General features: G+C 71.7%; 47 protein-coding genes, 1 tRNA gene and 1 pseudogene (1 of these 49 running past the window's edge). 26 read left to right on the top strand and 23 right to left on the bottom strand.

The features are described from left to right. Positions 1-134 precede the first annotated feature (134 nt). The 7 genes from ACIRVK_RS10710 to ACIRVK_RS10740 form a co-directional block, all read right to left on the bottom strand. Entirely contained in the window at positions 135-3,731 is a 3,597-nt protein-coding gene (locus tag ACIRVK_RS10710) for a DUF4082 domain-containing protein (protein ID WP_404245310.1), read from the bottom strand. Positions 3,732-3,796: 65 nt separating this feature from the next. After that, positions 3,797-4,915 carry a DegT/DnrJ/EryC1/StrS family aminotransferase gene (locus ACIRVK_RS10715; RefSeq protein WP_404245312.1) on the bottom strand — a complete coding sequence of 373 codons (1,119 nt, stop codon included), beginning with the start codon at positions 4,913-4,915 and terminating at the stop codon, positions 3,797-3,799. Then, a complete protein-coding gene (locus ACIRVK_RS10720) occupies positions 4,912-5,601 on the bottom strand; it encodes an acetyltransferase (protein WP_404245314.1) in 690 nt (229 codons plus the stop codon). The genes ACIRVK_RS10715 and ACIRVK_RS10720 overlap by 4 nt, the downstream gene beginning before the upstream one ends. Beyond that, positions 5,598-6,737: a DegT/DnrJ/EryC1/StrS family aminotransferase gene (locus tag ACIRVK_RS10725; RefSeq protein WP_404245316.1), complete on the bottom strand. Its 1,140-nt coding sequence runs from the start codon at positions 6,735-6,737 to the stop codon at positions 5,598-5,600. Before ACIRVK_RS10725 ends, ACIRVK_RS10720 begins: the two co-directional genes overlap by 4 nt. Next, on the bottom strand, positions 6,734-7,714 hold the full coding sequence (locus tag ACIRVK_RS10730; protein WP_404245318.1) for an SDR family NAD(P)-dependent oxidoreductase: 981 nt from the start codon (positions 7,712-7,714) through the stop codon (positions 6,734-6,736). The genes ACIRVK_RS10725 and ACIRVK_RS10730 overlap by 4 nt, the downstream gene beginning before the upstream one ends. Before the next feature lie 24 nt (positions 7,715-7,738). Next, entirely contained in the window at positions 7,739-8,794 is a 1,056-nt protein-coding gene (locus tag ACIRVK_RS10735) for a Gfo/Idh/MocA family protein (RefSeq protein WP_404245320.1), read from the bottom strand. A 23-nt stretch (positions 8,795-8,817) separates the two neighbouring features. Continuing rightward, positions 8,818-10,257: a sugar transferase gene (locus ACIRVK_RS10740; RefSeq protein WP_404245322.1), complete on the bottom strand. Its 1,440-nt coding sequence runs from the start codon at positions 10,255-10,257 to the stop codon at positions 8,818-8,820. A gap of 285 nt (positions 10,258-10,542) precedes the next feature. Between ACIRVK_RS10740 and ACIRVK_RS10745 the strand changes: the two genes are divergently transcribed. The 3 genes from ACIRVK_RS10745 to ACIRVK_RS10755 are packed head-to-tail and all read left to right on the top strand — an operon-like array spanning position 10,543 to position 13,735. Continuing rightward, complete coding sequence (locus ACIRVK_RS10745) at positions 10,543-11,391, top strand: glycosyltransferase (protein WP_404245324.1); 849 nt, start codon at positions 10,543-10,545, stop codon at positions 11,389-11,391. Between the two features lie 27 nt (positions 11,392-11,418). Then, a complete protein-coding gene (locus ACIRVK_RS10750; RefSeq protein ID WP_404245326.1) occupies positions 11,419-12,690 on the top strand; it encodes an MFS transporter in 1,272 nt (423 codons plus the stop codon). A gap of 22 nt (positions 12,691-12,712) precedes the next feature. After that, positions 12,713-13,735, top strand: a complete 1,023-nt coding sequence (locus tag ACIRVK_RS10755; protein WP_404245328.1) for a TolB family protein — start codon at positions 12,713-12,715, stop codon at positions 13,733-13,735. Between the two features lie 20 nt (positions 13,736-13,755). Here ACIRVK_RS10755 and ACIRVK_RS10760 read toward each other — a convergent pair whose 3' ends face one another. Continuing rightward, positions 13,756-14,259 (bottom strand): RICIN domain-containing protein, encoded by a 504-nt coding sequence (locus ACIRVK_RS10760; protein ID WP_404245330.1) that lies wholly within the window; start codon positions 14,257-14,259, stop codon positions 13,756-13,758. 28 nt (positions 14,260-14,287) lie between these two features. Here ACIRVK_RS10760 and ACIRVK_RS10765 point away from each other — a divergent pair. Further along, a pseudogene (locus ACIRVK_RS10765) lies at positions 14,288-14,726 on the top strand (beta-galactosidase trimerization domain-containing protein); the annotation flags it as partial. Here the strand turns inward: ACIRVK_RS10765 and ACIRVK_RS10770 are convergent. From ACIRVK_RS10770 to ACIRVK_RS10780, 3 genes are all read right to left on the bottom strand, one after another. Next, positions 14,708-14,781: transfer RNA gene (locus ACIRVK_RS10770), tRNA-Pro, on the bottom strand. The pseudogene ACIRVK_RS10765 and the gene ACIRVK_RS10770 sit on opposite strands and share 19 nt — an antisense overlap. Positions 14,782-14,823: 42 nt before the next feature. Further along, a complete protein-coding gene (locus tag ACIRVK_RS10775; protein WP_404245332.1) occupies positions 14,824-15,558 on the bottom strand; it encodes a polysaccharide deacetylase family protein in 735 nt (244 codons plus the stop codon). After that, on the bottom strand, positions 15,555-16,955 hold the full coding sequence (locus ACIRVK_RS10780; RefSeq protein WP_404245334.1) for a glycosyltransferase: 1,401 nt from the start codon (positions 16,953-16,955) through the stop codon (positions 15,555-15,557). Before ACIRVK_RS10780 ends, ACIRVK_RS10775 begins: the two co-directional genes overlap by 4 nt. 185 nt (positions 16,956-17,140) lie before the next feature. Between ACIRVK_RS10780 and ACIRVK_RS10785 the strand changes: the two genes are divergently transcribed. Beyond that, positions 17,141-17,602, top strand: a complete 462-nt coding sequence (locus ACIRVK_RS10785; RefSeq protein ID WP_404245336.1) for a BlaI/MecI/CopY family transcriptional regulator — start codon at positions 17,141-17,143, stop codon at positions 17,600-17,602. Positions 17,603-17,606: 4 nt separating this feature from the next. Further along, positions 17,607-18,671 carry a M56 family metallopeptidase gene (locus ACIRVK_RS10790; RefSeq protein ID WP_404245338.1) on the top strand — a complete coding sequence of 355 codons (1,065 nt, stop codon included), beginning with the start codon at positions 17,607-17,609 and terminating at the stop codon, positions 18,669-18,671. A 10-nt stretch (positions 18,672-18,681) separates the two neighbouring features. Here the strand turns inward: ACIRVK_RS10790 and ACIRVK_RS10795 are convergent, their stop codons facing one another. Then, positions 18,682-19,461: an alpha/beta fold hydrolase gene (locus tag ACIRVK_RS10795; RefSeq protein WP_404245340.1), complete on the bottom strand. Its 780-nt coding sequence runs from the start codon at positions 19,459-19,461 to the stop codon at positions 18,682-18,684. A 147-nt stretch (positions 19,462-19,608) separates the two neighbouring features. On the opposite strand from ACIRVK_RS10795, the gene ACIRVK_RS10800 reads away from it, so the two are divergent. Next, positions 19,609-21,084: an MFS transporter gene (locus tag ACIRVK_RS10800; protein ID WP_404245342.1), complete on the top strand. Its 1,476-nt coding sequence runs from the start codon at positions 19,609-19,611 to the stop codon at positions 21,082-21,084. 39 nt (positions 21,085-21,123) lie between these two features. Here the strand turns inward: ACIRVK_RS10800 and ACIRVK_RS10805 are convergent, their stop codons facing one another. The 4 genes from ACIRVK_RS10805 to ACIRVK_RS10820 all read right to left on the bottom strand — a co-directional run bounded on the left by ACIRVK_RS10805 (position 21,124) and on the right by ACIRVK_RS10820 (position 23,976). Continuing rightward, the gene (locus ACIRVK_RS10805; RefSeq protein ID WP_404245344.1) at positions 21,124-21,717 is read right to left on the bottom strand and encodes a hypothetical protein; all 594 of its coding nucleotides are present in this window, start codon (positions 21,715-21,717) and stop codon (positions 21,124-21,126) included. A 31-nt stretch (positions 21,718-21,748) separates the two neighbouring features. Further along, on the bottom strand, positions 21,749-22,261 hold the full coding sequence (locus ACIRVK_RS10810; RefSeq protein ID WP_404245345.1) for a hypothetical protein: 513 nt from the start codon (positions 22,259-22,261) through the stop codon (positions 21,749-21,751). A gap of 70 nt (positions 22,262-22,331) precedes the next feature. Continuing rightward, positions 22,332-22,934, bottom strand: a complete 603-nt coding sequence (locus tag ACIRVK_RS10815; RefSeq protein WP_404245347.1) for a poly-gamma-glutamate hydrolase family protein — start codon at positions 22,932-22,934, stop codon at positions 22,332-22,334. A gap of 10 nt (positions 22,935-22,944) precedes the next feature. Next, on the bottom strand, positions 22,945-23,976 hold the full coding sequence (locus tag ACIRVK_RS10820) for a LacI family DNA-binding transcriptional regulator (RefSeq protein WP_404245348.1): 1,032 nt from the start codon (positions 23,974-23,976) through the stop codon (positions 22,945-22,947). A 115-nt stretch (positions 23,977-24,091) separates the two neighbouring features. Between ACIRVK_RS10820 and ACIRVK_RS10825 the strand changes: the two genes are divergently transcribed. The 6 genes from ACIRVK_RS10825 to ACIRVK_RS10850 all read left to right on the top strand — a co-directional run bounded on the left by ACIRVK_RS10825 (position 24,092) and on the right by ACIRVK_RS10850 (position 30,078). Further along, positions 24,092-25,258, top strand: coding sequence for a phytanoyl-CoA dioxygenase family protein (locus tag ACIRVK_RS10825; protein WP_404245350.1), 1,167 nt, complete (start codon positions 24,092-24,094; stop codon positions 25,256-25,258). A gap of 17 nt (positions 25,259-25,275) precedes the next feature. Next, entirely contained in the window at positions 25,276-26,052 is a 777-nt protein-coding gene (locus ACIRVK_RS10830; RefSeq protein WP_404245352.1) for an SDR family oxidoreductase, read from the top strand. 61 nt (positions 26,053-26,113) lie between these two features. Beyond that, positions 26,114-27,118, top strand: coding sequence for a Gfo/Idh/MocA family oxidoreductase (locus tag ACIRVK_RS10835; RefSeq protein ID WP_404245354.1), 1,005 nt, complete (start codon positions 26,114-26,116; stop codon positions 27,116-27,118). 123 nt (positions 27,119-27,241) lie between these two features. Next, on the top strand, positions 27,242-28,534 hold the full coding sequence (locus tag ACIRVK_RS10840) for a flavin monoamine oxidase family protein (protein WP_404245356.1): 1,293 nt from the start codon (positions 27,242-27,244) through the stop codon (positions 28,532-28,534). 34 nt (positions 28,535-28,568) lie between these two features. Beyond that, on the top strand, positions 28,569-29,591 hold the full coding sequence (locus ACIRVK_RS10845; RefSeq protein ID WP_404245358.1) for a Gfo/Idh/MocA family protein: 1,023 nt from the start codon (positions 28,569-28,571) through the stop codon (positions 29,589-29,591). Position 29,592: 1 nt separating this feature from the next. Beyond that, on the top strand, positions 29,593-30,078 hold the full coding sequence (locus ACIRVK_RS10850; RefSeq protein ID WP_404245360.1) for a GNAT family N-acetyltransferase: 486 nt from the start codon (positions 29,593-29,595) through the stop codon (positions 30,076-30,078). Here ACIRVK_RS10850 and ACIRVK_RS10855 read toward each other — a convergent pair. Genes ACIRVK_RS10855 through ACIRVK_RS10875 form a run of 5 tightly spaced genes read right to left on the bottom strand, consistent with a single transcriptional unit; the run spans position 30,020 to position 34,996 of the window. Next, entirely contained in the window at positions 30,020-31,057 is a 1,038-nt protein-coding gene (locus tag ACIRVK_RS10855) for a Gfo/Idh/MocA family protein (protein ID WP_404245362.1), read from the bottom strand. The two genes, ACIRVK_RS10850 and ACIRVK_RS10855, sit on opposite strands and share 59 nt — an antisense overlap. 20 nt (positions 31,058-31,077) lie before the next feature. Further along, positions 31,078-31,980: a sugar phosphate isomerase/epimerase family protein gene (locus ACIRVK_RS10860; RefSeq protein WP_404245364.1), complete on the bottom strand. Its 903-nt coding sequence runs from the start codon at positions 31,978-31,980 to the stop codon at positions 31,078-31,080. A gap of 1 nt (position 31,981) precedes the next feature. Next, positions 31,982-32,896, bottom strand: a complete 915-nt coding sequence (locus ACIRVK_RS10865) for an ATP-binding cassette domain-containing protein (protein WP_404245366.1) — start codon at positions 32,894-32,896, stop codon at positions 31,982-31,984. 4 nt (positions 32,897-32,900) lie between these two features. Then, the gene (locus tag ACIRVK_RS10870) at positions 32,901-33,971 is read right to left on the bottom strand and encodes an ABC transporter permease (protein ID WP_404245368.1); all 1,071 of its coding nucleotides are present in this window, start codon (positions 33,969-33,971) and stop codon (positions 32,901-32,903) included. A gap of 5 nt (positions 33,972-33,976) precedes the next feature. Continuing rightward, the gene (locus tag ACIRVK_RS10875) at positions 33,977-34,996 is read right to left on the bottom strand and encodes a sugar ABC transporter substrate-binding protein (RefSeq protein WP_404245370.1); all 1,020 of its coding nucleotides are present in this window, start codon (positions 34,994-34,996) and stop codon (positions 33,977-33,979) included. A gap of 285 nt (positions 34,997-35,281) precedes the next feature. Between ACIRVK_RS10875 and iolC the strand changes: the two genes are divergently transcribed. The 8 genes from iolC to ACIRVK_RS10915 all read left to right on the top strand — a co-directional run bounded on the left by iolC (position 35,282) and on the right by ACIRVK_RS10915 (position 46,668). Continuing rightward, a complete protein-coding gene (gene iolC, locus ACIRVK_RS10880; RefSeq protein ID WP_404245372.1) occupies positions 35,282-36,262 on the top strand; it encodes a 5-dehydro-2-deoxygluconokinase in 981 nt (326 codons plus the stop codon). Between the two features lie 12 nt (positions 36,263-36,274). Further along, positions 36,275-37,153, top strand: a complete 879-nt coding sequence (locus ACIRVK_RS10885; protein WP_404245374.1) for a deoxyribose-phosphate aldolase — start codon at positions 36,275-36,277, stop codon at positions 37,151-37,153. Between the two features lie 28 nt (positions 37,154-37,181). After that, positions 37,182-38,072 carry a 5-deoxy-glucuronate isomerase gene (iolB, locus tag ACIRVK_RS10890; protein WP_404245376.1) on the top strand — a complete coding sequence of 297 codons (891 nt, stop codon included), beginning with the start codon at positions 37,182-37,184 and terminating at the stop codon, positions 38,070-38,072. Then, on the top strand, positions 38,072-39,949 hold the full coding sequence (gene iolD, locus ACIRVK_RS10895) for a 3D-(3,5/4)-trihydroxycyclohexane-1,2-dione acylhydrolase (decyclizing) (protein WP_404245378.1): 1,878 nt from the start codon (positions 38,072-38,074) through the stop codon (positions 39,947-39,949). Before iolB ends, iolD begins: the two co-directional genes overlap by 1 nt. A 29-nt stretch (positions 39,950-39,978) precedes the next feature. Then, positions 39,979-41,472, top strand: coding sequence for a CoA-acylating methylmalonate-semialdehyde dehydrogenase (locus ACIRVK_RS10900; RefSeq protein ID WP_404245380.1), 1,494 nt, complete (start codon positions 39,979-39,981; stop codon positions 41,470-41,472). Positions 41,473-41,506: 34 nt separating this feature from the next. Further along, positions 41,507-42,292, top strand: a complete 786-nt coding sequence (locus tag ACIRVK_RS10905; protein WP_404245382.1) for a GntR family transcriptional regulator — start codon at positions 41,507-41,509, stop codon at positions 42,290-42,292. 116 nt (positions 42,293-42,408) lie between these two features. Beyond that, a complete protein-coding gene (gene galE, locus ACIRVK_RS10910; protein WP_404245384.1) occupies positions 42,409-43,464 on the top strand; it encodes a UDP-glucose 4-epimerase GalE in 1,056 nt (351 codons plus the stop codon). Positions 43,465-43,602: 138 nt separating this feature from the next. Further along, positions 43,603-46,668 (top strand): EAL domain-containing protein, encoded by a 3,066-nt coding sequence (locus tag ACIRVK_RS10915; protein ID WP_404245386.1) that lies wholly within the window; start codon positions 43,603-43,605, stop codon positions 46,666-46,668. Here ACIRVK_RS10915 and ACIRVK_RS10920 read toward each other — a convergent pair. Both ACIRVK_RS10920 and rfbB read right to left on the bottom strand, forming a co-directional pair. Further along, complete coding sequence (locus ACIRVK_RS10920) at positions 46,661-48,526, bottom strand: glycoside hydrolase family 15 protein (RefSeq protein WP_404245388.1); 1,866 nt, start codon at positions 48,524-48,526, stop codon at positions 46,661-46,663. The genes ACIRVK_RS10915 and ACIRVK_RS10920 overlap by 8 nt on opposite strands. After that, on the bottom strand, positions 48,523-49,560 hold the full coding sequence (rfbB, locus tag ACIRVK_RS10925) for a dTDP-glucose 4,6-dehydratase (protein WP_404245390.1): 1,038 nt from the start codon (positions 49,558-49,560) through the stop codon (positions 48,523-48,525). Before rfbB ends, ACIRVK_RS10920 begins: the two co-directional genes overlap by 4 nt. Positions 49,561-50,141: 581 nt before the next feature. On the opposite strand from rfbB, the gene ACIRVK_RS10930 reads away from it, so the two are divergent. The 5 genes in view from ACIRVK_RS10930 to ACIRVK_RS10950 are tightly spaced (at most 5 nt apart) and all read left to right on the top strand, a layout consistent with a single transcriptional unit that may run on beyond the window. Beyond that, entirely contained in the window at positions 50,142-50,864 is a 723-nt protein-coding gene (locus ACIRVK_RS10930) for a glycosyltransferase (protein ID WP_404245392.1), read from the top strand. Between the two features lie 5 nt (positions 50,865-50,869). Continuing rightward, positions 50,870-52,402, top strand: coding sequence for a glycosyltransferase family 4 protein (locus ACIRVK_RS10935; protein ID WP_404245394.1), 1,533 nt, complete (start codon positions 50,870-50,872; stop codon positions 52,400-52,402). Then, positions 52,399-54,780 (top strand): lipopolysaccharide biosynthesis protein, encoded by a 2,382-nt coding sequence (locus ACIRVK_RS10940; RefSeq protein WP_404245396.1) that lies wholly within the window; start codon positions 52,399-52,401, stop codon positions 54,778-54,780. The genes ACIRVK_RS10935 and ACIRVK_RS10940 overlap by 4 nt, the downstream gene beginning before the upstream one ends. Further along, positions 54,777-56,666, top strand: a complete 1,890-nt coding sequence (locus ACIRVK_RS10945; RefSeq protein WP_404245397.1) for a glycosyltransferase — start codon at positions 54,777-54,779, stop codon at positions 56,664-56,666. The genes ACIRVK_RS10940 and ACIRVK_RS10945 overlap by 4 nt, the downstream gene beginning before the upstream one ends. Next, positions 56,656-56,985, top strand: the beginning of a protein-coding gene (locus ACIRVK_RS10950; RefSeq protein ID WP_404245399.1) for a PIG-L deacetylase family protein. It continues 474 nt past the right edge of the window; the window shows 330 of its 804 coding nt (coding positions 1-330); the start codon lies at positions 56,656-56,658; the stop codon falls past the right edge of the window. The genes ACIRVK_RS10945 and ACIRVK_RS10950 overlap by 11 nt, the downstream gene beginning before the upstream one ends.

The raw sequence follows: 56,985 nt of genomic DNA on the forward strand, positions 1-56,985 counted from the left end.
GCGGGCTTTTTTTTGTGAGTTGTTGTTGCACCTCTCCAAACACTGGGCTCGTGTGGGGGGGGCGCCCCCCCCCCGGGGGGGGGCCCCCCCCCCCCCCCCCCCCCCCCCCCCCACCACCGGTGGGTACTCGTCGGTCAGTTCTTCTTCTTGCGGACGGACTTGCTGGTCAGCGTCCAGCTCTGGGACTTCACCATGGTGCGGTGCTTGTCCTTGGCCGTGACGGTGATCTCGAACCGGGTGCCGTCCGGCAGTGGGGACGACAGGTGCACGGTCACCTTGTGGGTGGCCCGGTCGTAGGAGGTGACGGCCGTGACATGAAGCTTCCTGGCGGCGTTCGAACCGCTCAGGACCGTCACGGTCGCCTTGACGGAGGACAGCTTGGTCGAGGCGGGCAGGGTCATGACCACGGGGCTCGCCGCGTCGGCGGTGTGCACCACCGAGGACGCGGTCACCTCGGAGGAGGTGGCCGTCGACAGCATCGTGCTCGGGTTGTCGGCGGTGAAGACGGGGCCGACCCAGTAGTTCGCCGATCCGTAGGAACCGGTGGGGAAGCCCGAGTCGGTGCCATAGCGGTAGAGCCCGTTGTGGGACGTGGTGGTGTCCGCCGGGGCGGTGAGCGGATAGGACTTGTGGGCCGCCGCGAAGTAGCCGCCGTCCACCGCGTAGTTGCCGTTCGGCGCGTGGTAGGAGACGACGTACGGGGTGTCCGCGGTGATCGCCACCGGGGAGGCGAAGGTCAGCGTCTGCCAGCCGGAGGCGGTCTCGCCGGTGAAGGTGCCGGTGGCGAGCAGCGTTCCGTCGTTCGCCCACAGGCTGCCCGTGTGGGTGCCCGTGTTGCCGGTGCCCTTGTAGAAGGTGACGCCGGTGACCCAGCCGGCCGCGGAGGACGTGAACCGGGTGCCCAGCTCCACGGAGTTGGGGTCACCGGTCGTGTCCGTGCTGGCCGGCACCGCGGAGGAACTCCACAGCGTGCACGGGCAGGTCACCGCGGGCGGCGTGGAACTGGTCGTGAAGGACCAGGTCACCGGGTTCGCCATGGCGTTGCCCCACACGTCGGAGGCCTGCACGGACGCGGTGTAGCCGCTGCTGAGCTCCAGTTCCGTCGACGGGGTGAAGGTCGCCTTGTTCGACGCGGGGTAGGTCACGGACCCCGGCACCGTGTTGCCGTTCGCGTCCTTCACGGTGAACGTCACGGTGTCGGGGTCGACGGCGGCGCTGAAGGTGGCGGACACCGGTGCCGTGATCGACGCGTTGGTCGCCCCGGAGGTCGGGGAGGTCGAGGTGACGGTGGGCGGGGTGGTGCTGGCCGTCGAGGTGTCCAGCACGACGTCGACCCAGTAGTTGCTGCCGGAGGACTGGGAGGACGGGAAGGCGCTGGTCGAGGTGTAGCGGTAGACGCCGTTGCCGCCGTCGACGCCGGACTGCAGGGCCGTCAGCGGGGCCAGGCCGGCGCCGTTGTTCGCGAGGTTGTTGTCGAAGGAGTACCCGCCGTTGGGGGCGAAGTACGAGGCGACGTAGGTGGTGTTGGCCTTGACGGTGACGGGGGTGGCGAAGTTCAGCTGCTGCCAGCCCGAGGCCGTCTCGCCGGTGAAGGTGCCGGTGGCCAGGCGGGTGCCGGAGGCCGTCCACAGGCTGCCGACGTGGGTGCCGGTGTTGGCCGGCGACTTGTAGAAGCGCACCGCGGTGATGGAACCGGCCACCGTGGTACGGAACTTGACGCCGAGCTCCACCGAGCCGCCGTCGCCGGCGTTGACGGTGCCGGGCACGGCCGAGGCCGGCCAGATGGTGCAGGGGCAGGCCTGGGGGCCGACCGTCAGCGGGATCGTGGTGACGGCGCCGATGTTGGCGCTGTCGTCGACCGCGCGGACCTGGACGGAAGCCGAGCCCGGGGTGGTCGGGGTCCAGGTGTAGCTCCAGGACGTCAGACCGGTGGCCGCGTTCCAGGTCGTACCGCCGTCGGTGGAGACCTCGACGCGGGCGACCACGCCACCGGAGTCGGCGGCGGTGCCCTTGACGGTGACGGGCTTCAGCGCCGGGACGGTGACCCCGGAGCCAGGGCTGGTCACGGTGACGGCCGGGCCGGTGGTGTCGGTGGAGGCCGAGGCGCCGACCAGGTTGCTCTGCAGGGTCAGCGGCTGGACGCCCATGTCGGCGAGGATGTTCACCGTCGCCTGCTGCATCCGGGAGTCCTCGGTGACCACCGTGTTGGCGGGATCGGCGGTGGGGACGTTGGTCAGGCCCCACGACCACTGGACGGTTCCCGACCCGAACACCAGGGCCCCGGAGTCCTGGTCGCGGAACTCGACGAGGTTGTGGGTCGCGGTGCCGTTGCCGTAGGTGTTGCCCCAGTCCTGGCGGAGCTTGCCGTCGTTGACGTCGACCGTCGTGGACGACACGTCGATGGCTCCGGCGGGTCTGGTGCTGTTGGCGATGTCGCTGTCCCACTCGTAGCCGAGGGTGCCGGTCGGGAAGGTGGCGGTCTGGCTCGAGGTGAGGTTGGCGATGGAGGTGTTGCGCCAGATCCGGTTCTTGCCGTAGGAGCCGGGGACCGTGATGGCGTCGCTGCGGTAGCCGTTCACCGTGAACATGGAACCGGTGAGGATGTTCTCCGGCTGGTAGCTCTGCCCGTAGTTGGTGCTGGTCGGGTCCATCCAGGTGCCGGTCCAGATGCCGCTCGGGTCGGCGATGCCGTTGTTCTGCGCCATCTTGGTCATCTTGTAGCAGACCAGGGTGCGGTTCGGGGTGTTCGTGCCGTCGTTGCTCGGGGTGAACCGGGTCTTCCAGAAGACCTCGTTGCCGCTGAAGAAGGCCTCCCGGACCCCGGCCTTGCGCGCCGCCAGCACGTTGGAGTACTGGCTCTGCGTCCAGTACTCGTCGTGGCCGGAGGACATGTACATCTTGTGCTTCTCCAGCAGGGCGGCGCCGCCCGTGCCCGAGACCTGCACGCCCGAGGTGTAGCTGACGTCGTAGCCGTTGCGCTCCAGCCAGGACAGCATCTCGTACTCGGAGCCGTAGATGCCGTTGTCGCCGCCGATGTCCAGCGGCCGGTTGTAGCTGACCTCGTAGGCGCGGCCGTCCGGCGCGGGTCCGCCGCCGCCGTAGAGGTTCTGGCCGCCGTAGGTGTTGTAGGCCTGCCAGGTCTCGTCGCTGGTCTGCACGACCATGGCCGAGGAGCTGGAGTCGTTGCGGACCACGAACGGGTAAGGCATCAGTCCGTTGCCGTCGGCCTGGTCCAGGTTCGCGATGTACAGGCCGGACACGGCGTCGCTGGGCACCGTCCAGTTCGCGGTCACCGGCCAGTTGCCGCAGTCGACCAGGCCGGTACTCGCCTTGGTGGTGCAGCTCGCGGGACTGGACGTGAAGTTGGCGGGATAGGTCACCGCCGCCTGGGCCGCGGTCGAGATCTCGCGGGCGCCGTCGCCGCCGTACCAGCCCAGCCGGTAGATCTCGATGTGGTAGGGGACCTTCGACTGGACCTTGAACTGGAGGGTGTCACCGGCCTGGACGCTCTCCTTGGTGGTGAAACCCTTGATGTCGCCGTAGGCGTTGGGCGAGAACCAGTCGGACTTGGGGCTGCCCGGCTTGGAGTTCTCGCAGACGATCGGGTTGGAGCCCGACCCGCACGGATCGGACGCCGCCTGCGCGGACCCGGCCAGCGGGAGCACCGCCAGTACCAGTGCTGCTACGACGGCGAGGCGACCGCCCCGGACCCGTCTGCTCCATACTTTCATGTGTACCTCTCAGCGGTGCTGTGCTGGACCGGCCCGCGGGGCCGGCGGTGAAGCGTGGGGGGCGGTCAGACGCCGAGCGCTTCGGCGAGCGTGTCGACGACGCGCTGCTGCTGGTCAGGCGTGATCTGGGGGAAGAGCGGAAGCGACAGGATGCGCTCCGCCGCCCGCTCGGCGTGCGGGAAGTCGCCCCGCGCGTGACCGAGGTGGCGGTAGGCCGGGGTGAGGTGGACGGGCGCGGGATAGTGCACGCCCGCGCCGATGCCCTCGGCGTTGAGCTTGCCGACGACGTCGTCCCGGTCGGCGCCGGTGACCTGGACGACGTACAGGTGCCAGACGTGGACGTTGCCGGGCGCGGTGGCCGGGAGGACGACCCGGCCGGCGGCCGCGAGGCCGGCGAGCAGGGCGTCGTAGCGGGCGGCGGCAGCGCGGCGGGCCGCGTTGCCGGCCGCCAGCCGCGCGAGCTTCGCCCGCAGGACGACGGCCTGCAGTCCGTCAAGGCGGCTGTTGAAGCCGGGCACGTCGTGGCGGTACTTGGCGACGCCGCCGTGGTTGGCGATGGCGCGCACCTGCCCGGCGAGTTCCTCGTCGTCGGTGAGGACCGCGCCCGCGTCTCCGTAGGCGCCGAGGTTCTTGCCCGGGTAGAAGCTGGTGGCCGCGATGCCGCCGCTGCCCGGTGTGCGGCCGTCGCGGGAGGCGCCTTGACACTGGGCGGCGTCCTCCACGATCCGTACGTGCTCGGGGAGTTGGTCCTCGAGGGCCGTCACATCGGCCATCTGGCCGTAGAGGTGGACGGGGACGACCGCGCGGGTGGCGGGACCGACGGCGGCGAGCGCGGCCCGCGGGTCGAGGAGGTGGCTGTCGGGCAGGCAGTCCGCGAGGACCGGGCGCGCGCCGATCCGGGCCACGGCACCGGCGGTGGCGATGAAGGTGTTGGCCGGTACGACGACCTCGTCGCCGGGGCCGACACCGCTCGCGCGCAGGGCGAGTTCGACGGCGTCGGTGCCGTTGGCGACGCCCACGCAGTGCGCGACGCCGCCGAACTCGGCGTACTCGCGCTCGAACGCGCGCACCTCGTCGCCGCCGACGAACGCGGTGGCGGCCAGGACCCGTTCGAATCCGGCCCGTACCTCGTCGGCCACCTCCTGGTGGGCCGCCTTGAGGTCCACAAGCGGAATCTGGTTCATGTCAGCGGTCCCCCCACTGTGTGGCTTGCGAGTTCGTCCAGCGCGGGCCGGTCCGCCGCGCGCAGCCGTCGGGCCGGGCTCCCCACCCAGACCTCTCCCGGCGGGACATCGCCGAGTACGGTGCTTCCCATCCCGATCAGCGACCAGGCGCCGACCGTCGCGCCCTCCCTGACCAGGGCGCCGGAGCCCGCGTAGGCCCCGCGTTCCAGCCGCGCTCCGCCGCCGAGCCGGACGCCCGAGGCCAGCGTGGCGTGGTCCTCGACCACGTCGTCGTGGGTGAGCACGACATGCGGCATCACCGCGACGTGTGCGCCCACCCGGACGGCGGCGGTCAGCACGCAGTGCGCGAGCAGGACCGAGCCGGGACCGACCTGCGAGGACCGGGACACGGCCGCCGTCGGGTGGATCACGGTGGCGTAGCGGTCCGCGGGCAGGGCGAGCCGGCGGACCAGGCGGGCGCGGGCCGCGTAGTTGCTGGGGTTGCCCACGCAGACCACCACGCGGGCACCGGGCAGGTCGTGGACGAGGTCGCCGCCGCCGAGCACGGGCACGCCGTCCACGTCCGTGCCGTGCAGGGCGGGGTTGTCGTCCAGGTGTCCGAGCAGCTCGAACTCGCCCGCGTCCCGTACGGCCTGGGCGGTCTCCCGGGCGAAGCCGCCCGCGCCGATGATCACGAGTCCGGTCATCCACGCGCCTGTTCGCGCAGTACGGCCACGACGCGGTCCTGCTGAGCCTCGGTCATGGTGTGGAACAGCGGCAGGATCAGCGAGTCGCGGCTGATCCGCTCGGTGACCGGCAGCGGCGCGCTCGGGTGCTCCGCGTAGGCGGGTTCGAGGTGCGCGGCCATGATCCCGCGCCGGGCGGAGACGCCGGCCCCGGCGAGCGCGGCGAGCAGGTCGTCGCGGCCGACGGGGAAGTCCCGCTCCAGCAGCACCCAGTAGGACTGGAAGTTGCTCTGCCCGTGCGCGGGGTCGTGCACGGGGGTCAGGCCCGGGATGTCGCGCAGCGCCGCCTCGTAGCGCGCCGCGAGCTCGCGACGGCGGGCGATCATGGTGTCGAGCTTGCCGAGCTGCACCAGGCCGACGGCGGCCTGGATGTCGGTCATCCGGTAGTTGAAGCCGACCTCGAGGTAGCTCTCCAGGACCGGCTTGTCGCTCGCGTGCCGGTCCGCCGCCGAGGCGTTCATGCCGTGTTCGCGCAGCCGGCGCAGCCGGGCCGCCCACTCGGCGTCATCGGTGGTGATCATGCCGCCCTCGCCGGTGGTGACCACCTTGCGCGGGTGGAAGGACCAGGCGGCGAGCAGCGCGCCGTGCCCGACGGGCTTGCCGTCGACGGTGGAGCCGATGGCGCAGGCCGCGTCCTCGACCAGGGGCAGGTCCCAGTCGGCGCAGGCGGCCCGCAGGGCGTGCACGTCGGCCGGTACGCCGCCCTGGTGCACGGCGAGGACGGCCTCGGTGCGCGGGGTGCGCACGGCGTCGACGGTGGCCGGGGTCAGGTTGCCGGTGGCGGGGTCGACGTCCGCGAACACCGGCTCGGCACCGACGTACCGTACGGCGTTGGCGGTGGCGATGAACGACAGGGAGGGCACCACGACCTCGTCGCCGGGCCCGATGCCGAGCGCGACGAGGGACAGGTGCAGGGCGGTCGTGCAGGAGCTGACGGCGATGCCGTGCTCGGCTCCCACCCGCTCGGCGAAGGCCCGCTCGAACTCGGCGACGCGGGGGCCCTGGGCGACCCAACCGGACAGCACGGCGTCGGAGGCGGCTCTGGCCTCCTCCTCGCCGAGCCAGGGGATCATCACCGGGATGCGGTCGGTGCTCACTGGGCGGCCTCCCGCTCGGCGCGCCACCACGCGACCAGGTCCTTCAGGCCCGTGCGCAGGTCGATCTCGGCGCGGAAGCCGAGCCGTTCGGCGGCCCGGGAGGTGTCCGCGAGGCGCCGTACCACGCCGTTGACCGCGCGGGCGGGCCCGTGCACCGGCTCCAGACCGGTCGCGCCCATCGCCTCCAGCAGGCCGTCGGCGAGTTCGCGCAGCGAGGTCTCGGTGCCGCTGGCGACGTTGAACACCTCGTCGGTCAGGTCCGACTCGGCGGCCAGGACGTTGGCGCGGGCGATGTCCCGGACGTCGATGAAGTCCATGGTCTGCGTGCCGTCGCCGAGGATCAGCGGCGGTTCGCCCGCCTCGATGCGCTCCATCCAGCGGATGAGCACCTCGGTGTACAGGCCGTGGATGTCCATGCGGGGGCCGTAGACGTTGAAGTAGCGCAGCGCCACGTAGTCCAGGCCGTACATGGCGTGGAAGCTGCGCAGCATGCCCTCGTTGAAGGCCTTGGCGGCGCCGTAGAAGGTGTCGTTGTTGTAGGGGTGGTGGCGCTCGGTCGTCGGGAACTCCTCGGCCATGCCGTACACCGACGCCGAGGAGGAGGCGACCACCTTGGCGACGCCGGCAGCGGCCGCCGCCTCCAGCACGTTGAAGGTGCCGTCGACCAGGACCTCGTTGGCGAGCCGCGGTTCCTCCGCGCACTGGGTGATGCGGATCGCGGCGAGGTGGAACACCAGGTCGGCGCCCTCGGTGGCCCTGCGTACGGTCTCGGCGTCCCGGACGTCGCCCTCCACGATCTCGACCACACCGCTCGGTATCGCCCGGGCGAGGTTGGCCCGCCGTCCGCGCACGAAGTTGTCGAGTACGACGATCTCGCGGGCGCCGCCCTCGGCCAGGAGGTCGACGAGGTTGGAGCCGATGGTGCCCGCTCCCCCGGTGACCAGGATCTTCTTGCCTCGTACGCTGCTCAACTGCACTTACCTCTCAGCCAGTGTGATCTGTCAACGCCCGGCGCGCAGGCCGACGACGGCGCCCTTGAACTGCAGGCTCCGGGAGGCCGCCTCGAGGATGTCCAGCACCCTCAGGCCCGCCCGGCCGTCGGTCAGCGGGGCCCGTCCGGCGGTGATCGCCGCGGCGAACTCGTCGACCATCGCGCGCAGCGCCTCCTTCTCGCCGATGGCGGGCGCGACCATGTCCCCGGAGCGGTAGGAGACGAGCATGTCCCGGCGTTCGTCCGCGCCGATCTCCTGCGGTGCGGCCATGTCCACGCCCCGGTCGTAGATCGCCACCCGCTGGAGGGGGTTGAGGTCGTCCCAGAGCAGGGTGCGCTTGGAGCCGCCGACCATGGTGGTGCGTACCTTCGTCGGGGAGAGCCAGTTGACGTGCACGTGGGCGATGGCGCCGGTGTTGAGCTGGAGCGTCAGGTAGGCGACACAGGCCTGTCCGGCGCCGATCGGGTCGGCGCCGTGGGCGGCGACGGCGACGGGCTCCACGGTGTCGGGGAGGATGAAGTCGAGGATCGACAGATCGTGCGGGGCCAGGTCCCACATCACGTCGATGTCCTTCTGGACCAGCCCGAGGTTGATGCGGACCGAGTCGACGAAGTGGATCTCGCCGAGTTCGCCGGAGCGGACGGCCTCGCGGATGCGGCCCACGGCGGGCGTGTAGCAGTAGGTGTGGTCGCACATCAGGGTGAGGCCGCGCTCCTCCGCCTCGGCCACCAGGCGCATCCCGTCGGCGTAGGTCGCCGCGAGCGGCTTCTCCACCAGGACGTGCTTGCCGGCGCGCAGGGCGGCCAGGGCGATGTCGAGGTGGGTGCCCGCGGGTGTGGCCACGGCGACGGCGGTCACCTCGGGGTCGGCGAGGACGGCCGCGTAGTCGGCGGTGGCCTGCACGGTCGAGTAGCCGCCGAGGACCCGGCGGGCCCGCTCCACGTCGAGGTCGCACAGCCAGCGCAGCCGGAAACGGTCGCCGCCCTGGAAGTTGCGGACGAGGTTGGGCCCCCAGTAGCCGGCCCCGACGACGGCGACCCCCAACGGCTCGGTGCTGTGCGTCACTTGCTTCCTCTTCCCTTGGTCCATCAGTAGGCCCCCGTCCCGCGCACCACCACGGTCGTGGTGCGCGCCAGGATGGACAGGTCGAGGCTGGTCGACCAGTTGTCCACGTACGCGAGATCGAGCCGGACCGCTTCCTCCCAGGGCAGGTCCGAGCGGCCGCTGACCTGCCACAGCCCGGTGAGGCCGGGTTTGACGAGCAGTCGGCGCCTGACCTCCGGCGGGTACCCGTCCACCTCCTCGGGCAGCGGGGGCCGGGGACCGACGAGCGACATGTGGCCGCCGAGCACGTTGATCAGCTGCGGCAGTTCGTCCAGCGAGGTACGGCGCAGCAGCGAGCCGACGCGGGTGATCCGCGGGTCGTGCTTCACCTTGAACAGGAGGCCGTCGCTGTTCTGGTTGAGATGCGCCAGTTCCGCTTTCAGGGCCTCCGAGTCGGGCCGCATGGTGCGGAACTTCAGCATGGTGAAGTGGTCGCCGTAGCGGCCGACCCGCTGCTGGCGGAAGAGCGCGGGTCCGGTGCTGTCCAGGCGGACGATCAGGGCGATCAGCAGCATCGGCACGGCGAGCAGGGCCAGCAGTACCGCCGCGAGGGTCCGGTCCAGGATCTCCTTGGGCACGCGGGAGATCCGGGAGAGGTTCGGCGCCCGGACCCGCACCAGCGGCACCCCGTTGGTGGGGCGCACCGCGAGCCGGGAGGCGGACACGTCGGTGAGCACCGGGGCCAGCAGGAAGTCGACGCCGTGCGCGGCCGCCGTCCAGGAGATGCGGCGCAGGACGGAGGCGTCGAACTCGGGGGCGGGCAGTGCCACCACGGTGCCGATGCCGAGGGCGCGGATGACGTCGTCCAGGTCGCCGACGTTGCCGAGGAGCGGCAGCCCGAGCCGGCGCACGGCCGCCGCGTTCTCCGGGTCGCTCAGGCAGACGCCGGCGGCCCTCAACTCCTGCACACCGCTGCGTCTGAGCACCGTGACCAGGTCCACGATGCCCTGCGCCGGGCCGACCAGGAGGGTCGCGCTGCGGTCGCGGTCGCGGGCCCAGCGCCGGTGCAGGCGACGGCGCAGCGTGTAGCGGACCGGCAGGGCGATCGCGGCGGCGGGCACCGCGGCCATGGTCATGTCATGGAGAAGTCCCTGGTCACGGGTGCCCAGCCAGTACGCGGCCGCGGCCAGGGCGGGCAGCGCGACGGCGCCGCGGAGTACCCGTCGGTACTCCTCGCTGCCCAGCCCCAGATGGCTGCGGTCGTAGGAGCGGTGGACGAGCATGACCACGATCCACGCCGGGGGCAGCACGAGCGCCACCGCCCAGCGGCCGTAGGCCGCGTGGATCAGGAAGGCCGCGGCAGCGGCCGCGAGGCCGTCCGCGACCAGCAGGACGATCCGGTACTTCTGTTCCCAACGTCTTCGGCGAGCTTGTGGAGTTCGGTGTTCCACAACCACTCGCTCATGCGTGACCTCAATGGTCATGCTCCCCCCACCACATGCGCGGCTACCCTGACCGAAGTGCCCCTCACACAGCGGCACCGGAAAGCGTGGGAGCGTCAGCGGTTCCCCAACCGCCTCATGCCCCCAGCATGCTGGTTACTGGATGTTGCAAATCCGTTCACGAAGCCGAACCGTGACATGCAGTCAAGGACAAGTTCCCCACCCAAACCGGTCCGGCGGCACTCAATCTAGACCACGCGGCGCACTCGCGGGAACAGTTGGACGAAACACATGTCGCAATAGTGACACCGACGCCATACTGCCCACGTGACCAGCATCGTGATCCCGGCCCACAACGAGGCACGCGTCGTCGGCCGACTCCTCGATTCGCTTTTGGCCGATTCCGATCAGGACGAGACGGACATCGTCGTGGTGTGCAACGGTTGCACCGACGACACCGCCCGGATCGCGGCCGAACGCGGTCCGCGCGTGCGGGTCGTGGAGATCCCCGTCCCCTCCAAGCACCTGGCACTGCGGACGGGCGACGACCACGCGCGCGGCTTCCCGCGTCTCTACGTGGACGCCGACGTCGTGATCACGAGCGCGGACGTACGGGCGCTGACCGCGCCCCTGGACGACGACACCTCAGGCGTCCTCGCCACCGCCCCGGCGCGGCGGATCCCGCTGGCCGGCTGCGCCTGGCGGGTGCGCGCGTACTACGCGGTGTGGCAGCGACTGCCCGCCGTGCGCGCGGGCCTGTTCGGGCGTGGTGTCATCGCGGTCTCCAAGGCCGGGCAGGCCCGGGTCGCCGCGCTGCCGCCGCTGATGGCGGACGACCTGGCCGCCTCCCTGGCGTTCGAGCCGCACGAGCGGCTCGTGGTGGACACGGCCCAGGTGGTGGTGCATCCGCCCCGTACCTGGCCCGATCTGATCCGGCGGCGGGTGCGGGCGGCGGTGTCCACGGCGCAGGTCGAACAGCACCGGCCACCGCAGGAGGCCTCGGCCCGCACCAGCAAGGCGGACCTGATCGCCGTGGTGCGTGAGGAGCCGAGGCTGTTCCCGGCTGTCGCGGTCTTCGTCGCGGCGGCGGTCGTCGCCCGGCGGCGGGCCGAAAAGGCCATCCGCTCCCAGGACTTCGGCACCTGGCTGCGGGACGAGAGCAGCAGGCAGAACTGATCCACCGCGCACCTGGAGTCCCTGACCATGTACCTCACCGACCGCTCCACGCCTGCGAAGCAGGACGCGGAGCAGCGCCGAAGACGCGGCACCGGGCCCAAGGTCGCCCCGGTCGTGCTCGTGCTCGGCACGGTCAGCCTGATCACCGACGTCTCCTCGGAGATGGTCACCGCGGTCCTGCCGCTCTACCTGGTCAGCACGCTCGGCTTCAGTCCGCTGGGGTTCGGCACCCTCGACGGCGTCTACAACGGCGTCAGCGCGCTGGTCCAGCTCACCGGGGGCCACCTCGCCGACCGGGTGCGCAACCACAAGCTGCTCGCCGGACTCGGCTACGGACTGTCCGCGCTGTGCAAGCCGCTGCTCCTGCTCGCGAGCGGCGTCGGCGCGCTCGGCACGGTCCTGGCGCTGGAGCGGACCGGCAAGGGCCTGCGCACCGCCCCGCGCGACGCGATGATCTCCCTGTCCACGCCGGCCGACCGCCAGGGCCGCGCCTTCGGCGTGCACCGCGCGATGGACACCACCGGTGCGATGCTCGGCCCGCTCGCGGCCTTCCTCATCCTGCGCGCGGCGGTCGACGGCTACGACGCGGTGTTCGGCGTGAGCGCGTGCGTGGCCGTCCTCGGGGTGCTGGTCCTGGTGCTGTTCGTGCCGGGGAGGGGACAGGGTGCGCAGGCGGCCGGCAAGGAAACGCCGGGCGGCAAGCCCCCCGTCCGTCTCCGTGAAGCCCTCGCGCTGCTGCGGCTGCCCCGGTTGCGCGCGCTCGCCGGGTGTGCGGCGCTGCTCGGACTGACGACCGTCAGCGACGCCTTCGTCTACCTGCTCCTGCAGCGGCGCGCGGGCATCGCCGAACAGTGGTTCCCGCTGCTGCCGCTGGGCACCGCCGCGGTGTTCCTGCTGCTGGCCGTGCCCGTCGGCACCCTGGCCGACCGGGTCGGGCGGCGCACGGTGTTCCTCGGCGGGCACGCGGCGCTGCTCACCGCCTACGCCCTCCTGCTGTGGGCCCCGGCCACGCCGGCCCTGCCCTTCCTCGTCCTCGCCCTGCACGGCACGTTCTACGCGGCCACCGACGGCGTGCTCCCGGCCGCCCTCGCCGACATCGTGCCCGAGCAGCTGCGCGCCAGCGGCCTGGCCATCGTCGGCACCAGCCAGGCGCTGGCCCGCTTCTGCTGCTCGCTCGCCTTCGGCGCCGCCTGGACGGTGTGGGGCGACGGCCCGGCACTGGCCGGATCGGCGGTCGGCCTGCTGTGCTGCGCGTCCGTCGCCGGCCTGGTGCTGCGACCGGCCGGCGCCACCCGATGACCACCACACCCCAAGGATCCGCATGACACCGCTCCACCGCCGCCTGCTCGTCCTCGTCGCGGCGGTCCTGGTCCTCGCGGGCGTGGGAACCGGCGTCGTCCTGCACGCCGCCGCCCGCGCCGACCGGGCCGACCGGCCGCAGTCGGGCGGCCCCGCCGTCAGCGCGGGCAAACTGACGCTCGACCAGAAGAAGCGCCTGCTGTTCGTCAACGCGGCCGCCGGCCCGCACCGCACCGCCGTCGCCTCGGTCGCCTCCGCCGACCCCGGGGGCGGGCGGCTCGCCTCACACCTCAAGTGCGCGCGCTTCTACGCCGCCGCCGGCACCGGCATCTGTCTCCAGTCCAACCCCGGCGTCCTCAAGCAGAGCAACCGCGCCCTGCTCCTGGACGCCGGCCTGCGCACCCGGCGCACCTTCCCGCTGGCGGGGACGCCCAGCCGGGCCCGGGTCTCCCCCAGCGGCCGGTTCGTCGCCTGGACGGTCTTCGTCTCGGGCGAGTCGTATTCCTCCGCGTTCTTCTCCACCCGGACCTCGGTCCTCGACACCCGCACCATGCAGCTGACGCCCAGCCTGGAGACCTTCTCCGTGGTCAAGGACGGCAAGCCCTACCGCGCCTCGGACATCAACTTCTGGGGCGTCACCTTCGCCTCCGACGACGACACCTTTTACGCCACCCTCAACACCGGCGGCAAAACACACCTGGTACGGGGCTCGCTCTCCCGCCGTACGGTCACCACCGTGGCCGAGAACGTGGAGTGCCCCTCCCTCTCCCCCGACGGAACCCGGGTCGCCTTCAAGAAGCGTGTGCTGTCCCGGACCGACCTGTGGCACGAGTACGTCCTCGATCTGCGCACCCTGCGCGAGACCCCGCTCGCCGAGCGGCACAGCGTCGACGACCAGGCCACCTGGCTCGACGACCACACCGTCGCCTACGCGCTGCCCGCCGACGGCCAGGTCGGCAGCACCGACCTGTGGTCCGTGTCCGCCGACGGGACGGGCACCCCGCACCTGCTGATCCCGGGCGCCTCGTCGCCGGCGCCTCTGTAGGGCGGACGGGAAACCGTGGGTCAGTCGACCCGGACGATCTTCCAGAGCTGGTCGTCCACACCGACGTCGTTCCACCGGATGACGCAGGCGCCGTTGGCGGTTGAGGACTGTGCGACGCCCGCCACCAGGCCGCCGCCCACGTCGACCAGCTTGTAGTAGCCACCCGCCGCGGCGGTCAACGTCCGTCTCTGGGAGTTGGCGCCGGACGCCGTGTTCTGGTCGACGGCCGCGCCGGCCGCGGCGGAGGAACCGGTGACGTCGAGCTTCAGGCCGCTGTGGACGTTCTGGAGCGTCCACGCGCCGCCGCTCTGGGACTGGAAGGTCCACAACTGGCAGTCGCAGGCGGTGTTCTGCCACTGGTCGGCCGCCGTGCCGGCGGTGGTGGACGCGTCGGGGATCTCGAGGTACTTGCCGCTGTTCTTGTTCACCAGCACGTACTGGCCGGTGCCGAGCGGCGGCAGCGCGGTCTGGGTGAGGCTCCAGCGCTGACAGGCACAGCCGGTGGGGTCCCACTGCCCGGCCACCGTGCCCACGGTGGTGGAACCGCCCGGGATCCGCCTGGGCGGTTACCCGGGGGCCTTCCGGGGACGTCCTCGGCGTGCGCACCGACGAGCTCTTCCCGCTGCTGCCCGGCGAGACGCTGCCCCTGACCGGTGCGGTCCCCGCCGGCGCCACCGCCACCCTGTGGTCGGAGCGCGTCCGGCCGGCGGGCGCCGAGGCGGTCGCCTCCTACGGCGACGGACCGCTGAAGGGCGTCCCGGCCGTCACCCGGCACACCCCCGGCGACGGAACCGCCTGGTACCTGGCGACCCGCCCCGGCCCCGAGACCCTCGGCGCCCTGCTGACCCGCGTCTGCGCCGAGGCCGACTACCTCTTCCTGATCGACCACGGCGGCGACGGCGCCGAAGTCCCCGCCGGCCCACACGAAAAGGGGCTTCACGAGCGCATCGCCCGTGAAGCCCCTTCACACCGTCGGGACGACAGGATTTGAACCTGCGACCCCTTGACCCCCAGTCAAGTGCGCTACCAAGCTGCGCCACGTCCCGGTGCCTCCCGCGCGGTGGACCGCGCGATCACGCAGGCCAACCCTACCGTACGTGTGGTCGGTGCCGGTGCAGGGGGCCGACCGACAGCCCGCGTTCCTCGCAGGTGTCGAGGATCCGGGGCAGCGCGCCGAGGGCGGAGCGCCAGGCGCCGGGCGCCGAGGTGCAGTCGGAGTCGTGCAGCAGGATCGTGCCGCCGCCGCGCAGGTCGCGGACGACCGTGCGGTGGACGGACTGAGGGGTGGCACGGGCGGTCCAGTCCTCGCCCCAGCACGTCCACAGCACCGGGGTGAGGCCGAGGCGCCGGGCCGCGAGGTGGGCGGCGGTGGACATCACGCCGTACGGCGGCCGGAAGAGCCTCGGGGGGTGCCCGGTGAGGGCGCCGACGGTGTCCCGGGCGCGGGCGAGATCGTCGTAGGTGGCGCGGGGGCCACGCAGCAGCAGGGGGCGGTGCAGCCAGCCGTGGATGGCGATCTCGTGCCCGGCCCCGGCGATCTCGCGGACCAGGTCCGGGGAGCGGCGGGCCTGACTGCCGAGGAGGAAGAACGTGGCCTTCAGCCGCCGCTCCTCCAGGGCCCGGAGGAAGAACGGGGTGGACAGGGGGTCCGGTCCGTCGTCGAAGGTCAGGGCGACGTGGTCGGCGCGGCCGCGGCCGGACAGGCGGGGCATGGTCCGGTTGCGCAGCGGGCCGAAGGTGGAGACGACGGGGGCCGCGTGGGCGGCGGCGAGGACGGGGAGGGCGACCTTGGCGGTCGTCCGCAGCAGGCGGGCGGCGGTCATGAGTGGTGCTCCGCGGTGGGCTTGCCGGCGTGCGGCGGATCGTCGGGGTCGAGGCTGTGGCCTATGGCGTGCATGAGGCCCGTCGGGCTGCCGGTTGTGGCGACCGCGCTGCCGACGGCGCCCACCCAGACCGCGCACGCCACGGCCGCGGTGGCGGCGAGGCCGCGCAGGGCCGAGTGAGGCCGCCGGGTCACCCGCACGGGCGGACGGAACGGGGGGAGATCTCCGAAGGCCCGCGCTATCTCGTCCGCGGGGCCCTGGCCCTCGGGCGCGAACAGGGCGAAGGCGGCCTCGCGTTGGAGCAGGCCGCGCGGTCCGTCGATCACGTCGTACAGGACGTCCTTGAGGTCGGACGGGTCCCGTATCCAGGCGGCCACGCCGGCCTGGTCGAGCGCGTCGGAGTTGGTCAGCCCGTGGCCCGGTATGCAGCGGTAGGTGACGACGGGCAGGCCGGCGGCGAAGGCCTCGAGGGAGGTCAGTCCGCCGGCGTTCTGGACGAGGACGTCGGCGGCCCGCATCAGGCCGGGCATGTCGTCCACCCAGCCGTAGGTGTGCTCGATGCCGTCGGCGCGCAACTGCTCGGCCAGGCCCTCGTTGCGTCCGCAGACGACGACCGGTACGGCCGCGCCGCACTCGCGCAGTTCCGCGGCCACCTGCCGGACCGGTCCCACGCCCCAGGAGCCGGCCACCAGCAGGGCCAGCGCGGCGTTCTCCGGCAGCCCGAACCGGGCGCGCGCGGCGCTGCGTTCGGCCGCGCGGGCGGGACGGAAGCGAGGGTCGGCGACCGGCCCGGCCACCCTGACGTCCTGCGCGCCGAGCGCCCGGGCCTGCGCGGCGGGCACGGCATGCGCGGCGAGGTGGACGTCCACGCCGTCGGCCACCCACAGGGGGTGCACCGAGAAGTCGGTGAGGTAGGTGAACACCGGCACGTCCAGACGGCCGTTCAGCCGCAGCCTGCCCAGGACCCGGCTGGCGCCCGGGTAGGTGGAGACGACGGCGCCGGTGTCGGCGGGCAGGGCGCGGAGCATACGGTCCTCGGCGCTGCGCAGCAGGGCACGGGCGAGCGGGCCGCCACCACCGGCGCGTTCGGTGCTGTTGTAGACCCGCTGGTAGATCCAGGGCGCCCGGACGAGCATGCGGTGGTAGCCGTCCCGTACGGCGCGGCCGACCCGGGCGGGCAGCAGGTCGAGCAGGTCGCGGCGGTCGACGGCGATGCCGGCCGCGACCAGTCGGCGTTCCAGTTCGCGCGCCGCGCCGTCGTGGCCGGCTCCGATGCTCGCCGAGACGATCACGACGCGCTCGGCCGGTACCGCGCGACGGGGCGTGGACGCCGGCCTGGGGGCCAGGGCGGCGACCGCCAGGGCACGCAGATGCGCCGTACTTCCGAGGTGGGGCATGGGCTGGTTCCTCCGCGGATGGAGTGAGGCGGCGAAACTCTACAACATGTAGTAGGTAAGCTCGTACAACATGTAGGAGATGCCCCCCCGCCCACCACTCACGGCCGCCCGGACACGTTCTACATGCCGTAGTAGCCCGGCGGGTAGGCTGTCAGGTCGAGCAACGAAGGACGGTGAGGTGAACGGTGCGCGACCGCGAGGGCGAGGCATCGGGCAGGCGGGCCCGCGGTGAGCTGGAGAGCGGCGTGCTGGCCACGCTGTGGGCGGCCGACGCACCGCTGACCGCCCGGCAGGTCCTGGACCGGCTGCCCGGCGAGCTCGCCTACACCACCGTGCTGACGATCCTGACGCGGCTGCACGACAAGGGCATGCTCCTGCGGCACCGCGCGGGCCGCGGCTACGCCTACACGCCCGCCAGGGACGAGGCCTCCCACACCGCCGAGCAGATGCACGCACTGCTGGAACACGGTTCGGACCGGGAGGCGGTGCTCAGCCGCTTCGTGTCCGAACTGTCGCGGGAGGACGAGGAGTTGCTGCACCGGCTGCTCGCGGAGAGCGAGGCCGGCAACGCCCCGGGGACGCGCGGGGGGCACGACGACGAACCCGGCCCGGGTCTCGGCTCGGCATCCTCGGCCGGGGGACCGTGATCCTGTGCGGATCAGCGTCTACGTCCCTCTCCTGGTCACCGTGGTCCTCGCGGTGCTCGCCCCGCGTCCGGCCCGCCGGCTGGCGCCGCGCCCGGCCGCGTGGGCGCTGGCGTGCGGTGCGCTGGTGACGGCCGTGGGCTGGCTGGGCTCGCTGGCCCTGCTGGCGTTCTCCGGCTTCGCCCGGATCCCCGAGGTGGCACAGGAGGGCCGGTGGTCGGTCGCGGCCCTGCGGGCCGACGACCCGGTGTACCTCACCGTCGCGGCGGCCGCCACACTGGCCCTGGCCGGTTCCGTCACCGGCCTCGCGGTCGCCGCCGTCCGGCAGGTGCGGCACCTGCGGTGGGCCCGGCGGGAGTGCCGCCGGCTGTCCGGGCACACCGAACTGGCCGTCCTGGACGACTCGTCGCCGACCGCCTTCGCACTGCCCGGCGCGCCCGGGCGGATCGTGGTGTCCCGGGGCATGCTGCGCTGTCTCGGCGACGCCGAGCGGGAGGCGCTGCTCGCCCACGAGCGGGCGCACCTGCGCGGCAGGCACCACCTGTTCCAGACCCTGTGGCGGCTCACCGCCGCCGTCAGCCCCCTGCTGCGCCCGCTGGCGGACACGGGCGGCTTCATCCTGGAGCGGTGGGCCGACGAGGAGGCCGCGGCCCAGGTCGGCGACCGCCGCATCGTGGCCCGCTCGCTGGGCCGCGCGGCCCTCGCCACCGCCGCCCATCCGGCCCGCACGGCCCAACTGGCGGCGGCGGGCGGCGCGGTGCCGCAGCGGGTACGGGCCCTGCTCGCCCCCCCTCCGCCGCGGCGGGCGCTGCCGTTCGTGGGGGGCGCTCTGCTGCTGGTGCTGTGCTGTACGAGCCTCGCCAACGCGGCGTCCGACAGCGAGGAGATGATCGAGAGCGCACAGCGGGCCGCGTGCCTCGCCGCGTCGGGGAGCGGGCCGACACCGTCGGCCGCGCGCCGGCATGACGCGTGCTGCGAGCACGGTGCGTCCCACGACCCGCGGCCCCACGACGACAGCGGCTGCGGACGGCTCACGCCCTGCCGCGCCCAGGAGCCTCAGCCGCGCGGCTGACGCCCCTCCGTCAGAGCGCCGCCGCCTCGGCGATGACCGCGGCGACCCGATCGGGCTGCTGGACGAGTACCAGGTGACCCGCGCCGGGCACGGTGACCATCCGGACGTGCGGACAGGACTCCAGGTCCCGCCGCTCGTCGTCGGTCAGGCCGATCTCGTCGTGGTCACCGCGGACCACCCAGGCCGGGACGCCGGCCGCGCGCAGCCGTGGGACCAACGTCGGGTACCGGTCCAGGTATTCGTAGTAGCGCCGTACGATGCGGCGGCAGACGTCGGGATCATTGGCGGCCATGTCCGCGGCCAGCACCCCGGCCCGGTGCGCGGGCATTTCGCGTTTCATCATCTTGGGCACCAGTTTGATCATGCCGCTCCAGCACAGGTGCCCGAGCCCCGGCACCCGGCCCAGCGCGTTCAGCACCGCGAGGGCCGTCGACTCGTCCCCGTGCGAGAAGCTCGGCGACAGCAGGACCAGGGGCCCCTTGAACAGACCCGCGGCGGCCATCTCGATCGCCACGTTCGCCCCCAGACTGTGCCCCACCACCACATCGCAGCCGGTGTCGGCGGCGAAGCGCGCCATCAGCTCCGCGTAGTGCTCCATGCGCACGTCCTCGGGCGCCGGCGTCCTGGCGTACCCCGGCTGCGTCACCGCGACCAGCCCCAGCCCGGCGAGGGCGGGATCGGCCATCACATCGGCGTAGAACTCGGTCGAGCACATCCCGCCCGGGATCATCAGCACCCGCCGCGAGGCGTCGACGGGCCCCGCACGCCGGACATCCCATCGCTCACTCATACCCCGAGCGTGCCTCCATCAGGGGCCACCCGCATCCGGCTCCCGGGCAGCGCCTGAACAACCGACCAGAAGTCACTTGCTTAACTCAATCAATCCCAGTTATGCTTGCGTAAGTCAAGCAATAAACCCGTGCCCGGAGGCCCTGCCATGTCCGACGCCCTGACCCGATCCGCCGGCGCGGGGACCACCTCCTCGCCGAAGCCCAACGCCGTGGTGGCGGTCCTGGCCCTGGCCGGCGTCGTCGTCTCGCTGATGCAGACCCTGGTCATCCCGATCGTCCCGGAGCTGCCCACCCTGCTGCACGCCTCGGCGTCCAACACCGCCTGGGCCGTCACCGCCACCCTGCTGGCGGCCGCCGTGGCCACACCCGTCGTCGGCCGGCTCGGCGACATGATCGGCAAGCGGCGGATGCTGCTCGTCAGCATCGTGCTGCTGGTCTCCGGCTCGGTGGTCTGCGCCCTCGCCGACTCCCTGGTTTCGATGATCGTCGGCCGTACCCTGCAGGGCCTCGCCGCGGCCGTGGTGCCGCTCGGCATCAGCATCATGCGTGACGCCCTGCCCGCCGACCGGCTGGCCGGTTCCACCGCCCTGATGAGCGCCTCGCTGGGCGTGGGCGGTGCGCTGGGCCTGCCCGCCGCCGCGTTCATCGCCGACAAGTGGGACTGGCACATCCTGTTCTGGACCTCGGCCGCGCTCGGCGCCGTCGCCCTGGTGCTGGTGCTGCTGATCGTGCCCGAGTCCAAGGTCCGTACCGGCGGCCGCTTCGACCTGGTCGGCTCGCTCGGACTGTCCGCCGGACTGGTCTCCCTGCTGCTGACCGTCTCCAAGGGCGGTGACTGGGGCTGGATCTCCGCCACCACGCTGGGCCTGGGTGCCGCGGCCGTGGTGATCCTGGCCGGCTGGGGCTTCTACGAGCTGAAGACCAAGCACCCGCTGGTCGACCTGCGCACCACCGCCAAGCCCCAGGTGTTCTTCACCAACCTCGCCTCCGTCGCCCTCGGCTTCTCGATGTTCGCGATGTCCCTGGTCGTGCCGCAGCTGCTGCAGCTGCCCACCCGCACGGGCTACGGTCTCGGCAAGTCCATGCTGACGGTCGGCCTGGTGCTCGCCCCGCAGGGCCTGGTCATGATGGTCATGTCCGCGGCCTCCGCGGCCGTCACCAAGGCCAAGGGCCCCAAGGTCACCCTGATGATCGGCGCCCTGATCGTCGCCACCGGCTACAGCCTGAACATCGTGCTGATGAGCCAGGTCTGGCACCTGATCCTGGTCTCCTGTGTCATCGGCGCCGGCGTCGGCTTCACCTACGGCGCCCTGCCCGCCCTGATCATGGGCGCGGTCGACCCGTCCCAGACGGGTGCCGCCAACAGCCTCAACACCCTGATGCGCTCCCTGGGCACCAGTTTCGCCGGCGCCCTGGCCGGGGTGATCCTGGCCCGGATGACGACCGACTTCGGCGGTCACGCCCTCCCGTCGGAGAACGGCTTCAAGGTCGTCATGGCGATCGGCGCCGGGGCCGCCCTGCTCGCCTTCCTCGTCGCCACGTTCATCCCGCGCCGGCAGACCCCGGCGTCCGCCGCGCCCGCGGCGGACGAGCAGACCGAGGCGGTGGCCGCCCAGGCCTGACCTCCCGCGAGAACCCCCGCAACGCCCGCGCCGCGGGGGTCAGCCGAACCAGACGACCAGGCGTACGCCCTCGTCGCCGTACTCGGCCGCGAGGGTCCGCATGGCGCTCCACACCTGTGCCCAGCACCCCTTGTTCGGCGGGGCGAGCATCCGGGCCGTGAGGACCACGGGCAGGTACACCGCGCCGTCCATCTGTACCCGGCCGCCGGGCGGCCACTCGGACGGGGCGAGCAGCAGGCTCCCGCCGAAGGTGGCGGCAGCAGCCTCCCGCAGTCCGGGAGTCACCCGTACGACGTCCTCGCCGTCCGGCCCCCGTCTGAGCGCCCGGTTCCAGGCGGCCCGGGCCGCCAGGGGCGCGTCCCAGTCCACGGTGCGGGCCTCGGCCCACGTGGCGTACGTGTGGCTGTGCTGGTAGTCGCCGACCGCCGCCTCCCGTACCTCTTCCGAGACGTCGTAGGGCAGTCCCCGCTCCGCGAAGAGCGGGCGTTCCACGTCGCCCGTCCCGCGCACGCCGAAGAGGCACTCCCAGGCGTCGTAGTCCCGTGGCGGCCTGAGGTCCAGCAGATCGGCCTCGATCTGCCAGTGCCCGTCGGCCGACCTGCTCTCGATGGCGCCGTCGATGTCCGTCCCCACGGGGAACGACCCTACAGCCGAAGGGCGGGGGTCACTTGATGATCGCGTTGGCCACGACGACCACCACACCGAGCAACGCGTCCATCAGGCCGATCCGCACGCCGGCCGGCCACGAGCGGCGCGACTGGCGGGCGGTGACCAGACCCAGCGTGAACAGCAGCACGATGTTGAGGGCGAACGCCGGGTACTCCACGCCCTTCGACGGCCACCAGCCCCACCCCGCCCCCGCGAGCAGCAGCACCGTCGGAAGCGCCGCCGTGACCAGGGGCCACTCGTCGGCGAGGGTGCGCAGGGCGTCAAAGCGGCGGTGCGGTTCGCGCTCGGCGATGAAGTGGGCGTAGCTGTGCGCGAGCGCGGAGGCCAGCGCGGTCACCAGCAGCCACAGGGCGTCGTAGCGGCGGCTGGCGCGGGAGGCGTGGCCGTACTGGGAGAGGGCCGCGACCATGGAGCACGCCAGGACGGAGCCGTAGACGCCGCCGAACAGGACGGACTCGCGGGTGCCGTGCCGGTGCGGCCCGGGGGCGGTCATCGTGGTCTGCGCCATGCCTTCCACGGTCACCCGCCGCCTCGCGGCCCGCCAGTCGCGAACGAGTTGGTGCACACGGCACGCACCATCAGTCGGCGAGCATCCGTACGCCGTTGACAAGGGCGTTCACGACGTGCTGCGGGGGCGTGTCGGGGAGCCGAGGGTCCCAGCCACCCGAGCGGACGGTCCGGGCGGCGAGCGGGAGTTCGACCTGGACGCCGCCCCGGCGGGTCAGGTTCACCGGGTTCCTGGCGTGCAGCCCGCGCAGGGCGAGCGGGATCTCCTCGAGGTCGGTGACCGGATCGAACTCCGGCCGCAGGGCGCCCAGGTGCGAGGCGAGCAGGTGTGCCGCCGGCCGGTTGCCGCCGCCGAGGAAGACGGAGCGGGGTGTCGCCGGACGCCGGTGGCCGTGCAGGGAGACCGTCACCGCGACCCGGGCCAGGAAGGTCCGCAGGAGCGCGCAGTGCTCCACCGCCATGCGCGGCGAGGGGATGTGCACGGGCTTCCGCGTGCCCGGCTGCGTGAAGACCAGGCTGGTCGCGCCGCAGCGTCCCGCCACGGACCGCGCGAGTTCGGCCGTGCCACCTTCGTTGCTGCCGTGCAGGGCCAGCAGGCCGATCTCGCCGCCCAGCGTGAGCGTGGCGAGCAGCCGGACCCCCTCGATCTCCACCCGCTCGGTTCTCGTCGTCACGCGCCGGTCCTCAACTCGTCGCCTGCGGGGGCATGTTGTACGGGGTGACGACCTGGATCGCGGACGGCAGGCTGGGGCCCGCGGGCGGCAGGGCGCCGTGCGCCCGCATGACGATGTGGCAGGCCTCGCGCATGTCCTGGCGCAGGTCGTGGTGGAGGACGGCGGAGAGGCGATGCTCGCGCAGCAGGCGGGTGTTGTCGTGGTCGAGGTCGTGGGCGACGAACACCGCGCACTCGCGGCCCAGGTCCTCGAAGGCGCGCAGGGTGGCGATGTTGCCGCCGCCGATGGAGTACACGGCCCGGATCTCCGGGTCGCGCTCCAGGGCGGCGCGGACCAGGTCGTACTGCGTGGCGTCCAGGCCCTGGCCCTCGGCGATCTCGACCAGCGTGCGGTCGGGGTGACGGGTGCGCATGGCGCTGCGGAAGCCCATCTCGCGCTCCTCCTCGTTGCGGAAGAAGCCGCTGCTGAGGCTGGTGAGCACGTTGCCGGGCCGGTCGCCGAGCCACTGGCCCATCAGGTACGCGGCGGTCGCGCCGGCCGCCCGGTTGTCGCTGCCGACATAGCCGAGGCGGGCGGTGGCCGGCAGGTCGGTCACCAGGGTGACGACGGGGATGCCGGCCTCGGCGAGACGGCCGACGGCGGCCGTGACCTCGGGGACGTCCGGGGCCTTGAGGATGACGCCCTGCGAGCCGCGCCGGGCGACGCGGTCCAGGATGCGCGTCAGCTCGTCCACCGGGCCGGTCTCCCGGAAGTGGAAGCGCGAGCGGACCACCGCCGGGTGCAGGGACGGCAGCTCGGCCTCCAGCGCGGCCCGCACGGCCGTGGAGAAGCGCTCGGGCGCCTGCATCACTATGTCGATCATGAAGGTGCGGCCCAGCAGCCGGACCTGGGTGCGCTGCCGGTCCAGGTCGGCGATGGCCTGCTGGACCTCCCGCGCGGTGGACTCGCGCACCCCGCCCCTGCCGTTGAGGACGCGGTCGACGGTGGCCTCGCTCAGGCCCGCCTGACGTGCGATCTCGCGGATCGGGAAGGGATGGCCCATGCGGTGGCTCCTCGGCGCCTTGAGGGGTTTTTGATGGCCGCCTGCCGGTTGTTCGACGGGTTTGTACTGACAAGAATGGCAGCGCTGAGTCGCCCCTGTCACCGAGAGGACGCAGATGTCCTTCACCGCCGTACACCGCCGTGCCTGGCTGTCCGAGCAGGACTGCGATCTCGACTCCTTCCGCGCCCTCGTCGAGCGGACCACCGACCTCGCCGGCTACCCGCACGCCTCCTCGATAGAGCGCAACGTCCTGGTGTACGACGCAGAGCTGGTCCGCGCGGGCGAGCGGCGCCGTGACCTCCAGGAGGAGCTGGTCCGGGCGCTCACCGACGGCCCCGGCGTGGTGGTCTTCCGGGGCGCGTTCGCCGACCTGGCAGTGGTGGACCGGCTGACCGAGGTCTTCGAGGCGCTGATCCGCGAGCAGTACGCGGCGGGCGCGACGGCCGGCGACCACTTCGCCGCGCCCGGCGCGAACGAGCGGGTGTGGAACGCGCTGGAGAAGGCGGCCCTCTACGACCCGGCGGCGTTCGCCGACTACTACGCCAACCCCGTCCTCGCCCTGGTGTCCGAGGCCTGGCTGGGCCCCGGCTACCAGGTGACCTCGCAGGTCAACGTGGTCAACCCGGGCGGGCTCGCGCAGACCGCGCACCGCGACTACCACCTCGGCTTCCTCTCGGACGAGAGGGCGGCGGCCTATCCGGCGCACGTGCACCGCCTCTCCACGGTGCTGACCCTGCAGGGCGCGGTCGCGCACTGCGACATGCCGGTGGAGTCGGGGCCGACGCTGTACCTGCCGTTCTCGCAGGCGTTCGAGCCGGGCTATCTGGCCTGGCGGCGGCCGGAGTTCCAGGCGTACTTCCACGAGCACCACGTCCAGTCGCCGCTCGCCAAGGGCGACGCCGCCTTCTTCAACCCGGCCCTCTTCCACGCCGCCGGCACCAACCGCACCACCGCCGTGCGGCGCATCGCCAACCTGCTGCAGGTGTCCTCGGCCTTCGGGCGGGCGATGGAGACCGTGGACCGGGAGGCGGTGGCGAACGCGGTCTACCCGGTGCTTCTGCACCGCAAGGCGGACGGCGCGGACGCGGCCTGGCTGGAGAACGTCGTCGCCGCGAGCGCCGAGGGCTACCCCTTCCCCACCAACCTCGACAGCGACCCGCCGGTGGAGGGTCTGGCCCCGCCCTCGCAGGCGGACGTCGTACGCCAGGCGCTGAGCCTGGGCTGGAGCCCGCGGACCCTGCGGGACGCGCTGCGGGCAGGCGCCGAGCGGCGCACGAGCTGAAGGGACACAGGCCGGTCATGGGACTTCTCGAGGAGAAGGTCGTCCTCGTCAACGGCGGCAGCCAGGGGGTCGGCGCCGCCATCGCGCGGGCGGCCGTGCGGGAGGGCGCGGTCGTGGCCGTCACCGGGCGGCGGGCGGAACCCGGTGAGGCGCTGGTGGCCGAGCTGACGGCCGCCGGCGGCAAGGCGATGTTCGTCCGTGCCGACCTCGCCGACGCCGAGCAGGCGAAGTCCGCCGTGGGCGACGTCGTCGCCGCGTACGGGCGGATCGACTGCCTGGTCAACTCGGCGGGGCTCACCTCCCGGGGGACGCTCCTGGACACCACCCCGGAGCTGTTCGACCAGCACATCGCGATCAACCTGAAGGCGCCGTTCTTCGCCATGCAGGCCGCCGTCGCGGACATGGTGGCGCGCAAGGCGCCCGGCACGGTCGTCAACATCATCACGTCCTCGGCGCACGGCGGGCAGCCCTTCCTCGCCCCCTACGTCGCCGCGAAGGCCGGTCTGATCGGCCTGACCCGCAACGCCGCGCACGCCCATCGCTGGGACCGGGTCCGCATCAACGGCCTGAACATCGGCTGGACGTCCACCGAGGGCGAGGACGCCACGCAGAAGGCCTTCCACGGCGCCGGCGACGACTGGCGGGAGGAGGCCGCGGCCAGGCTGCCGATGGGCAAGCTGGGCCAGCCGGACGAGATCGCCGACTTCGTGGTGTTCCTGCTGTCGGAGCGCTCCGGCGTCGTCACGGGTTCGGTGATCGACTGGGACCAGAACGTCCTCGGCGGCCTCGACTGACCCACCACCGCACTCTCTCCCCTCCGCTCGTCTGAAACACCCGTCAAGGAGCTGCATCCCCATGCGTATCGGCATTCTCGGCCTCGGCCGCATCGGCGCCTTCCACGCCGAGACCCTCTCCGGACTCGACGTGGTCGAGTCGCTCGTCCTCACCGACCCGTTCGCGGACGCCGCCAAGTCGGCCGCGGAGCGGTTCGGCGGCGAGGTGGTGGACTCGCCCGAGGCCCTGCTGGCCGCCGGCGTGGACGGCATCGTGGTCGCGGCCGCGACCGACGCCCACCCCGGGCTGATCCTGGCCGGCGTCGAGGCAGGCGTCCCCGTCTTCTGTGAGAAGCCCGTCGCGAAGACCATGGCGGAGGGCGTACGGATGCTCAAGGCGGTCGAGGGCACGGACGTGCCGATCCAGATCGGCTACAACCGCCGCTTCGACGCCGGTTTCGTCGCCGCCCGCGCGGCCGTGCAGGGCGGCGAGCTGGGCAAGCTGCACACCGTGCGGTCGACCACGCTGGACCCGGCGCCGCCGCCGGCCGCCTACATCGCCGCCTCCGGCGGCATCTTCCGGGACTGCTCGGTGCACGACTTCGACATCATCCGCTGGGTGACCGGCCGCGAGGTCGTCGAGGTGTACGCCGTCGGCGGCAACCGGGGTGCGGAGTACATCAAGGACGCGGGCGACGCCGACACCACCGGCGCGATCCTCACCCTGGACGACGGCACCATCGCGGTGGTGTCCAACTCCCGCCACAACGCCCGGGGTTACGACGTCCGGATGGAGATCCACGGCTTTACGGACTCCATCGCGGTGGGCCTGGAGGACAAGCTGCCGCTGCGTTCGGTCGAGCCCGGTGTCACCTTCCCGGCGGGTACCCCGCACGACTTCTTCATGGACCGCTTCACCGAGGCCTACCGCGCCGAACTCACCGCGTTCACCGAGGTCGTCGCCGGTGCCCGGCCCTCGCCCTGCACGGTCGCCGACGCGCTGGAGGCGGGCTGGATCGCCGACGCCTGCACGCTGTCGCTGCAGGAGCACCGGCCGGTGACGGTCGCGGAGGTGCGCACCGCCTGACGGGCGCCGGCCCGGTGTCGGTGTTCCGGGTGCCGCCCCCTCTCAGGCATCCGGAACACCATCACGTCTCTCCACGTATGACCCAGGGACGGATCACGTCCCGCCTACCGAGGAGCGACGACCATGAACGCCGGCCAGGAGCCGATGTCCCCGCCGTCCGAAGGCACCGCACGCCACCGCAGCGTGGTGGTCGTCGGCGCAGGACCGAGCGGCCTCGCGACCGCCCGGGAACTGGAGCGCGCCGGGCACCGCGTGACCGTCCTGGAGGAACAGGACACCGTGGCGGGCAAGTGCCGCAGCGTCGACATAGACGGGCACGCCTACGACCTCGGGGGCCACATCTGCACCCCCGTGTACGAGCGGACCGCGGCATTGCTGGACGAGCTGGACGTGGAGACCGAGCGCACCAGCCGCTACCGCGTCCTCGACACCGAGGGGGGCGAGGCGGCCCGGCAGACGATGTCGTTCCTCGGCGACGGGGCCCTCCGGCGCTACCTTGCGCTGCGGGAGCGGGAGTTCCCGCACATCGCCGAACCCGGCCTCGCCCACTCCGCGCGGGCCCTCGCTGCCCCGGTCGCCGAGTGGCTCGCCGAGCACCGGCTGCACTCCATGGCCGAGTCGTTCGGCACCGGGTACACGGCCGCCGGGTACGGCCATCTGGACGACGACCTGCCGGCCCTGTACTTCGTCAAGTACGCCGAGATGACCGGCTTGTTGTCCCAGAGGACCCAACTCCTCGGCCACACGGGCGCGTTCACCGTCGTGGGCGGGTTCGACACCCTGTGGCGGCGGGTCGCCGACGAGCTGAAGGACGTGCGGTGCGGGGTGCGGGTGGTGTCGGTGGAGCGCGATGCCGACGGGGTGCGGGTGCACACCGACGCGGGCCCGGTGTCGGCGGACGCGCTGGTCCTGGCCGTCCCCCTGGACCGGATCCTGCCGGTCCTGGACGCCACCGAGGAAGAGCGCGACCTCGCCGGACGGGTGCGCGCCAACGCGTACCACACCACGCTCGCGTCGGCCCCCGGTCTGCCCGAGGACGCCTTCTACTTCCTCGGCCGGCACACCGCGAGCCGCGCGGCGTCCGGTCACTGTGTCTCGTACCACCACCGCTACCCGGGCAGCGAGGTGCGGACCTTCTACTCCTACGGCCGCCCCGAGGACGTCGCCGCGCTGCTGCCCGACGACGTCGCCCGGCTCGGCGGGCGGCTGGAGGAGGTGCATCTGCGGCAGGCGTGGGCGTTCATGCCGCACTTCGGCAGCGCCGACCTAGCCGACGGCGCGCTGGAGCGGCTGGAGGCGCTGCAGGGCCGGGCGAACACGTACTACGTCGGCGGGCTGCCCGCCTTCGAGTTGATCGAGTCGACCGTGGCCCATGCCCAGGACCTCGCCCGCCGTCACTTCCCACCGGCACACTGAACCCGCAACAACCGATCAAGGAGGAACGGACGTCATGAGCGAACCGGCAGCGCAGCCCCTGCGCATCGGCATCCTGGGAGCCGCACGCATCACCGAGAACGCCCTGGTCGACCCGGCCCGCGCCGCCGGTCACCGGATCGTCGCGGTGGCCGCGCGCGACCGGTCCCGCGCCGAGGCCTTCGCCGCCGGGCACGGCGTGGAGCGGGTCGTGGGCTCCTACGCGGACCTGCTCGCCGACCCCGAGGTGGAGGTCGTCTACAACCCGCTCGCCAACGGCCTGCACGGCCCGTGGAACCTCGCCGCCCTCGCGGCCGGCAAGCACGTACTGAGCGAGAAGCCGTCGGCGAGCAACGCCGAGGAGGCCGCCGAGGTGCGGGAGGCCGCCGCGAAGGCCGGCACGGTGTTCATGGAGGCCTTCCACTACCTCTTCCACCCGGTCACCCGGCGCCTGCACGAGATCGTGGCGAGCGGTGAGCTCGGCGAGCTGCGGCGGGTGGAGACCCTGGTCGCCATCCCCGCTCCCCCGGACACCGACCCGCGCTGGTGTCTCCCGCTCGCCGGCGGCGCCGTGATGGACCTCGGCTGCTACAGCCTGCACGCCCAGCGCATGCTGGCGCCGTGGGCGGGCGGGATGCCGCGGCTCGTGTCCGCGCGGGGCGGCGAGCGGGCGGGCGCGCCGGGCGTCGACGAGTGGCTGGACGCCGAACTCGCCTTCCCGGACGGTGCGACCGGCTCGGCCCGCTGCCACATGGCGTACCACGAGCTGGAGATGAGCTGCCGGATCGTCGGCACCCGCGGCGAGGCGAGCGCCCCGAACTTCGTGCTGCCGCAGCTCGACGACCGGATCGTGGTCCGGACCGCCGAGGGCGAGCGGACCGAGCGGCTGGGCACCCGGTCGTCGTACACGTACCAGCTCCAGGCTTTCGCGGAGCGGGTGCGCGGCGGTGCCCCGCTGCCGCTGGACGCGGACGACGCGGTGGCGACGATGACGTTGATCGACGCCTGCTACCGGGCGGCGGGCTTCGAGCCGCGGCCGCGCACGGCGATCGGGGGCTGAGGTGACGTCCCGGATCGTCCCGGCGCGGCTCGCGGACGTCCAGCAGGTCCTCGCCGACCACTCCCGGTACTGGGGCGAGCGGGACATGCGGGCGCTGCATCTGCTGCCCCTGGTCCACGAGTTCGGCGAGACCTGCCTCGTCGCCAGGTCGGACGAGGGCGTGCTCGGCTATCTGATCGGCTTCGTCACGCCCGGGGGCACGGGATACGTCCATCTCGTGGCGACGCGGGACGACGCCCGCGGGGCCGGGCTCGGCCGGGAGCTGTACGGCGCCTTCACCGAGTCCGCCCGGCGGCAGGGCGCGGTGCGGCTGAAGGCGATCACCTCGGTGACCAACGAGGGGTCGATCGCCTTCCACCGCAGTCTCGGTTTCGAGGTGCGCGTGGTGGAGGAGTACAACGGGCCGGGGCAGCCGCCGCGGGTCGTGTTCACCCGTGCGCTCGGCCGGCCCGGTACAGCGGCGGACGTTCCACCAGCTCCACGGTGACCCGGCCGCCGTCCTCCAGCGCCCTGACGCCCGCCTCGCACACCGCCGCGACCGCGTAGCCGTCCCAGACTCCCGGGCCGGTGACCTCGCCGCGGCGGGTGGCGTCCACCCAGGCCTGGACCTCGCGGTCGTAGGCGTCGGCGAAGCGTTCGGTGAAGTCCTGGGCGATGGTGCCGCCCCAACGGCCGGCCATGTTGGTGACCAGGGCGTGGCCGTCGCCGACGCGGGCGGTGCCGCGTTCGCAGACCACCTCGGCCTGGACCTGGTAGCCGAAGCCGCAGTTGACGAAGATCTCGGTGTCGACGACCGCGCCGCCGTCGGTCTCGAACAGCACGAACTGCGGGTCCTGCACCGTGTCCGGGGCGTTGGCGGACGGGGTCGGGCGCAGCACCGTGACGGCGGTGATCTCGTGGCCGAGCAGCCAGCGGGTCACGTCCATCTCGTGCACCACGGAGTCGTTGATGAGCATCTCGCTCCGCCAGCCGGGCGGGCTCGCGACGTTGCGGTGCCGGTTGTGCAGCATCAGCGGCCGGCCCAACTGGCCTGTCTCCAGCAGTGCCTTGAGCCGCAGGTACTCGGCGTCGTAGCGCCGCATGAAGCCGACCTGGACCCGGCGATGGCCGAGGCGCTGTTCGGCCTCCATGACGCGCAGGGCGGAGGCCGGGTCCGGGGTGAGCGGCTTCTCGCACAGCACGGGCAGGTCGCGCTCGAACGCCGCCAGGAGGGCCGCCTCGTGGGCGGGCCCCGGGGAGGCGATGAGCACGGCGTCGACGTCGGCCGCCGCCATCGCGGCGGCCGGGTCGGTGTAGGCGGTGCAGCCGTCGACGCGGGCGGCGACGGCCTTGGCGCGTTCCGCGTCGACGTCGACGACGGCGCTCACCCGGGCCCCGCTGGTGACCTGCTGGATCCGGCGGACATGGTCGGCGCCCATCTTCCCGGCGCCGACGACGGCGACTTGCAGCGTTGCGGGCTGAGCCATGGTCGTCCCCCTCCGGGAGGTCAGGCGCCGCAGGACCTCAGGAACCTGCGGGTGCGCACCGCGATGGGCAGCGGCTTGTCCGGCTCGCACGGGTACATGTCCTGCTCGACGATCGCGAACAGCTCCACGCCGAGCTTCTGCGCGGCCTCCAGCACCGGACCCAGCTCCGGTACACCGGACGGCGGTTCGCACATCACCCCGCGCTGCACGGCCGGCCCGAACGGCACCTCGTTCGCGACGACGTCCGCAAGGATCTCGGGGTCGACCTGCTTGAGGTGCAGGTAGCCGATGCGCTCGCCGTACGTCTCGATCAGCTTGACGCTGTCGCCGCCGCAGTAGGCGTAGTGCCCGGTGTCGAGGCAGAGGTTGACCAGTTCGTCGTCGGTGGAGTCGAGGAACCGTTCGACGTGGGCCTCGGTGTCGATGTGGGTGTCGGCGTGCGGGTGCACGACGATGTCGAGGCCGTAGGTCTCCTTCACCTCGTGGCCGAGGCGTTCCATGCCCTTGGTGAGGTGGGCCCACTGCTCGTGGGTCAGCTCCGGCGGTTCCAGGATCTCGGCGGTCTTGTCGTCCCGCCAGAACGAGGGGATGACGACCAGGTGCCGGGCGCCCATCGCCTGGGTGAGCGCGGCGACCTGGCCGACGTGCTCCCAGGTGGCGTCCCAGACGGCGGGGCCGCGGTGCAGGCCGGTGAAGACGGTGCCGGCCGACACCTTGAGGTCCCGCTTGGCGATCTCCTCGCCGAGCCGGGCCGGGTCGGTCGGCAGATAGCCGTACGGGCCCAGCTCGATCCACGGGTAGCCGGCCTCGGCGACCTCGTCGAGGAAGCGTTCCCAGGGCACCTGCCGGGGGTCGTCCGGGAACCAGACGCCCCAGGAGTCGGGGGCCGAGCCGACGCGGATGCGGTCCAGTGCGCCCGCCATGTCAGGCCGCGCCTTCCGGACCGGTGGCGAGGGGCGCGGTGAGGTCGGTCTCCTCGGGGAGTTCCTCGACGTCGACGCCGCGGACCTGGCTGAGTTCGTGCTTGAGTGCGGCGAGTTCGGCGCCGCCTGCCATGTGGTTGGTGAGTTCCTCGAGGCTGACCTGGTCGCGGGAGGCGGACAGTTCCATGGTGCCCAGGCGCAGCACGCTGAAGTGGTCGCCGACCATGTAGGCGTGGTGGGGGTTGTGGGTGATGAAGATGACGCCGAGGCCGCGGTCGCGGGCGGCGGCGATGTACTTCAGCACGACGCCGGACTGCTTGACGCCGAGGGCGGCGGTGGGCTCGTCGAGGATGAGGACGCGGGCGCCGAAGTAGACGGCGCGGGCGATGGCGACGCACTGGCGCTGGCCGCCGGAGAGGGTGCCGATGGGCTGTTCGAGGTCGTCGAGGACGATGCCCATCTCGCGCAGTTCGTGGTCGGCGGTCTGCTTCATGCGGGCGATGTCGAGGCGGCGCAGGGGCCAGGGGCCCTTGGTCATCTCGGAGCCGAGGAAGAAGTTGCGCCACACCGGCATCAGGGGGACGACGGCGAGGTCCTGGTAGACGGTGGCGATGCCCTTGTCGAGGGCTTCGCGGGGGGTGGAGAAGCGGACGGGGGTGGCGTCGACGAGGAAGTCGCCCTCGGTGTGCTGGTGCAGCCCTGAGATGATCTTGATGAGGGTGGACTTGCCGGCGCCGTTGTCGCCCAGCACGCAGGTGACCTTGCCGGGGTGGACCTGGAGGCTGACGCCGTGCAGGGCACGGATGTTGCCGTAGGACTTGCCCGCGCCGCGCAGCTCGACGATCGGCGCGTCCCCGCCCTCGGGCGGGGTGTCCTCGAGGATGGCTCCGTGGGTTCCGGTTCCGTTGTCTGTCATCGGGTCACCTCCGGGTCATGGTGCGCTGGACCCACAGATTGATCAGGACGGCGCCGAGCAGCATGACGCCGAGGAAGGCCTTGAACCAGTCGGGGTTCCAGCCGGCGTACACGATGCCCTGCTGCACCATGCCGAACATGAAGGCGCCGAAGACCGGGCCGATCGCCGAGCCGAAGCCGCCGGTCAGCAGACAGCCGCCGATGACCGCGCCGGAGATGTAGATCAGCTCGATGCCCACGCCCTCGCCGGACTGCACCGTGTTGAACGAGAACAGCTGGTGCATGCCCACGAACCAGGCGCCGAAGCCGACCAGCATGAACAGGGAGATCTTGGTGAAGGCCACGGGGACACCGACGGCTCGCGCGCTGTCCTTGTTGCCGCCGACCGCGAAGATCCAGTTGCCGTACCTGGTGCGCAGCAGCACCCAGGTGGCGATCGCGGCGAACAGCAGCCACCAGAACACGGTGATCTTCACCTGCACGCCGCCGATGTCGAAGGACGAGGCGAAAACCTTCCTGGCCTGGTCGAAGCCGTCCATGTTGCTGATGTCGTCGGTCGCCACATTGCCGGTGACCAGCTTGGTCACCGCGAGGTTGACGCCCTGAAGGATCAGGAAGGTACCGAGGGTGACCAGGAAGCTGGGCAGGCCCGTCTTGACGACCATCCAGCCGTTGAAGAACCCGATCGCCAGCGAGACGATCAGGGCCGCGATCACGCCGACCCAGACGTTGAGGGTCAGCTGGTAGGCGGTCATGCTCGCGGTCAGCGCGGAGGTGATCACGCCGACGCCGGAGGACAGGTCGAACTCGCCGCCGATCATCAGCAGGGCCACCGGGATGGTGACGATGCCGAGGGTCGAGGACTGGTAGAGGATGTTCGCCATCGCGCTGCCGTCGCGCACCGGTGGCGCCGCGATCAGGAAGAACACGTAGACCGCCACGGCGCCGAGGAACACACCCACCTCGGGCCGGGCCAACAGGCGTACGGCCAGGGGACGTTCGGCCGTGCGGCCGTCGGACTCCTTGGGGCCGGGGGCCGGCGGTGCGGTCACCGCCGGCTCGGCGTGCTGGGTCATGCTCGTCACCTGGTGCCCTTCGCGGCGAACTGGGCGACCTGGGCGACGTTGGACTTGTCGACGAAGGCCGGACCGGTCAGCACGGGCTGCTCACCGCCGCCGCTGTAGTTGCCGTTGTTCTTGTAGAGCCACAGCGAGTCGATCGCCAGGTAGCCCTGCAGGTACGGCTGCTGGTCCACGGCGAACTGGATCGTGCCCTTGCTGATGGCGGTGGTGAGGTCCTTGTTGAGGTCGAAGGTCGCCACCTTCGCCTTGCTGCCGGCGTCGGAGATCGACTGCACCGCGGTCAGCGCGTAGGGGGCGCCGAGCGTGGCGACGTAGTCGATGGAGCTGTCCTGCTTCAGCTTGGCCGTGATGGTCGACTTCACGGACGGCATGTCGGTGCCGTTGACGTTGAGGACGTCGGTCTTGCCGGAGAAGGTGCTCTTCAGGCCGTCGCAGCGCTGGGTCAGGCCGACGTTGCCCTGCTCCTGGACGACACAGACGGCGTGCTTGGCGCCGAGCTCGTTGAGCTTCTTGCCGAAGGCCTGGCCGGCCACCGACTCGTCCTGGCCGAAGAACTCCATCAGGCCGAGCTTCTTCCAGTCGCTGACGCCGGAGTTGAGGCCCACCACGGGTATGTTGGACGACTTCGCCTTGCCGATGACGGCCTTGAGGGCATCCGGCTTGGCGAGGGTGACCGCGATGCCGTCGACCTTCTGGTCGATCGCGTTCTGCACCAGGTTGGACTGGTTGCCCGCGTTCGGGTCGGCGGAGTAGATGAGCTTGATGTTGTCCTTGGCCGCGGCGGCCTCGGCGCCCTTGCGGACGATGTCCCAGAAGGTGTCGCCCGGCGCCTGGTGGGTGACCAGGGCGACGGTCATGCGGGGGGTGGTGGCCTTGCCGGCGGAAGCCGCCGCGCCGTTGTTCTCGGACTTCTTTCCCCCGGAACTGCTGGAGCAGCCGGCGAGGGTCAGGGCAGCCGCAGCAGCCACCGCGACGACGGGGGCGAGTCTGCGGGAGCGGGGGTGAGAAGAGCGTTCCATCTTTCCTGGCACCTCACTGTGCTTGCGGGGGAAAGGAGAGGGATCTCGAAGATCCAGAGCCCGGGATCTTGGCATGTTCGGGTCGTGCGCCGCAAACGCGGCGGTTGCGCTGGGACGGGATCAAACCCCCGGTCGCGCCCGGTGTCAATACTTTGTTAAGACATCATTTCACGAGCTAGTCCGAATGTAAGTACAAACTATTGACAGCGTCCCCGGTCGGGGCCTACACCTGAGGGCGGCAGGCCCCTTGGGACCCGCGTCCCCAGTCCCGTCCGAGGAGCACGCATGACCGAGTCAGCCCAGCCCTTCGACCTGATCACCATGGGCCGTATCGGAGTCGATCTCTACCCCCTGCAGTCGGGCGTCGCCCTGCCGCAGGTCGAGACCTTCGGCAAGTTCCTCGGTGGTTCGGCCGCCAACGTCGCGGTCGCCGCCGCCCGTCTGGGCCGCGCCACCGCTGTGATCACCCGCACCGGTGACGATCCCTTCGGCGCCTACCTCCACGAGGCGCTCAAGGGGTTCGGCGTCGACGACCGCTGGGTCGCGCCCGTCGCCGCGTACCCGACACCGGTGACCTTCTGCGAGATCTTTCCGCCGGACGACTTCCCTCTTTACTTCTACCGGCAGCCTAAGGCCCCTGACCTGGAGATACACACCGGAGACCTGGACTTCTTCGCGATTCGGGCGACCCGGGTCTTCTGGATCACCGGCACCGGGCTGAGCGAGGAACCCAGCCGCTCGGCCACGCTGGCCGCCCTCAAGGCCCGCGACCGGACCGGCACGACCGTCTTCGACCTCGACTGGCGCCCCGCGCTTTGGAGTGACACAGCTTGGAGTGACCCCGAGGAAGCCCGCCCCTACTACGCCGAGGCCCTGCGGCACGCCACCGTCGCGGTCGGCAACCTCGACGAGTGCGAGATCGCGACCGGCGTCCGCGAGCCGCAGGCCTGCGCCGAGGCGCTGCTGGCGGCGGGCGTGGAGCTGGCGGTCGTCAAGCAGGGCCCCAAGGGCGTCCTCGCGGTGCACCGCGACGGCACCAGCGCCGAGGTCCCGCCGGTGCCGGTGGAGGTGGCCAACGGCCTCGGCGCCGGCGACGCCTTCGGCGGCGCGCTGGTGCACGGGCTGCTCTCCGGCTGGGAGTTGGCCGAAATCATGCGGTACGCGGGCGCGGCCGGCGCCCTCGTCGCCTCCCGCCTCGCCTGCTCCTCCGCGATGCCCACCGAGGCCGAGGTCGACGACCTCCTCGCGCGAGCCACTGTTGCCTGAACGGAGCCTTCCTTGTCCCTGAGCATCACCGACCTCGTCTCGGTCCGGGCCCGGCACCCCGAGGCGATCGCCGAGGCGGCCGCCCGGCGCAGGCGCCGCCCGCTCGTCGGCGACAGCGGCCGCCTGATGATCGTGGCCGCCGACCACCCGGCGCGCGGCGCGCTCGGCGTCGGCGGCCGCGGGCTCGCCATGGCCAACCGGGCCGACCTGCTGGAGCGCCTGTGCGTCGCGCTCGCCCGGCCCGGCGTGGACGGGGTGCTGGCCACCGCCGACATCCTCGAGGACCTGCTGTTGCTCGGCGTGCTCGACGACAAGGTTGTCATGGGCTCCATGAACCGCGGCGGCCTGGCGGGCGCCGCCTTCGAGCTGGACGACCGCTTCACCGGCCATCGCGCCGAGGACATCGCCCGCCTCCGCTTCGACGCGGGCAAGCTGCTGCTGCGCATCGACTACGACGACCCGGGCTCGCTGACCACCCTGGAGTCCACCGCCCGCGCGATCGACGCCATGGCGGAGCGCCGACTACCGCTGTTCGTGGAGCCCTTCGTCTCCCACCGGATCGACGGCAGGGTCCGCAACGACCTGTCCGCCGAGGCCGTCACCCGGTCCATAGCCATCGCCTCGGGCCTCGGCGGCACCTCCGCCCACACCTGGCTGAAGCTGCCGGTCACCGATGACCCAGACGCCATGGGCGAGGTCCTGGAGACCTCCACGCTGCCGACGGTCCTGCTCGGCGGCGAGGTGGGCGAGGACCAGGAGGGTGCCTACGAGCGCTGGCGCAAGGCCCTCAGGCTGCCGACGGTCATGGGCATGGTCGTCGGCCGGTCGCTGCTCTACCCGGCCGAGGGCACTGTTGAGACGGCGGTCGACACGGCCGTGGGCCTGTTGTGACCTGGCTGTCGTGACTCGGAGGAACGAGATGACGTATCACCTTCCCGCCGGAAAGGCCCTCGGCGGCCCCTATGTCGTGGACGTGACGCCGGAGCGGGCCGGCTGGGGCTACTCCAGCCTGCGGGTGCTGGAGCTGCCACCGGGCGGCACGCACACCTTCGACACCGGCGAGAGCGAGTGGATCGTGCTGCCGCTCGCCGGCGGCTGCACGGTGTCGGCCGCCGACGACTTCGGCCACGACACCTTCGCCCTCACCGGCCGCGACAGCGTGTTCAGCGCCGTCAGCGACTTCGCGTACGTGCCGCGCGACGCCCGTACGACCGTCACGAGCGCAGGCGGCGGGCGGTTCGCGCTCACCGGCGCCCGCTGCACCCGCCGACTGCCCGCCCGCTACGGTCCGGCCTCCGACGTGCCGGTGGAGCTGCGCGGCACCGGGAACAGCAGCCGCCAGGTCAACAACTTCGGCGCGGCAAGCGTCTTCGAGTGCGACAAGCTCATCGCCGTCGAGGTGATCACGCCGGGCGGCAACTGGTCGTCGTTCCCGCCGCACAAGCACGACGAGCACCGGCCCGGCGAGGAGTCCGTCCTCGAAGAGGTCTACTACTTCGAGTTCGCGGGCCACGACGGCGTCCCCGGCCTCGGCTACCAGCGCGTCTCCCCCTCCGGACACGGCCGGAACACGGACGTCCTGGCCGAGGTGCGCGGCGGCGACGTGGTCCTGATCCCCGACGGCTGGCACGGGCCGTCCATGGCGGTGCCCGGCCACCACATGTACTACCTCAACGTCATGGCGGGCCCCGAGCCCGAGCGCGCCTGGCTGATCTGCGACCACCCCGATCACGCCTGGGTCCGCGACACCTGGCCGGACCAGCCGGTCGACCCCCGCCTCCCCCTCTACACGGCACCGGAGAAGTCCTGATGAGCACCCCCACCCGCCGCCTGACCGTCGCGCAGGCCCTGGTGCGGTTCCTGTCCGCCCAGTACACCGAGCGCGACGGCGTACACCGGAGGCTGATCGCCGGCACCTGGGGCATCTTCGGCCACGGCAACGTCGCCGGCCTCGGCCAGGCCCTCCTGGAGGCCGGCGAGGACACGATGCCCTTCCATCAGGGCCGCAACGAGCAGGCCATGGTGCACGCGGCCGTCGGCTACGCCCGCCAGCTCGACAGGCTCTCCGCGCAGGCGGTGACGACGTCCATCGGCCCCGGCGCCACCAACCTGGTGACGGGCGCCGCCCTGGCCACCATCAACCGGCTGCCGGTCCTGCTCCTGCCCGGCGACTACTTCGCCACCCGCGTCGCCGACCCGCTGCTGCAGCAGTTGGAGCACCCTGTGGAGGCGGACCTGTCGGTGAACGACACCCTGCGCCCGGTCTCCCGGTACTTCGACCGCGTCACCCGCCCCGAGGCCCTGATCCCCTCCGCGCTGGGCGCCATGCGCGTCCTCGCCGACCCGGTGGAGACCGGCGCGGTCACGCTCGCCCTCCCCCAGGACGTGCAGGCCGAGGCCTACGACTGGCCGGAGGAGTTCTTCGCCGAGCGCGTTTGGCACGTACGGCGTCCCGCTCCCGATCCGCAGGAGCTGGCAGAGGCGGTAGCGGCGATCCGGGCCGCCGAGCGCCCGCTGATCGTCGCCGGCGGCGGCGTCCACCACAGCGGCGCCGAGGACGCGCTGAAGGCGCTGGTGGACGCGACCGGCATCCCGGTCGCCTCGACCCAGGCGGGCAAGGGCTCACTACGCCACGACCACCCCGCCGACCTCGGCGGCATCGGCCACACCGGTACGGCGGTCAGCGACGACCTCGCGCGGGCGGCCGACCTGGTGATCGGTGTGGGGACGCGGTACACCGACTTCACGACCGCCTCCAACACGCTCTTCCAGCGGCCCGACGTACGGTTCGTCAACCTCAACATCGCCGCGTTCGACGCTCACAAGCTGGCGGCCCGGACGGTCGTCTGCGACGCACGTGCGGGGCTCACAGCGTTGACGGACGCACTGGACGGCCACCGTGTGAACTCGGTTTACGAGGCCGAGTACCGCGACGGCAAGGAACGCTGGGAGCAGGTCGTCGACGCCGCTTTCACCGCCGCCGACGAGAACGCGGTCCCCACCCAGACCCAGGTTCTGGGCGCCCTGGACACGGTCGTCGGCGACGAGGACGTGGTGATCAACGCGGCCGGTTCGCTCCCCGGCGACCTGCACAAGCTCTGGCGGGCCCGCAGCCGGCGCCAGTACCACCTGGAGTACGGCTACTCCTGCATGGGCTACGAGATCCCGGCCGGCATCGGCGTCCAGCAGGCCGCGCCCGACACCCCGGTCTGGTCCCTGGTCGGCGACGGCACCTACCTGATGATGCCGACCGAGATCGTCACGGCCGTCCAGGAGGGCCTGCCCGTCAACCTCGTCCTCATCCAGAACCACGGCTACGCCTCCATCGGCGGCCTGTCCGAGTCGGTGGGCGGCGAACGCTTCGGCACCGCCTACCGCTACCGCGCCGCCGACGGCACCTTCTCCGGCGCCCCGCTCCCCGTCGACCTGGCCGCCAACGCGGGCAGCCTCGGCATGGACGTGCTGCGCGCCAAGACCGTGCGCGAACTGCGCGAGGCGCTCGCCGCGGCCCGCGCATCCGACCGCCCGACCTGCGTCTACGTCGAGACCGACACCGCCGGCCCGGCCGCTCCCCCGGCCGAGGCCTGGTGGGACGTGCCGGTGGCCGCGACCGCCTCCCGCGAGGCCGCCGTACAGGCCCGCGAGGAGTACGAACGCCAGGTCGCCGGCCAGCGCCGCCACCTCTGAACGACCGCACCGTGAAAGGCCCTTGCACCATGAAGACCATCCCCCACTGGATCGGCGGCAAGCCCGTCGAGTCCGCCTCCGGCCGCTTCGGCGCCGTGTACAACCCGGCGACCGGCGCGCAGGAGAAGCAGGTCGGCTTCGCAGACCTCGACGAGGTGGACGCGGCCGTCGCAGCGGCGAAGGCCGCGTTCGAGACCTGGGGCGCCTCCTCACTCGCCAGGCGCACCGCGATCCTGTTCAAGTACCGCGAGTTGCTGGACGCCCACCGCGACGAGATCGCCGAGCTGATCACCGCCGAGCACGGCAAGGTGCACTCCGACGCGCTCGGTGAGGTCGCGCGCGGCATGGAGATCGTCGAGCTGGCCTGCGGGATCAGCGTGCAGCTGAAGGGCGAGCTGTCGACGCAGGTCTCCACCCGCGTCGACGTGGCCTCGATCCGGCAGCCTCTGGGCGTGGTCGCGGGCATCACGCCGTTCAACTTCCCGGCCATGGTGCCGATGTGGATGTTCCCGCTGGCCGTCGCGTGCGGCAACACGTTCGTGCTCAAGCCCAGCGAGAAGGACCCCTCGGCCTCCTTCCGCCTCGCCGAACTCGCCTCCGAGGCGGGCCTGCCCGACGGTGTCCTGAACATCGTGCAGGGCGACAAGGTGGCCGTGGACCGTCTCCTGGAGCACCCCGACATCGAGGCGGTGTCCTTCGTCGGTTCGACGCCGATCGCCAAGTACATCCAGCTCAAGGCGGTCGAGCACGGCAAGCGCGTCCAGGCCCTCGGCGGCGCCAAGAACCACATGCTGGTCCTGCCCGACGCCGACCTGGACTTCGCCGCCGACCAGGCGATCAACGCCGCCTACGGCTCGGCGGGCGAGCGCTGCATGGCCGTGTCGGTGGTCGTGGCCGTCGGCGACACGGGCGACGAGCTGGTCGCCAAGATCGCCGAGCGCGCGAAGAACCTGCGGATCGGCCCGGGCAACGACCCGTCCTCCGAGATGGGCCCGCTGATCACCCGCGAGCACCGCGACAAGGTGGCCTCCTACGTCTCCTCCGCCGCCGAGCAGGGCGCGGAGGTCGTCGTCGACGGCACCGGTTACACCGTCGAGGGCCACGAGGACGGCTTCTTCCTCGGCGTCTCCCTCCTGGACAAGGTGCCCGTGACGGCGGACGCCTACCGGGACGAGATCTTCGGCCCGGTCCTCGCGGTGGTGCGCGCCAAGTCGTACGACGAGGCCATCAAGCTGATCAACGACTCCCGTTGGGGCAACGGCACCGCCATCTTCACCCGGGACGGCGGCGCCGCCCGCCGCTTCCAGCTGGAGGTCAAGGCGGGCATGGTGGGCGTCAATGTGCCGATCCCGGTCCCCGTCGGCTACCACTCCTTCGGCGGCTGGAAGGACTCCCTCTTCGGCGACCTGCACGTCTACGGCAACGACGGCGTCGCCTTCTACACCCAGGGCAAGGTGATCACCACGCGCTGGCCGGACCCGGCCGACGCGGGCATCAACCTCGGTTTCCCCAGCCACTCCTGACATCCCGTCACCCACCCCGGAGGGAGGTACGTCCATGGCGAAGACCCGTGGCGCGACCCGTGCCGCATCCGTCCCCGCGCTCGCATCCCTGGACTTCGCCCTGGACCGCGGCAGCCCCGTGCCGCTGTACTACCAGCTCGCGCAGCAGTTGGAGGCCGCGATCGAGCACGGGGCGCTCGCCCCGGGAGACCTCCTGGGCAACGAGATCGACCTGTCGACCCGCCTCGGCCTGTCCCGGCCCACCGTCCGCCAGGCCATCCAGTCCCTGGTCGACAAGGGGCTGCTGGTCCGGCGCCGCGGCGTCGGCACACAGGTCGTGCACAGCCAGGTCAAGCGCCCGCTGGAGCTCTCCAGCCTGTACGACGACCTGGAGGCGGCCGGCCAGGGCCCGACCACGCACGTGGTGCGCAACGAGCGGGCGCCGGCCTCCCCCGAGGTGGCCGCGGCGCTCGGCATCGCGGAGGGCAGCGAGGTGATCGTGCTGGAGCGGCTGCGGCTCACCCACGGCCAGCCGGTCGCCCTGCTGTGCAACTACCTCCCGGCCACCCTGCTCGACCTGGACAGCGATCGTCTGGAGTCGACGGGCCTGTACCGGATGATGCGCACCGCCGGCATCACCCTGCACAGCGCCCGCCAGACCATCGGCGCCCGCTCCGCCACCCCCGAGGAGGCCGAGCGCCTCGACGAGAAGGAGGGCGCCGCCCTGCTGACCATGCAGCGCACGGCGTACGACGACACGGGGCGGCCGGTGGAGTACGGGGCGCACATCTACCGGGCGTCGCGGTACTCGTTTGATTTCCAGTTGCTGGTCAGGGCGTGAGGAGAGGCTGCGGCCCGTGAGGCGTGGGCCATCGCGCTTGACGCGGGGTGGCCCCAGGTGGAAAAGTCGTACATATACGTCGTAAATGTACGATGCCGATGAGGGGCCGAGTGCCCATGAGCGCACCGTCAACAGTCCTGGTCACCGGTGGGGCCGGCTTCATCGGCAGTCACACCTGCGTCGACCTGCTGGACCACGGCTACGAGCTGATCGTCGTCGACGACTACTCCAACAGCACGCCACAGGTCTTCTCCCGGGTGGAACGGATCGCCGGCCGCTTCGTCGGCACCGTCTACGAACTGGACATCCGGGACCGGCACGCCTTGTCATCGGTCTTCGCCCGGCATTCCGTGGACGCGGTGGTCCACCTGGCCGCCGCCAAGTCCGCGAGCACCTCACTGAAGACGCCCGTCGAGTACTACGACACCAACGTCGGCGGCACGACCGCGCTGCTGCACACCATGCACGAGCACGGAGTGCACCAACTCGTCTTCTCCTCGTCCGCCGCGATCCACGGCGACGCCGGCCCGGCACCACTCGACGAGGCCACCCCCGCCCGGCCGGTCAGCCCGTACGCGGCCTCCAAGTGGATCTGCGAGCAGATCCTCGCCGACGTCTGCCGCCGCCGGCCCGAGTACACGGTGCTGTGCCTGCGCTACTGCAACCCGGCCGGCGCCCACCCCAGCGGTCTGCTAGGCGAGGACCCGTGCGGTGCACCGGACAACCTCGTGCCGTACGTGGCGCAGGTGGCGATCGGCCGACGGGACCGGCTCCGGGTGTTCGGCACCGACTACCCCACCCACGACGGGACGGCGGTCCGCGACTACACCCATGTCATGGACACCGTCGAGGCGCACCGTCTCGCACTCGACCACCTCGCCGACGCACCCGGTATGCACGTGTTCAACCTGGGCACGGGCAGAGGCAGCACGGTCCTCGACGTCGTCGCCGCCTTCTCCAGGGCATGCGGCGGCCCGCTCCCGTTCGAGGCCGCGCCCCGCCGCCCGGGCGACGTGGCCGAACGGGTGGCCGACCCGACCGCCGTGGCCCGCTCCTGGGGCTGGCGCGCCACGCGGGACCTCGACGACATATGCCGAGACGCCTGGCGGTTCCAGCAGCTCAACCCCCGCGGCTACGGCGGCTCCGCCCGGCGACCCGAGAAGAAGACCTGAGCCACCGGGCCATCCACGACGAGATGCGGCGGTATGATCCATATTGCTAAAATTGGCGGGCTCTGCCCGGTCAGCGTTGTTCGCGTCCGGGGTATGTCGGCCCGGAGGCGCTTGCCGATGTTGCGGACCCACCGGTTGATGACCGCGTATCTGGTCTTCGTGGTGGGTGTCGCCTGTGTCTCCCTGACCGTTGGCGCCGCGCATCTCCCGCTGGAGGCCCTCATGGGCCTGGCCAGCACCACGGCCGTCCTCACCGGCGTGCTCGTCCACCGGCCCGCCCACAGGTGGCCGTGGCTCGCGCTCGCCGCCGGGCTGCTGGTCTTCACCGCCGGTGACACGTACTACGACGTGCAGGAACAGTACTTCCGGTCCTCGGACCCCTCTCCCGCGGACGCCTGCTTCCTCGCCGTGTACCCGCTTTTCGCCGCGGGGCTGTTCGGCCTCGTGGCGTACCGCCGGCTCCATCGCGACCTGGCCAGTCTGCTGGATGCCCTGATCGTCACCGCCGGGCTGGGCCTGCCGGTCTGGATCTACCTGGTGCAGCCGGTCGCCGCGCTGGACGGGCTCAGTTGGCAGCAGCGCGCGATCAGCATCGCCTACCCACTGGGTGACCTCGTGCTGCTGGCCTTGGTGGCACGGCTGCTCGCCGCCGGCCCGAGGTCAGGCCACCACCGCACCCTTCAACTGCTCGGGCTGGGGACGGTCACGCTCCTGGGCTTCGACATCGCCTACGGGATTCTGCAGCTCAACGAGAGCCGGGCGCCCGACACACTGCTGGACGCCGGCTGGATCCTCTTCTACACGACCTGGGGGCTGGCCGCGCTCCACCCCTCGATGGCCCGGCTGACCGCCCCGGAACCCCGGCCGGAGTCCCTGCACCCGCCGTGGCGCAGGCTCGCGCTGCTCACCATGGCCACGCTGATCGCGCCCTGCATCCTGATCATCGAGGAGCGGACGGGCAGCGTGCGCCACGCGACCGTCCTGGCCACGTTCTCGACCGTGCTGTTCCTGCTGGTCATCCTCCGGCTCGCGGGGATGGTCGTCGCACACCGCAAGGCTGTGGCGCGCGAGCAGGCGCTGCGCGCGGCCACCGCATCCCTGGTGGGGGCCATGGCGCCGGCCGAGATCGCGCTGGCCTGCGACGCGGCGGTCACCGCCCTGATGGGGCCGGACGTGCCGCACCGGACCCTGCTCGTGCCGACCGCCAAGGCTCAGCACCTCCACGACCTCCTGGTGGATGCCGCCGCTCCCACGGATCAGCGCAACGATCCACAGGGCGGCTCCCTCCTGGCCCCCGCCGACCGGCTCGCTTCGGACATCGCCACCGGGCTCGGGACGCTGCCGAGTGCTCTGGTGTGCCGTGTCGGCCAGCTCGACCGCACGGCCGGCGACGACATCCCCAGCCTGCTGGTGGCGGCGGGACCGGAGCGCCGTCTCTCCGAGGTGCGCGGCTCCGTTGAGATCCTCGCCTCGCACGCGGGTCTGGCGGCGGACCGTATCGCGCTGCGCCGGGAGATCGTGCGGAAAGAGAGCGAGGCATACTTCCGCACCCTGGTCCGCAGCGCCTCGGACGTCATCCTGATCATCAACGACGACACGACCGTGCGCTACGCCAGCCCCTCCGCCGAAGCCGTCTTCGGCAGCGTCCCGCTGGCCGGTACCGCGCTGCGCGAGCTGGTGGATCCCCGGGACCACGGGCGGATGGACAGCACCCTGGCGGGGCTGGACGGCGACGCGCGGAAGGAGAACCACGACCACTGGCGGGTGCTGCGCGGGGGCGGCCACATCGAGGTGGAGGTGCGCTGCCGCGACCTGCGACGGGACGAGACCGTGGGCGGCCTGGTGGTCACTCTGCGGGACGTGACGGAACAGCGCCAGCTGGAGCAGGAGCTCACCCAACGGGCCTTCCACGACTCGGTCACCGGTCTGCCCAACCGGACCCTGCTGCTGGAGCGGACCGGCCGCGCCCTGCTGCGCGGACGACGCGAAGCGGCACTGACCTGTCTCCTCTTCATCGACCTGGACGACTTCAAGATCGTCAACGACACCCTGGGGCACCCGGCGGGCGACCGGCTCCTCAAGGCGGTGGGCGAGCGCCTGGAAGAGACGCTGCGTCGTACCGACACGGCCGCCCGGCTCGGCGGCGACGAGTTCGCGGTGCTGATGGAGGACGCCAAGCTGCCGTTGGACGCCGAACTGCTGGCCGCGCAGGTGATCCAGACCCTGAGCCGGCCCTTCCAGCTGTCCGGCGACAAGGTGAGCGTCTCCGCCAGCGTGGGCGTGGCCACCGCGCTCGACACCACGGACGCCCAGGAACTGCTCGCCCTCGCCGACCTGGCCCTGTACGCGGCCAAGGCCGCGGGCAAGCGCCAATGGCGCCGCTTCCGGCCCCAGCTGCGGACGCGCATGACGGAACGGCAGGATCTGCGGGTGCGGCTGGACGACGCGCTCGCCCGGGACGAGTTCGCACTGCTGTACCAGCCCGTAGTGGATTTCGTCGCGGGCCACGTCGTCGGCTTCGAGGCGCTGGCCCGCTGGCCGCACCACCGGCACGGGCCGGTACCGCCCGGCCAGTTCATCCCCCTCGCCGAGGAGACCGGCCGCATCACGCCGCTGGGCGCCTGGGTGCTGCACAGTGCCACCGCCGACATGGCCCGGCTGCAGAGCCAGGTACAGCGGTCGGCGCCGCCGTACGTCAGCGTGAACGTCTCCGGCCGTCAGTGGCGGGACGAGGGCTTCATCGGCGACGTCTCCCGGGCCCTGGGCACCCCGGGCCTGTTCCCGGGCTCCTTGCAACTGGAGCTCACCGAGTCGGTGCTCATGCGACGGGACGACCAGATCGACGGCATCATCCGGGATCTCAAGGGCCTCGGCGTGCGCATCGCCGTGGACGATTTCGGCACCGGTTTCTCCTCGCTGCGCTATCTGCGCGACTTCCCCCTGGACGTCCTCAAGATCGACAAGTCGTTCATCGACGACATTCCGCACGACGCCCGGCAGCTCAAACTGGTCGAGGGGATCCTCCGGCTCGCCGCCACGCTGGACGTGCAGGTGATCGCCGAGGGCATCGAGGCGCCGGAGCAGCGCGACCTGCTGGCCGCGATGGGCTGCCGGTACGGGCAGGGTTTTCTGTTCGCGCCGCCGATGACGCTGGACGAGGGGGCGGCCGTCCTGCGCGGCCGGGAAACGGGAGGAGTCACGTGAGCCGCCTCGACGGAGCACCGCGGCCGACCTCAGCCGCGCCGCTCTCACGCCGCCGGCCACGGGACTTCGCGAACGGTGCCGGTGACAGGGCGAACGCCGTCTCCACCAGAGCGGCGTGGCTGAACGCCGTCGGCGCGTTGCCCAATTGACGACCCTCGTCCGGGTCCCACTGCTCGGCGAGCAGACCGACGTCGTTGCGGACGGCGAGGAGGCGTTCGAAGGCCGCACGGGCCTGCAGCGGATGCCCGGTCGCTGCGAGGCACTGGGCGTACCACAGGGAGCACGACACGAACGCGCCCTCGGGACCGCGGACACCGTCCGCCCCGTGCACGGTGCCGCCGTCCGCGTCGTATCGCCGCACGAACCCCCCGTGCCCCAGCTGCCGCATGGCACGTACGGTGCCGCGCACCCGCTCGTCCGAGGCGGGCAGGAAGCCGAGCTTGGGAATCAGCAGTGCCGAGGCGTCGAGGACCGGCGAGCCGTAGGACTGCACGAAGGACCCCTGCCGCGCGTCCCACCCCTTGCGGCAGACGTCCCGGTGAACCTCCTCGCGCATGGCCCGCCACACACCCGAGGATCCGTTTCTGCCGAGCAGCGCCCCCATGCGCAGCGCACGGTCGGCAGCCACCCACACCATGACCTTGGAGTGCACGAACTGCCTCTGCCGACCCCGTACCTGCCACAGTCCCTGGTCCGGCCGGCGCCAGTGCCGCACGAGGTAGCCCATGAGGACTTCGACCAGGTCCCACACGTGAGCCGGCATGAGGATTCCGGCCCGGAGGGACAGCCAGAGCGTGTCCATGACCTCGCCGTACACGTCAAGCTGGAACTGACTCATCGCGGAGTTCCCGAACCGGACGGGCTGGGATCCCTCGTAGCCGGTCAGCCACGGCGCCTCGCTCTCCGTCAGCAGCCGTTGCCCCTCGACGCCGTACACCGTCTGCAGATGGTCGGGGTCACCCGCGATCGCCCGCACCAGCCAGTCCAGCCAGGCCGTGGCCTCCTCCCGGTAACCGCTGCGCAACAGGCACGACAGGGTCAGAGTGGAGTCGCGCAGCCAGCAGTACCGGTAGTCCCAGTTGCGCTCTCCCCCCACACGTCCGGGGAGTGAGGTGGTCGGTGCCGCGATGACGCCGCCCGTGGGTGCGTAGATGAGTGCCTTGAGGGTGATCAGGGAACGCACCACCGCGTCCCGCCACGGGCCCTCGTAGCGGCACTGGGCGCTCCAGCGCCGCCAGAAACCAGTGGTTTCCTTCAGCGCCGTCTCCGCCGGAACGGACAGCGGTGGCGGCGGCTCGGTCAGGTGCGACGGCGACCAGACGAGCGTCAGGGCCAGCCTCCGGCCTGCTGTGACCACGAAGTCGTGCAGCATGTCGCCCTCGTGGCCGGACACGTTCACCGGTCCGTCGGCGTGCAACCAGACGGCGTCCGGCCCGGCGACCGCGAAGATGCCGGATTCGGCGACCCGGACCCACGGCCGGACGCGGCCCTGGTGGAACCGCAGGCGCAGGTCGCTGCGCATCGGTACCGAACCCCACAGCCCCTCCACGACGCGGACCACGCACGGCGACTGCGTACGCGGCGGCATGAAGTCGATGACCCGCACAGCGCCGCCTGCGCTCCGCCACTCCGACTCCAGGACCAGCGTGTCCCCCCGGTACGTCCGACGGGTACAACCGCCTCCGGCGACGGGAGCCACCCGCCAGAATCCGTTGTCCCGCGTGCCCACGAGCGCGGCGAAACACGCCGGCGAGTCGAACCGGGGCAGGCACAGCCAGTCGATCGACCCGTCCCTGCCGACCATGGCGGCGGTCTCCAGGTCGCTGATCAGCGCGTAGTCCTCGATGGGTGCGTTCATGACGGGAGCCGCTCGTAGTCATTCGGGTCATTCGGGTCATTCGGTTCTCGGCAGGCCCGCGACAGCAGCGGCTCCCACCAGGATCGATGCGTCCGGTACCAGTCGACTGTCTCCGTGAGCCCGGCGAGCAGGTCCTTGCGTGGTGCGAAGGCGAACTCCGTCCGGATCTTCGTCGTGTCGACCGAGTAGCGGTGATCGCCCTTGCTCCGCCGGTGCTCGACGAAACGGACCATCCCCCGGTCGGCGCCACACACGTGCAGCAGCATGCCTGCCAGCTCGCGGTGGGAGACTTCGTTGCCGGCGCCGATGTTGTACACCTCGCCCGGGCGGCCTCCCGTGCGCACCAGTTCGATGCCGCGTACATGGTCGTCGACGTGGATCCAGTCGCGGACGTTCAGCCCGTTGCCGCACAGGGGCACCGGCCTGCCCTTCAGCACATGGGTGATGATCGACGGGACGACCTGCTCGGGGAACTGGTGGTGCCCGTAGTTGTTCGAGCACCGGGTCACCCGTACGTCGAGGCCGTACGTGCGGTGGTACGCCAGCGCGAGCAGGTCGGACGCCGCCTTGGAGGCGGAGTAGGGCGAGTTGGGCCGCAGGGGGTCGGTCTCGGGCCAGGAGCCCGCGCGTATGGATCCGTAGACCTCGACGGCGGAGATGTGGACGAAGGTGTGCAGGCCGTGACGCACGGCCGCGTCGAGCAGGGTCTGCGTACCCAGGACGTTCGTGCGGACGAACCCCCCGCCGCCCGGACGGGAGCGGTCGACGGGAGTCTCCGCGGCGAAGTGCACCACCTGGTCGTGCACGGCGACCAACGCGTCGACGACGTCCGGGTCACAGATGTCCCCACGGACGAAGGAGAAGCCCGGCGCGTGGCGGACGTCGTCCAGGTTGGCGGGGTTGCCGGCCCGAGTGAGCTTGTCGAGCACGGTCACCGAGACGTCCGGCGGGCCGTCCGGCCCCAGCACCGTGCGCGCGTAGTGCGAGCCGATGAAACCGGCTCCGCCGGTGACCAGGATGCGGGTCGGGGTCATGACGGGGGCCGCACCTTGCCGTGCGGTGGGGGCGGGTCTGGGATCAGGGTTCCCTTTCGCATCACGATCACCACCGGACTGAACCACTTAGTGTATATTTACTACGTATACGTACATGCTCCCCCCGCAAACGCCCCTCGTCAACCAAACTCCGGCACGCCTCGCCTTGACTTTGCGACACGATGAGCTGAAAGTGTACGTATACACCGTATCCTTCTCATGGAGACGGATTTCGACATGTATGTTCCTTCGGGTCGGCATCCGACCGCTGTTGCTCCCCACCCGCTCCGTCGCGCGACCGACTGGCCGCCACGCCCGTCGCCACACCCCGCAAGCGACCGCTCCCCACAGGACGTCGGCGGCCGGCGCCGCCGCTGCTCCGACAAGCTCGTGCCGACGGCGATCACCTGCCGCGGCCCGCGCAGCCGCCGTTCCATGCCGCACCGCCACCGGATCCACACATCCGTCTCGCGATCAGCCGGCCGACGTCGCGCACGGGACTCCGGGACACCCCCCTCGGGCCGCGACCCGGACCCGGCCGCCCCCGTCCGGCGGCACACACGGGAAGGCGGCGCCCGCTGATGGTCTTCGCACTCGTCCGCCCCGAGGTGGACCTGGAGCTGATCTTCCCGGCTCTCAACGAGGAGCGCCGCCTCCCGTCCACCATCGCGGCCACGGTCGACCACCTCTGCGAACGGCCCTGGAGCTCCGCCATCGTGGTCGTGGACAACAACAGCGCCGACGGCACGCATGACGTCGTGGAGCGTTTCGCCCACGCGCCCCTCCCCGTGTACGCCATCGGCTGTAGCGACCGGGGCAAGGGAGCTGCCGTCCGCCGGGGCATCGCCACCTCCTCCGCCCGATATGTGGGGTTCGCCGACGCCGATTGCGCCACCCCCATCGAGACGCTCGACCCCGTCATGGCACTGCTCGAGCAAGGTCACGCGGCGGTCATAGCTTCCCGGCGGGCTCCGGGCGCGTACTACGAGATCGAGCAGTCCACGCTGCGCCGCTGCGGCGGCTGGGTCTTCCGGCGGCTGGCCCGCATGTCCGTTCCCGACATCGCCGACACCCAGTGCGGCTTCAAGTTCTTCGACGGGCCTCTCATCCGCGAGGTGGTCGGAGCCTGCCATGTCGACGGGTTCGCCTTCGACGTGGAAATCCTCGCCCACCTGGCGCGCTGGGGACACCGAGTGACAGAAGTACCGGTCGCCTGGTGCGACGTCCCGGGATCGACGTTCTCCGCTCGCCGCGACGGGCTGCGCTCGATGGCCGACCTGATCAGGATCTCGATAGCGCGGTGACTGCCATGACTGCACTGAACGAGCTTGCCCGAGCCGACATACTCTTCCTGAACTGGCGCGATCCCTCCCACCCGCAGGCCGGCGGCGCAGAGACGTTCTGCTGGGAGACCGCCCGCCGTTTCAGCGAGGCGGCCGCCCATGTCACGGTGTTCACCGCCCGCCACCCGGGGTCCGCTCCTGAGTCGGTGTCCGACGGCATTCGGATCCTGCGCGACGGCGACACCTACGGCGTCTACGCGGCAGCCGCCCGGCATCTGCTGCGCCACCGGCACGCATACGACGCCGTCATCGACTGCCAGAACGGCATCCCGTTCTTCTCACCGCTGTTCACGCCGCGCTGGACCGCTGACGTGTGCGTCGTGCACCACGTCCACCAGAGCCAGTTCGACATGCTCCTGCCCCGGCCGCTGAACATCGTCGGCCGGCTCCTGGAGAAGCAGGTCAGCCGCCGCGTGTACCACGGACGGCCGGTCGTGGTGGTCTCCCCCTCCACCCTGGAGGGGATCCGGCGTGAACTGGGCTTCCGCAACCCGGCCTACGTCGTCCCCAACGGCAGCTCGCTCCCTGGCGCGTCCCAGGCACCGCACCCCGTGGGCGTTTCGCGCAGCCGGACGCCGACCATCGCGGTCGTCAGCAGGCTCGTCCCGCAAAAGCGTCTGGACCTGCTGGTCCACGCCATGCCGGCGCTGATGCACAAGATGCCCGGAATACGGCTCGACATAGCTGGGGACGGCGGTGAACTGGGCCGCCTGCACGACCTCGCGAGGCAGATCGGTGTCTCGAACGCGGTCGCGTTCCACGGCCGGGTCAGTGACCCGCGCAAGTGGGAGCTGCTCGCCCAGGCATGGCTCACCGTCGTCCCGTCCGTCGCCGAGGGCTGGGGTCTCACCGTCATCGAGGCCAATGCGGTCGGTACTCCCGCTGTCGTCTTCGACGTGCCCGGGTTGCGCGATGCCGTCCGGCCCGGCCGCACCGGATGGCTTCTGCCGCCCGACTCGGACCTGGCCGGCGGGATCGCCGACGCGTTGGCAGAGCTCACCGATCCGGCCGCGCGGGAACGGGTGGCGGTCCGATGCCGGTCCTGGGCCGCGACCTTCTCCTGGGACGACACCGCGGAGCGGCTTGCGGCGGTGGTCCTGGAGGAGATGGCGCGGACCCGGCGCCATCGGCGCTCGCGCCGCAGGCCGAGCGATCTCTCCGTCATCGGCAGTTTCCAGGTGACGGACGCCAACGCGATGGAACAGGTCCTGAGGAACGCCCTGCGACTGACCGACGCCTGGAACCGGTGCGGCGACACCTTCCGCGTGCTCCTGCACGGCTGCGACGAGGTTCGCGCCGCGAGGGCCCTGCGCCGTCTGGGCGTCAGGCCCAGCGAACTCACCCTGGCTAGCCGCCAGGACGTCCTGGTGGGGACCACCGGGACCGCGCCCGCAGAACCGGCGACCGGCGAGAACGCGCCCGAACCGCCGGGCGAACCCGGACTGCTCCCCGCCGGCCTCGGCAGCCCCCAGAGCGAAAGCGACCGCACCACACCATGACCTCCATACGCATCTCCGCCCCCCGAACCGTGCGACCGGACGATGTCACGGCCGTGCAGGGAGCCCGCTGGGTCACTGCCGCGTGGCTGACCATCGGAGCCCTCAACTACGGGTACGCCCTGCTGCTGACACGGTTGCTGAACGTGGACGACTTCGCGACCTTCGCCGCGGGACAGGGACTGGTACTGTGCGCGGCGACCATCGCTCTCGTCGCCATCCCCTGGGTTCTGGCCCAGGCCCTGGCACGCGCGCGTTCACAGTCCGACCGCGGTGACGCCGTGAGGTTCGCCGTGGTGATCGCCGTGACCGGCGGCGTACTGGCCGGCGGGACGGTCGCCCTGGTGGCCACGCGATTCGCCGGCGCCGCGACGGTCGCCGCGCTCGGCATCGTCACTCTGCTCATCTACATCACGCGGGTCAGCGGCGGCTGGCTCCAGGGCACCGAGCGGATGCGGACCCTGGCAGGCGTCCTCACCGGTGAGGCGGCTCTGAAGGTCGTCGTCGGCCTGTTCCTCGTCTCGGTGCTCGGGCTCGGCGCCACCGGCGCCCTGGCGGCGTTCGGAATCGCGTCGGTCCCCCTCCTCATCTGGTGGCCCTACCGGATGACGCGCGGAGGCGGACGGTGGGCTCAGGCACGGGCGAACCGCGACCTGTGGCGCCGTGCGGTCGAACTGGGCACCGTGCAGAGCCTGGTGGCGCTGATGGCCACCGTCGACCTGGTCCTGGTCACCCTGCTTCGGGCCGACGCGGCGGCGACCGCGAGCTACCAGGCGAGCGTGATGATGGGCCGGGCGCCGCTCTTCCTGGCCAGCGCCATCTCGGTGGCCTTCTTCCCCGCCCTGTCCCGTCGCCGTATGGGAACACCGCTGGCCGCGAGCGCCATGCGGATGTACCTCATCGTCGCCCTCCCGCTCACGGCCGTCTACGCCACCACACCGCATGAGGTGCTCGACGTCATCTTCCCGGCGAACTACGGCATGCTCGGCAGGCTCGTCATGTTCACCGCGGTGTCGGGGTTCGCCATCGGCGGTATCAACCTCGTCTCCACCTTCTTCCAGGCGGTCAACGACCAGTCCTGCCAGCTTCGGCAGGCCGTCGGAGTGCTGCTCTTCGTCGCGGGTCTACTGGCGGGCTGGCACGTCGCGGGAGTACTCGGACTGGCGATCGGCGGCTGCTGCGGCGCCGTGGCGGCGCTGCTCCTGCTGGTCCATCTGCTGGTACGCAGGCAGGGATTCCACGTGTTCGCGCACCTGCCGCTGGTCGAGCCGCTCGCCATCACGTGCCTGCTCGTGGCACTGCGTCCGGTTCCCGCGGCGTGGCTGGTCGCCGCGACGGCCACCGGCATCCTGGCCGCCGTCCGATTCCTGCGCCACCGGGCGACGGCCGACGCGCGCGGAGACCCGGCGAGCACGAGCGGCGACCGAGACCCCGGTGAGGACAGCGGCCAACGCCACGGTGCCGTGCGCCCCGGTGGGGACACCGCTCCCGCCCGGCTTCTCCTCGATGCCGTGTGGCGTCATGACGTCCAGCCGGCCGGCGACGACGAACTGCGCCGCGCGCTGGCTGCCGCCCGGGACACCAACACGCAAGCCCTGCTCGCCCACTGTTATCCAGAGCAACTGGCCGAGACCGTGGCCGAGGTCGCGGAGCGCGAGGCGGCCTTCCGCAGCAATGCCCACGACGCGACGGAGCGGCTGTTGGCCGCGGGAATCCCGAGTGTCCTGATCAAGGCGGACGAGCCGGGCGAGCACGTGGGCGGCGACTTCGATCTGGTGGTCCCCGACGGCCAGTGGGCGGCGGCGGCCACGAAGCTGTCCCCCTGGTGCGTTCGCCGCGAGCGGTACTGGCTGGAGCGTTCCACGAAGGTGCTGCTGTGGCCGCCGAGCGGGCCGGCCGTTCACCTGCACGCGTCCGTGTCGTGGTTCGGCGTCCCGGTGATGTCCAACGGCCGGCTGTTCGCCCGCGCGGTGGCCGCGGACGACCGTCCGTGGCTGGAGCCCTGCCCGGCCGACCGGCTGCGCATCTGGCTGGCCCACGCGCTCTTCCAGAACCTGTCCTTCGAGTTGTCGGAGCTCCTCGCGATCAGGCCACTCCTGCGGCCGGACGTGATGGCCGAGGCACGACGGGAGTCGGCCCGGGAAGGCTGGGGGACCGCCCACAGCCAGGCCCTGGCCACCGCCGCGGAGGCCATCGGACGGCTCGACCGGGGTGAGTTCATCGCCCTGCCCGTGGGCCTTCCGGCCAAGGTCTCGCTTCACGTGGCGGTGGAGCACACGCCCCGTCTGCTGCGCGAGGGACGCATCAAAGGGGCCGTACGACAGGCCGCGCTCAGGGTCCCGCTGTGCGTCGCCAAGAGCCGGAAGGCGGGTACCTCATGACCAGTTCACGGCACGCCTCACCCGCCCCGCACCGCCGTCTCGCACCGGGCATCCTGGCCAGACGGCACGAGCGCCCGCGAACCTCGGACCGGCTGCTGGTAGCGGTGTCCGGCCCCGACGATTCCGGTAAGACCACTCTGGTGGGCCACGTCGTGACGACCCTGCGGCAACGGGGCTGCACGGTCACGAGGACCTACTGCTACGGCTGCGTGATATGCCGCCGTTTCCCCGGCCGTCCCCGGTCCGGACGCCCCACGGGCCCATCGTCACGGCCGGGAACCTGGTTCGACGCCGTCCATGCCCGCGTCGACGCGTCCGAGATCGCCCTGCGGTTGGCCGCCGCGCGGGTGCGGGCCGCGGTACGCGGCCTGGCACTCCGCCGCCCGGGCGTCATCCTCACCGACCGGGGACCACTCGACTCCCTGGCCAAGTTCGACCCCCCCGCGGGTTCCCGGACCGCCGCGCTCTTTTGCCGCCTGGCCGGTGCGTACGACCTGACACTGCTCCTCGAAAGCCACGCCGACGAGCCGACCGGCGAAGCCGTGGACGACGGGAAGGACCCAGGACGGCACTGGCAGGAACGCTACCGCCGCTGGGCGCACTCCTCGGGCGACGTGGTCGGCCTCGACGCGCTCGCCACCTCGCCCTCTCGTGCCGCGAACTCCGCCTTCCGGCTCATGGCGGCACGCGGGAACGCGTTGCGCGAAGAGCAGCCCCGCGCCGACGCCTCAGACGCACAAGGAACGCCCTCGCGGGAGCGGGTCGTCATCTCGGCCTTCGACAACACCCACAACACCGACTACCGCGGCGGCGGATCGGCCGTGGTGGACCATGTGGCACGGCGCCTGGCCCAGGAGTTCGACGTCACCGTCGTCACCGCGGCCCGTCACGGCGGAACACAGGTGCGCGACGGACTGCGGTACCACTTCGTACCCGTGTGCTGGGCCGGTCCGCGGGCCGCCCAACTGCTGTTCCAGGCGGCGCTTCCTCTCGTCGCCCGGAAGATTCCGCACGACGTGTGGCTGGAGAACTTCACTCCCCCGTTCACGACGGGTCTGCTGCCGCTCTTCGCCAAGAAACCCGTCATCGGGATCAACCAGTGCCGATGCAGCGAGGCCACCTGGCGGAAGTACCACATCCCCGCCTTCCCCGTCGAACACCGTGCCCTGCGCAACTACCGGGACCTGGTCGTCCTCAACCAGGCGGACGCCGTCGACGCTCGCCGCCACAGCCCCAGGGCGGCGGTACATCTCATCGAGAACGGTGTGGACCAGCGACACGTCGAGGAGGGCGAGTTCGGCAGCGGCGGGCACATCCTCTGCCTGGGCCGCATCGACGTGAAGCTCAAGGGCCTCGACCTGCTGCTGGCGGCGTACGAGGCGGCTTCCCCGGCCCTGCCGCTGTACATCGCCGGACACGGCACACCGGCCGAGGAGCACAAAGTGCAGTCGCTGCTCGCCCGAACGGGCGGGAACGTCCACTGGCTCGGCTTCGCCGCCTCGGAACGCAAAGAGCAACTGCTCTCAGAAAGCGCGTTCTTGGTCATGCCCTCGCGCAGTGAGGCGTTCGGCCTCGTGGCACTCGAGAGCATGGCCCACGGCAAGCCGGTGATCCACTTCGATCTGCCGTCCACGGCCTGGATGGAGGGCAAGGGCAACGTCGCCGTGCCCCCCTTCGACGTCGACCGGATGGCCAAGGAGATCGGCCGGCTCACCGCCGACCCGGACCTCCGCCGAGCTCTGGGCCGCCAGGCGTATCTGGCGGCACAGCGCTACACCTGGACCGCGATGACCGACCGGTATCTGAGCACGGTGCGGACCGTGCTCGCGTCCAGCGCCGCGACCCCCGGACACTCGACGCGGAAGGAGATCGTCAGTGACTCCTGACCCCCTCAACACCGCCGTACAGCGTGGCGTTCCCCTGGTGGTGCTCTCACCCCACCTCGACGACGCGGTGCTGTCCTGCGGAGCGCTGATGGCCCATGCCCGGCAGCACGTACCCGTCACCGTCGTCACGTTGTTCACCACCGGCGCCCCGCCGCCGTACACGCTGTCCGCACGCCGTTGCCTGCACCGTGCAGGGATGCGTGACGCCGAGGAACTCTACGCTGCACGCCGCGCCGAGGACGAGGAGGTGCTCACGGAAATGGGCGTCACCTGGCGACACGCGGGGCTCACCGACGGGCTGTTCCGCCGCAAGACACCG

This window comes from Streptomyces sp. NPDC101152 (assembly GCF_044768275.1).
Lineage (GTDB): Bacteria > Actinomycetota > Actinomycetes > Streptomycetales > Streptomycetaceae > Streptomyces.

Bases quoted from the DNA above. Each gene is read 5' to 3' on its own strand.
- ACIRVK_RS10710 (WP_404245310.1), bottom strand. From the start codon at position 3,731: ATGAAAGTATGGAGCAGACGGGTCCGGGGCGGTCGCCTCGCCGTCGTA.
- ACIRVK_RS10715 (WP_404245312.1), bottom strand. From the start codon at position 4,915: ATGAACCAGATTCCGCTTGTGGACCTCAAGGCGGCCCACCAGGAGGTG.
- ACIRVK_RS10720 (WP_404245314.1), bottom strand. From the start codon at position 5,601: ATGACCGGACTCGTGATCATCGGCGCGGGCGGCTTCGCCCGGGAGACC.
- ACIRVK_RS10740 (WP_404245322.1), bottom strand. From the start codon at position 10,257: ATGACCATTGAGGTCACGCATGAGCGAGTGGTTGTGGAACACCGAACT.
- ACIRVK_RS10750 (WP_404245326.1), top strand. From the start codon at position 11,419: ATGTACCTCACCGACCGCTCCACGCCTGCGAAGCAGGACGCGGAGCAG.
- ACIRVK_RS10755 (WP_404245328.1), top strand. From the start codon at position 12,713: ATGACACCGCTCCACCGCCGCCTGCTCGTCCTCGTCGCGGCGGTCCTG.
- ACIRVK_RS10775 (WP_404245332.1), bottom strand. From the start codon at position 15,558: ATGACCGCCGCCCGCCTGCTGCGGACGACCGCCAAGGTCGCCCTCCCC.
- ACIRVK_RS10780 (WP_404245334.1), bottom strand. From the start codon at position 16,955: ATGCCCCACCTCGGAAGTACGGCGCATCTGCGTGCCCTGGCGGTCGCC.
- ACIRVK_RS10795 (WP_404245340.1), bottom strand. From the start codon at position 19,461: ATGAGTGAGCGATGGGATGTCCGGCGTGCGGGGCCCGTCGACGCCTCG.
- ACIRVK_RS10800 (WP_404245342.1), top strand. From the start codon at position 19,609: ATGTCCGACGCCCTGACCCGATCCGCCGGCGCGGGGACCACCTCCTCG.
- ACIRVK_RS10810 (WP_404245345.1), bottom strand. From the start codon at position 22,261: ATGGCGCAGACCACGATGACCGCCCCCGGGCCGCACCGGCACGGCACC.
- ACIRVK_RS10820 (WP_404245348.1), bottom strand. From the start codon at position 23,976: ATGGGCCATCCCTTCCCGATCCGCGAGATCGCACGTCAGGCGGGCCTG.
- ACIRVK_RS10825 (WP_404245350.1), top strand. From the start codon at position 24,092: ATGTCCTTCACCGCCGTACACCGCCGTGCCTGGCTGTCCGAGCAGGAC.
- ACIRVK_RS10830 (WP_404245352.1), top strand. From the start codon at position 25,276: ATGGGACTTCTCGAGGAGAAGGTCGTCCTCGTCAACGGCGGCAGCCAG.
- ACIRVK_RS10835 (WP_404245354.1), top strand. From the start codon at position 26,114: ATGCGTATCGGCATTCTCGGCCTCGGCCGCATCGGCGCCTTCCACGCC.
- ACIRVK_RS10840 (WP_404245356.1), top strand. From the start codon at position 27,242: ATGAACGCCGGCCAGGAGCCGATGTCCCCGCCGTCCGAAGGCACCGCA.
- ACIRVK_RS10845 (WP_404245358.1), top strand. From the start codon at position 28,569: ATGAGCGAACCGGCAGCGCAGCCCCTGCGCATCGGCATCCTGGGAGCC.
- ACIRVK_RS10855 (WP_404245362.1), bottom strand. From the start codon at position 31,057: ATGGCTCAGCCCGCAACGCTGCAAGTCGCCGTCGTCGGCGCCGGGAAG.
- ACIRVK_RS10860 (WP_404245364.1), bottom strand. From the start codon at position 31,980: ATGGCGGGCGCACTGGACCGCATCCGCGTCGGCTCGGCCCCCGACTCC.
- ACIRVK_RS10865 (WP_404245366.1), bottom strand. From the start codon at position 32,896: ATGACAGACAACGGAACCGGAACCCACGGAGCCATCCTCGAGGACACC.
- ACIRVK_RS10870 (WP_404245368.1), bottom strand. From the start codon at position 33,971: ATGACCCAGCACGCCGAGCCGGCGGTGACCGCACCGCCGGCCCCCGGC.
- ACIRVK_RS10875 (WP_404245370.1), bottom strand. From the start codon at position 34,996: ATGGAACGCTCTTCTCACCCCCGCTCCCGCAGACTCGCCCCCGTCGTC.
- iolC (WP_404245372.1), top strand. From the start codon at position 35,282: ATGACCGAGTCAGCCCAGCCCTTCGACCTGATCACCATGGGCCGTATC.
- iolB (WP_404245376.1), top strand. From the start codon at position 37,182: ATGACGTATCACCTTCCCGCCGGAAAGGCCCTCGGCGGCCCCTATGTC.
- iolD (WP_404245378.1), top strand. From the start codon at position 38,072: ATGAGCACCCCCACCCGCCGCCTGACCGTCGCGCAGGCCCTGGTGCGG.
- ACIRVK_RS10900 (WP_404245380.1), top strand. From the start codon at position 39,979: ATGAAGACCATCCCCCACTGGATCGGCGGCAAGCCCGTCGAGTCCGCC.
- ACIRVK_RS10905 (WP_404245382.1), top strand. From the start codon at position 41,507: ATGGCGAAGACCCGTGGCGCGACCCGTGCCGCATCCGTCCCCGCGCTC.
- galE (WP_404245384.1), top strand. From the start codon at position 42,409: ATGAGCGCACCGTCAACAGTCCTGGTCACCGGTGGGGCCGGCTTCATC.
- ACIRVK_RS10915 (WP_404245386.1), top strand. From the start codon at position 43,603: ATGACCGCGTATCTGGTCTTCGTGGTGGGTGTCGCCTGTGTCTCCCTG.
- ACIRVK_RS10920 (WP_404245388.1), bottom strand. From the start codon at position 48,526: ATGAACGCACCCATCGAGGACTACGCGCTGATCAGCGACCTGGAGACC.
- rfbB (WP_404245390.1), bottom strand. From the start codon at position 49,560: ATGACCCCGACCCGCATCCTGGTCACCGGCGGAGCCGGTTTCATCGGC.
- ACIRVK_RS10930 (WP_404245392.1), top strand. From the start codon at position 50,142: ATGGTCTTCGCACTCGTCCGCCCCGAGGTGGACCTGGAGCTGATCTTC.
- ACIRVK_RS10935 (WP_404245394.1), top strand. From the start codon at position 50,870: ATGACTGCACTGAACGAGCTTGCCCGAGCCGACATACTCTTCCTGAAC.
- ACIRVK_RS10940 (WP_404245396.1), top strand. From the start codon at position 52,399: ATGACCTCCATACGCATCTCCGCCCCCCGAACCGTGCGACCGGACGAT.
- ACIRVK_RS10945 (WP_404245397.1), top strand. From the start codon at position 54,777: ATGACCAGTTCACGGCACGCCTCACCCGCCCCGCACCGCCGTCTCGCA.